General features: G+C 75.6%; 54 protein-coding genes, 2 pseudogenes and 2 riboswitches (1 of these 58 running past the window's edge). Of the genes and pseudogenes, 29 read left to right on the top strand and 27 right to left on the bottom strand.

The features are described from left to right. The 5 genes from ACI78Q_RS18015 to ACI78Q_RS17995 all read right to left on the bottom strand — a co-directional run. On the bottom strand, positions 1 to 552 hold the 5' portion of the coding sequence (locus ACI78Q_RS18015) for a class I SAM-dependent methyltransferase (protein WP_456924808.1). The gene continues 207 nt to the left of window position 1, outside the view; 552 of the gene's 759 nt are visible here — the first part of the coding sequence; it begins with the start codon at positions 550 to 552; the stop codon falls past the left edge of the window. 260 nt (positions 553 to 812) lie between these two features. Continuing rightward, the gene (locus ACI78Q_RS18010) at positions 813 to 1,301 is read right to left on the bottom strand and encodes a VOC family protein (RefSeq protein WP_456924807.1); all 489 of its coding nucleotides are present in this window, start codon (positions 1,299 to 1,301) and stop codon (positions 813 to 815) included. Between the two features lie 149 nt (positions 1,302 to 1,450). Then, positions 1,451 to 5,218: a DNA polymerase III subunit alpha gene (locus tag ACI78Q_RS18005; RefSeq protein ID WP_456924806.1), complete on the bottom strand. Its 3,768-nt coding sequence runs from the start codon at positions 5,216 to 5,218 to the stop codon at positions 1,451 to 1,453. A 73-nt stretch (positions 5,219 to 5,291) separates the two neighbouring features. Next, a complete protein-coding gene (locus tag ACI78Q_RS18000; protein WP_456924805.1) occupies positions 5,292 to 5,780 on the bottom strand; it encodes an SAV_6107 family HEPN domain-containing protein in 489 nt (162 codons plus the stop codon). Continuing rightward, positions 5,780 to 6,100, bottom strand: coding sequence for a DUF6504 family protein (locus tag ACI78Q_RS17995; RefSeq protein ID WP_456924804.1), 321 nt, complete (start codon positions 6,098 to 6,100; stop codon positions 5,780 to 5,782). The genes ACI78Q_RS18000 and ACI78Q_RS17995 overlap by 1 nt, the downstream gene beginning before the upstream one ends. Before the next feature lie 227 nt (positions 6,101 to 6,327). Between ACI78Q_RS17995 and ACI78Q_RS17990 the strand changes: the two genes are divergently transcribed. Genes ACI78Q_RS17990 through ACI78Q_RS17965 form a run of 6 tightly spaced genes read left to right on the top strand, consistent with a single transcriptional unit; the run spans position 6,328 to position 11,638 of the window. Continuing rightward, a complete protein-coding gene (locus ACI78Q_RS17990) occupies positions 6,328 to 6,840 on the top strand; it encodes a YbaK/EbsC family protein (RefSeq protein WP_456924803.1) in 513 nt (170 codons plus the stop codon). Then, positions 6,837 to 7,424: a GNAT family N-acetyltransferase gene (locus tag ACI78Q_RS17985; RefSeq protein WP_456924802.1), complete on the top strand. Its 588-nt coding sequence runs from the start codon at positions 6,837 to 6,839 to the stop codon at positions 7,422 to 7,424. The genes ACI78Q_RS17990 and ACI78Q_RS17985 overlap by 4 nt, the downstream gene beginning before the upstream one ends. After that, positions 7,421 to 9,061 (top strand): phytoene desaturase family protein, encoded by a 1,641-nt coding sequence (locus ACI78Q_RS17980; protein ID WP_456924801.1) that lies wholly within the window; start codon positions 7,421 to 7,423, stop codon positions 9,059 to 9,061. Before ACI78Q_RS17985 ends, ACI78Q_RS17980 begins: the two co-directional genes overlap by 4 nt. After that, positions 9,058 to 9,858, top strand: a complete 801-nt coding sequence (locus ACI78Q_RS17975) for a carotenoid biosynthesis protein (RefSeq protein WP_456924800.1) — start codon at positions 9,058 to 9,060, stop codon at positions 9,856 to 9,858. Before ACI78Q_RS17980 ends, ACI78Q_RS17975 begins: the two co-directional genes overlap by 4 nt. After that, positions 9,855 to 10,991, top strand: a complete 1,137-nt coding sequence (locus ACI78Q_RS17970; protein ID WP_456924799.1) for a glycosyltransferase family 2 protein — start codon at positions 9,855 to 9,857, stop codon at positions 10,989 to 10,991. The genes ACI78Q_RS17975 and ACI78Q_RS17970 overlap by 4 nt, the downstream gene beginning before the upstream one ends. Then, a complete protein-coding gene (locus tag ACI78Q_RS17965; RefSeq protein ID WP_456924798.1) occupies positions 10,988 to 11,638 on the top strand; it encodes a flavin reductase family protein in 651 nt (216 codons plus the stop codon). Before ACI78Q_RS17970 ends, ACI78Q_RS17965 begins: the two co-directional genes overlap by 4 nt. Positions 11,639 to 11,755: 117 nt before the next feature. On the opposite strand, the gene ACI78Q_RS17960 is transcribed toward ACI78Q_RS17965, so the two are convergent. Together ACI78Q_RS17960 and ACI78Q_RS17955 are read right to left on the bottom strand one after the other, a co-directional pair. Then, the gene (locus tag ACI78Q_RS17960) at positions 11,756 to 12,733 is read right to left on the bottom strand and encodes a carbohydrate kinase family protein (RefSeq protein ID WP_456924797.1); all 978 of its coding nucleotides are present in this window, start codon (positions 12,731 to 12,733) and stop codon (positions 11,756 to 11,758) included. A gap of 127 nt (positions 12,734 to 12,860) precedes the next feature. Further along, complete coding sequence (locus ACI78Q_RS17955) at positions 12,861 to 13,517, bottom strand: CDP-alcohol phosphatidyltransferase family protein (RefSeq protein WP_456924796.1); 657 nt, start codon at positions 13,515 to 13,517, stop codon at positions 12,861 to 12,863. Positions 13,518 to 13,585: 68 nt separating this feature from the next. Between ACI78Q_RS17955 and ACI78Q_RS17950 the strand changes: the two genes are divergently transcribed. Further along, on the top strand, positions 13,586 to 14,392 hold the full coding sequence (locus ACI78Q_RS17950; protein ID WP_456924795.1) for a lipase family alpha/beta hydrolase: 807 nt from the start codon (positions 13,586 to 13,588) through the stop codon (positions 14,390 to 14,392). Between the two features lie 88 nt (positions 14,393 to 14,480). Then, positions 14,481 to 15,365 (top strand): hypothetical protein, encoded by an 885-nt coding sequence (locus ACI78Q_RS17945; protein WP_456924794.1) that lies wholly within the window; start codon positions 14,481 to 14,483, stop codon positions 15,363 to 15,365. Positions 15,366 to 15,464: 99 nt separating this feature from the next. Here the strand turns inward: ACI78Q_RS17945 and ACI78Q_RS17940 are convergent, their stop codons facing one another. Next, a complete protein-coding gene (locus ACI78Q_RS17940; RefSeq protein WP_456924793.1) occupies positions 15,465 to 16,079 on the bottom strand; it encodes a DUF4352 domain-containing protein in 615 nt (204 codons plus the stop codon). A 603-nt stretch (positions 16,080 to 16,682) separates the two neighbouring features. Here ACI78Q_RS17940 and ACI78Q_RS17935 point away from each other — a divergent pair. Then, entirely contained in the window at positions 16,683 to 17,372 is a 690-nt protein-coding gene (locus ACI78Q_RS17935; RefSeq protein WP_456924792.1) for a hypothetical protein, read from the top strand. Here the strand turns inward: ACI78Q_RS17935 and metF are convergent. Further along, on the bottom strand, positions 17,302 to 18,204 hold the full coding sequence (gene metF, locus ACI78Q_RS17930; RefSeq protein ID WP_456924791.1) for a methylenetetrahydrofolate reductase [NAD(P)H]: 903 nt from the start codon (positions 18,202 to 18,204) through the stop codon (positions 17,302 to 17,304). The two genes, ACI78Q_RS17935 and metF, sit on opposite strands and share 71 nt — an antisense overlap. Before the next feature lie 167 nt (positions 18,205 to 18,371). Here metF and ACI78Q_RS17925 point away from each other — a divergent pair, with 167 nt between their 5' ends. From ACI78Q_RS17925 to ACI78Q_RS17915, 3 genes are read left to right on the top strand one after another with little or no spacing between them, the layout of a single operon-like run. Beyond that, the gene (locus tag ACI78Q_RS17925; protein ID WP_456924790.1) at positions 18,372 to 19,499 is read left to right on the top strand and encodes a polyprenyl synthetase family protein; all 1,128 of its coding nucleotides are present in this window, start codon (positions 18,372 to 18,374) and stop codon (positions 19,497 to 19,499) included. Beyond that, on the top strand, positions 19,499 to 20,983 hold the full coding sequence (gene crtI, locus ACI78Q_RS17920; protein ID WP_456924789.1) for a phytoene desaturase family protein: 1,485 nt from the start codon (positions 19,499 to 19,501) through the stop codon (positions 20,981 to 20,983). Before ACI78Q_RS17925 ends, crtI begins: the two co-directional genes overlap by 1 nt. Further along, a complete protein-coding gene (locus ACI78Q_RS17915) occupies positions 20,980 to 21,933 on the top strand; it encodes a phytoene/squalene synthase family protein (protein ID WP_456924788.1) in 954 nt (317 codons plus the stop codon). The genes crtI and ACI78Q_RS17915 overlap by 4 nt, the downstream gene beginning before the upstream one ends. On the opposite strand, the pseudogene ACI78Q_RS17910 reads toward ACI78Q_RS17915, so the two are convergent. The 3 genes and pseudogenes from ACI78Q_RS17910 to ACI78Q_RS17900 all read right to left on the bottom strand — a co-directional run. Then, positions 21,930 to 22,091 (bottom strand): annotated as a pseudogene (locus tag ACI78Q_RS17910) (lycopene cyclase domain-containing protein); the annotation flags it as partial. The gene ACI78Q_RS17915 and the pseudogene ACI78Q_RS17910 overlap by 4 nt on opposite strands. Positions 22,092 to 22,135: 44 nt before the next feature. Further along, the gene (locus ACI78Q_RS17905; protein ID WP_456924787.1) at positions 22,136 to 22,558 is read right to left on the bottom strand and encodes a lycopene cyclase domain-containing protein; all 423 of its coding nucleotides are present in this window, start codon (positions 22,556 to 22,558) and stop codon (positions 22,136 to 22,138) included. A gap of 22 nt (positions 22,559 to 22,580) precedes the next feature. Next, positions 22,581 to 22,904 carry an Rv2175c family DNA-binding protein gene (locus ACI78Q_RS17900; protein ID WP_456924786.1) on the bottom strand — a complete coding sequence of 108 codons (324 nt, stop codon included), beginning with the start codon at positions 22,902 to 22,904 and terminating at the stop codon, positions 22,581 to 22,583. Between the two features lie 70 nt (positions 22,905 to 22,974). Next, positions 22,975 to 23,060, top strand: a riboswitch (ZMP/ZTP riboswitch). 27 nt (positions 23,061 to 23,087) lie between these two features. On the opposite strand from ACI78Q_RS17900, the gene ACI78Q_RS17895 reads away from it, so the two are divergent. From ACI78Q_RS17895 to ACI78Q_RS17870, 6 genes are all read left to right on the top strand, one after another. Then, complete coding sequence (locus tag ACI78Q_RS17895; protein WP_456924785.1) at positions 23,088 to 24,545, top strand: glycine hydroxymethyltransferase; 1,458 nt, start codon at positions 23,088 to 23,090, stop codon at positions 24,543 to 24,545. Positions 24,546 to 24,642: 97 nt separating this feature from the next. Further along, positions 24,643 to 26,646, top strand: a complete 2,004-nt coding sequence (gene pknB, locus ACI78Q_RS17890; protein WP_456924784.1) for a Stk1 family PASTA domain-containing Ser/Thr kinase — start codon at positions 24,643 to 24,645, stop codon at positions 26,644 to 26,646. A gap of 23 nt (positions 26,647 to 26,669) precedes the next feature. Continuing rightward, positions 26,670 to 27,572 carry a deoxyribonuclease IV gene (locus tag ACI78Q_RS17885; protein ID WP_456924783.1) on the top strand — a complete coding sequence of 301 codons (903 nt, stop codon included), beginning with the start codon at positions 26,670 to 26,672 and terminating at the stop codon, positions 27,570 to 27,572. A gap of 124 nt (positions 27,573 to 27,696) precedes the next feature. Then, positions 27,697 to 27,894 carry a (2Fe-2S)-binding protein gene (locus ACI78Q_RS17880; RefSeq protein ID WP_456924782.1) on the top strand — a complete coding sequence of 66 codons (198 nt, stop codon included), beginning with the start codon at positions 27,697 to 27,699 and terminating at the stop codon, positions 27,892 to 27,894. Positions 27,895 to 27,986: 92 nt separating this feature from the next. Beyond that, complete coding sequence (gene bfr / locus ACI78Q_RS17875; protein WP_456924781.1) at positions 27,987 to 28,481, top strand: bacterioferritin; 495 nt, start codon at positions 27,987 to 27,989, stop codon at positions 28,479 to 28,481. 236 nt (positions 28,482 to 28,717) lie between these two features. After that, positions 28,718 to 29,962 carry a S8 family peptidase gene (locus ACI78Q_RS17870; RefSeq protein ID WP_456924780.1) on the top strand — a complete coding sequence of 415 codons (1,245 nt, stop codon included), beginning with the start codon at positions 28,718 to 28,720 and terminating at the stop codon, positions 29,960 to 29,962. A gap of 45 nt (positions 29,963 to 30,007) precedes the next feature. Here the strand turns inward: ACI78Q_RS17870 and ACI78Q_RS17865 are convergent, their stop codons facing one another. The 3 genes from ACI78Q_RS17865 to ACI78Q_RS17855 are packed head-to-tail and all read right to left on the bottom strand — an operon-like array spanning position 30,008 to position 33,399. Continuing rightward, positions 30,008 to 31,018 carry a threonine aldolase family protein gene (locus ACI78Q_RS17865; RefSeq protein ID WP_456924779.1) on the bottom strand — a complete coding sequence of 337 codons (1,011 nt, stop codon included), beginning with the start codon at positions 31,016 to 31,018 and terminating at the stop codon, positions 30,008 to 30,010. After that, positions 31,011 to 32,348 carry a class II 3-deoxy-7-phosphoheptulonate synthase gene (locus tag ACI78Q_RS17860; protein ID WP_456924778.1) on the bottom strand — a complete coding sequence of 446 codons (1,338 nt, stop codon included), beginning with the start codon at positions 32,346 to 32,348 and terminating at the stop codon, positions 31,011 to 31,013. Before ACI78Q_RS17860 ends, ACI78Q_RS17865 begins: the two co-directional genes overlap by 8 nt. 28 nt (positions 32,349 to 32,376) lie before the next feature. Continuing rightward, entirely contained in the window at positions 32,377 to 33,399 is a 1,023-nt protein-coding gene (locus ACI78Q_RS17855) for a 6-phosphofructokinase (RefSeq protein WP_456924777.1), read from the bottom strand. A 77-nt stretch (positions 33,400 to 33,476) separates the two neighbouring features. On the opposite strand from ACI78Q_RS17855, the gene ACI78Q_RS17850 reads away from it, so the two are divergent. The 3 genes from ACI78Q_RS17850 (at position 33,477) to ACI78Q_RS17840 (ending at position 36,576) form a co-directional block, all read left to right on the top strand. Then, positions 33,477 to 34,376, top strand: coding sequence for an NmrA family NAD(P)-binding protein (locus ACI78Q_RS17850; protein WP_456924776.1), 900 nt, complete (start codon positions 33,477 to 33,479; stop codon positions 34,374 to 34,376). An 89-nt stretch (positions 34,377 to 34,465) separates the two neighbouring features. Further along, positions 34,466 to 35,320: an oxygen-binding di-iron domain-containing protein gene (locus ACI78Q_RS17845; protein ID WP_456924775.1), complete on the top strand. Its 855-nt coding sequence runs from the start codon at positions 34,466 to 34,468 to the stop codon at positions 35,318 to 35,320. Between the two features lie 44 nt (positions 35,321 to 35,364). After that, positions 35,365 to 36,576: a cytochrome P450 family protein gene (locus tag ACI78Q_RS17840; RefSeq protein ID WP_456924774.1), complete on the top strand. Its 1,212-nt coding sequence runs from the start codon at positions 35,365 to 35,367 to the stop codon at positions 36,574 to 36,576. A gap of 9 nt (positions 36,577 to 36,585) precedes the next feature. Here the strand turns inward: ACI78Q_RS17840 and ACI78Q_RS17835 are convergent, their stop codons facing one another. Further along, positions 36,586 to 37,071, bottom strand: a complete 486-nt coding sequence (locus ACI78Q_RS17835; protein ID WP_456924773.1) for a polyadenylate-specific 3'-exoribonuclease AS — start codon at positions 37,069 to 37,071, stop codon at positions 36,586 to 36,588. A 234-nt stretch (positions 37,072 to 37,305) separates the two neighbouring features. Between ACI78Q_RS17835 and ACI78Q_RS17830 the strand changes: the two are divergent. After that, positions 37,306 to 38,691: pseudogene (locus ACI78Q_RS17830) on the top strand (FGGY family carbohydrate kinase); the annotation flags it as partial. Then, positions 38,688 to 39,002, top strand: a complete 315-nt coding sequence (locus tag ACI78Q_RS17825; RefSeq protein WP_456924772.1) for a DUF6221 family protein — start codon at positions 38,688 to 38,690, stop codon at positions 39,000 to 39,002. The pseudogene ACI78Q_RS17830 and the gene ACI78Q_RS17825, both read left to right, overlap by 4 nt. A gap of 181 nt (positions 39,003 to 39,183) precedes the next feature. Here the strand turns inward: ACI78Q_RS17825 and ACI78Q_RS17820 are convergent, their stop codons facing one another. Continuing rightward, positions 39,184 to 39,948, bottom strand: a complete 765-nt coding sequence (locus tag ACI78Q_RS17820; protein ID WP_456924771.1) for a lysophospholipid acyltransferase family protein — start codon at positions 39,946 to 39,948, stop codon at positions 39,184 to 39,186. Between the two features lie 121 nt (positions 39,949 to 40,069). Here ACI78Q_RS17820 and ACI78Q_RS17815 point away from each other — a divergent pair, with 121 nt between their 5' ends. Genes ACI78Q_RS17815 through ACI78Q_RS17805 form a run of 3 tightly spaced genes read left to right on the top strand, consistent with a single transcriptional unit; the run spans position 40,070 to position 42,796 of the window. Further along, positions 40,070 to 40,870: an alpha/beta hydrolase gene (locus ACI78Q_RS17815; protein ID WP_456924770.1), complete on the top strand. Its 801-nt coding sequence runs from the start codon at positions 40,070 to 40,072 to the stop codon at positions 40,868 to 40,870. After that, positions 40,867 to 41,544, top strand: a complete 678-nt coding sequence (locus tag ACI78Q_RS17810; protein ID WP_456924769.1) for a hypothetical protein — start codon at positions 40,867 to 40,869, stop codon at positions 41,542 to 41,544. The genes ACI78Q_RS17815 and ACI78Q_RS17810 overlap by 4 nt, the downstream gene beginning before the upstream one ends. Positions 41,545 to 41,557: 13 nt before the next feature. Beyond that, the gene (locus ACI78Q_RS17805) at positions 41,558 to 42,796 is read left to right on the top strand and encodes an ornithine cyclodeaminase, nickel-pincer nucleotide-dependent (RefSeq protein WP_456924768.1); all 1,239 of its coding nucleotides are present in this window, start codon (positions 41,558 to 41,560) and stop codon (positions 42,794 to 42,796) included. Positions 42,797 to 42,827: 31 nt separating this feature from the next. Here ACI78Q_RS17805 and ACI78Q_RS17800 read toward each other — a convergent pair whose 3' ends face one another. Genes ACI78Q_RS17800 through ACI78Q_RS17785 form a run of 4 tightly spaced genes read right to left on the bottom strand, consistent with a single transcriptional unit; the run spans position 42,828 to position 45,815 of the window. Further along, on the bottom strand, positions 42,828 to 43,835 hold the full coding sequence (locus ACI78Q_RS17800; RefSeq protein WP_456924767.1) for an ROK family glucokinase: 1,008 nt from the start codon (positions 43,833 to 43,835) through the stop codon (positions 42,828 to 42,830). Beyond that, the gene (locus ACI78Q_RS17795) at positions 43,836 to 44,225 is read right to left on the bottom strand and encodes a hypothetical protein (RefSeq protein ID WP_456924766.1); all 390 of its coding nucleotides are present in this window, start codon (positions 44,223 to 44,225) and stop codon (positions 43,836 to 43,838) included. It lies immediately after the preceding gene. Beyond that, a complete protein-coding gene (locus ACI78Q_RS17790) occupies positions 44,222 to 45,376 on the bottom strand; it encodes an ArsA family ATPase (RefSeq protein ID WP_456924765.1) in 1,155 nt (384 codons plus the stop codon). The genes ACI78Q_RS17795 and ACI78Q_RS17790 overlap by 4 nt, the downstream gene beginning before the upstream one ends. Positions 45,377 to 45,383: 7 nt before the next feature. Further along, entirely contained in the window at positions 45,384 to 45,815 is a 432-nt protein-coding gene (locus ACI78Q_RS17785; protein ID WP_456924764.1) for an SRPBCC family protein, read from the bottom strand. A 152-nt stretch (positions 45,816 to 45,967) separates the two neighbouring features. On the opposite strand from ACI78Q_RS17785, the gene ACI78Q_RS17780 reads away from it, so the two are divergent. Beyond that, on the top strand, positions 45,968 to 47,761 hold the full coding sequence (locus ACI78Q_RS17780) for an AMP-dependent synthetase/ligase (RefSeq protein WP_456924763.1): 1,794 nt from the start codon (positions 45,968 to 45,970) through the stop codon (positions 47,759 to 47,761). Here the strand turns inward: ACI78Q_RS17780 and ACI78Q_RS17775 are convergent. The 4 genes from ACI78Q_RS17775 to ACI78Q_RS17760 form a co-directional block, all read right to left on the bottom strand. Then, positions 47,749 to 48,885 (bottom strand): glycosyltransferase family 4 protein, encoded by a 1,137-nt coding sequence (locus tag ACI78Q_RS17775; RefSeq protein WP_456924762.1) that lies wholly within the window; start codon positions 48,883 to 48,885, stop codon positions 47,749 to 47,751. The two genes, ACI78Q_RS17780 and ACI78Q_RS17775, sit on opposite strands and share 13 nt — an antisense overlap. Further along, a complete protein-coding gene (locus ACI78Q_RS17770; RefSeq protein WP_456924761.1) occupies positions 48,882 to 50,150 on the bottom strand; it encodes a M48 family metallopeptidase in 1,269 nt (422 codons plus the stop codon). Before ACI78Q_RS17770 ends, ACI78Q_RS17775 begins: the two co-directional genes overlap by 4 nt. Positions 50,151 to 50,301: 151 nt before the next feature. Continuing rightward, on the bottom strand, positions 50,302 to 51,384 hold the full coding sequence (locus tag ACI78Q_RS17765) for a C40 family peptidase (RefSeq protein ID WP_456924760.1): 1,083 nt from the start codon (positions 51,382 to 51,384) through the stop codon (positions 50,302 to 50,304). A 16-nt stretch (positions 51,385 to 51,400) separates the two neighbouring features. Next, positions 51,401 to 51,601: riboswitch (cyclic di-AMP (ydaO/yuaA leader) on the bottom strand. A 200-nt stretch (positions 51,602 to 51,801) separates the two neighbouring features. Beyond that, a complete protein-coding gene (locus ACI78Q_RS17760) occupies positions 51,802 to 52,125 on the bottom strand; it encodes a hypothetical protein (protein ID WP_456924759.1) in 324 nt (107 codons plus the stop codon). A 173-nt stretch (positions 52,126 to 52,298) separates the two neighbouring features. On the opposite strand from ACI78Q_RS17760, the gene ACI78Q_RS17755 reads away from it, so the two are divergent. Next, positions 52,299 to 54,173: a DEDD exonuclease domain-containing protein gene (locus tag ACI78Q_RS17755; protein WP_456924758.1), complete on the top strand. Its 1,875-nt coding sequence runs from the start codon at positions 52,299 to 52,301 to the stop codon at positions 54,171 to 54,173. Beyond that, a complete protein-coding gene (locus tag ACI78Q_RS17750) occupies positions 54,170 to 54,457 on the top strand; it encodes an Lrp/AsnC family transcriptional regulator (RefSeq protein ID WP_456924757.1) in 288 nt (95 codons plus the stop codon). Before ACI78Q_RS17755 ends, ACI78Q_RS17750 begins: the two co-directional genes overlap by 4 nt. A gap of 4 nt (positions 54,458 to 54,461) precedes the next feature. On the opposite strand, the gene trpD is transcribed toward ACI78Q_RS17750, so the two are convergent. Both trpD and ACI78Q_RS17740 read right to left on the bottom strand, forming a co-directional pair. Further along, a complete protein-coding gene (gene trpD, locus ACI78Q_RS17745; protein WP_456924756.1) occupies positions 54,462 to 55,508 on the bottom strand; it encodes an anthranilate phosphoribosyltransferase in 1,047 nt (348 codons plus the stop codon). Further along, positions 55,505 to 55,816, bottom strand: coding sequence for a hypothetical protein (locus ACI78Q_RS17740; protein WP_456924755.1), 312 nt, complete (start codon positions 55,814 to 55,816; stop codon positions 55,505 to 55,507). The genes trpD and ACI78Q_RS17740 overlap by 4 nt, the downstream gene beginning before the upstream one ends. Positions 55,817 to 55,976 lie beyond the last annotated feature (160 nt).

Here is a 55,976-nt window from a genome sequence, read left to right as displayed (position 1 = left end):
GCGCCGGCGGGCGGGGCGGGCCGCGCGGCGCGGGGCGGGGTCGCGGTCCTCGAGCAGCGCGAGGGCCTCGACCGGGTGCCCGGCGACCGCGCGGGCGAGGACCGCCCCGGCCCGGTTGGCCGCGGCGATGCTGGCGGTGCCGCCCGAGCGCAGCGCGCGGGCGATCTCGCGGAGGGTGGTGGCGGGGTCGTCGACGACCTCGAGCACCGAGTGGCACAGGGCCAGGTCGTAGCTGCCCTCGTCGCCGTTCCCCGCCGGGACCACCTCGTGCAGCAGGTCCCCGTCGCCCTGCACGCCACGGACCCGCCGCGCGACGCCGGCGGTCTCCGCCCGGCGGTGGAGGGTGGCGAGGGCGTCGGCGCTGGGGTCGACGACGGTCACCTCGTGGCCGAGACGCGCCAGCGGGACGGCGAAGTTGCCGCTGCCCCCGCCGACGTCGAGCACCCGCAGCGGGGTGCCGGCCGCGACGAGCGGGTCCAGGGCGGCCCAGACGGCGGCCGCCCGGGCAGGGAGCTGGTCCGCGGCGGGCGAGGCAGGAGCAGACGGCGGCACCCGTCGGAGCCTATAAGGACCCCGTCCTCCTCACCGCTCGCACGCTCGCGGCGAGCCTCTGGACGGGGCCAAGAGCCAAGGAGGACCCGTCCTCACCGCTCGCACGCTCGCGGCGAGCCTCGGGACGGGGCCAAGAGCCAAGGAGGACCCCGTCCTCACCGCTCGCACGCTCGCGGCGAGCCTCTGGACGGGGCCAAGAGCCAAGGAGAACCCCGTCCTCACCGCTCGCACGCTCGCGGCGAGCCTCTGGACGGGGCCCCTCAGGCGGGGACGCTGTCGGCGGCCCGCCGGATCTCGGCGATGTCGAGGCGGCGCATCTGCAGCATCGCCTGGGTGGCACGCTGCGCCCGGCCGGGGTCGGGGTCGTTCAGCAGGCTGAGCATCTCGACGGGGACGACCTGCCACGAGACGCCGAACCTGTCCTTGAGCCAGCCGCACTGGCTCTCCTCGCCCCCGTCGGCGATGAGCCGGTCCCAGTAGTGGTCGACCTCGTCCTGGTCGGCGCACATGATCTGGAACGAGATCGCTTCGGTGAACGGGAACTGCGGCCCGCCGTTGAGGGCCGTGTACTCCTGCCCGTCGAGGGTGAAGTCCACGGTGAGGACGTCGCCCTCCTCCATGGGCGGCGGCATGTCGGGGCCGTAGCGGGTGACGTCACCGATCGAGCTGTTCGGGAAGACCGAGGTGTAGAGCTGGGCGGCTTCCTCGGCCTGGCCGTCGAACCACAGGCACGGGATCTGCTTCGGCATGGGGGTCTCCTCCCCGGTTGGTCTGCCGTCAGGGAGGAGACGGCGCGGCCGCCCGGAACTCATCGGGCTCTCGTCGCCGGTGGGTGTGCGGTTCCGGCGCACCCCGGCGGGGGAACGCGCCGGAACCGCACGCCACCGGCGGGGCCTGTTCAGTGACCCGAGCTGCCGGGGCTGGAGTGCCACAGCTTCCGCGGTGCCGCGGCCGCCCGCCGCGCCGCGGTGGCGGCGTCGTCCCCTGCCGGCTTGATGTCGGCGTAGGGCGACATCCGGAACCCGGTCGGGTGGACCAGCACCGGCTTGACCACCACCGGGCGCGAGCCGCGGGAGGCCGCCGCCCCGGTGATGGCCGCCTCGGTGTACTCCCCCGGTGCCGCCATCTGCTCGGCGACCGCGGCCACCCCGCCGGTCTCCCACGCCTCGTGCAGCGCCGGCAGCTCCCACGCCCCGGTGGCCCGCAGCGACACCCCCCGCGGGCCGGTGCGGCGCAGCACCCCCCGGATGACCAGCAGCCACGAGTGGAAGACCGTGGCGGCGTAGGGACCCTGCGCGTCCTCGAAGAAGGTGGAGTCGGTGCAGCCGGTGCCGTCGTCGAGGGTCACGAAGACCACCCGCCGCCCGGACCGGATCGGCGGCGTCTGGGTGGCCACCTTGACCCCGGCGACGAGCACCTCCGCGCCGCTGCGGCTGCCGAGCAGCTCCCCGGCCGGCACCGCGCCGATCGCGGCGAGGAACGGCCGGTAGAAGTCGACGACGTGCCGGCTGGCGTCCAGGCCCAGGACCTCCAGCTCCGCGCGGACCAGCTCGGCGTCGGTGAACTCGGGCAGCCCGCTGCCCGTGGCCCAGCTGAGGCCCGCCTCCTCCGGGCCGGCGTCCTCCTCCCCGGGGAGCTCCAGCCCCATGAGGTCGAGGCTGAGCTGCCCGCCGGAGCTCGCCTTCGCACCGTTGCGGCTCCACCGGTCCAGCTCACCGATCTGGAGCAGGAGGTCACGGCGGGTGACCTGCCGACGGCTGCGGGTGGGCCGGCCGGCCTCTCGATCGCGCACCCCGAAGCCGTAGAGGGAGTCGAAGCCGCCGGCCAGCACCAGCCGCTCCACCACCGGCCGGGACACCGACGCCCGGTGCCAGAAGTCGGTCAGCGACCGGTAGGGCTGCCCGGCGACGACGCGGGCCACCTCGTCGTCGGAGATCCCCTTGACGTCGGCCAGGGACAGCCGGATGCCGTACCGCGACGGGTCGGCCATCGACGTCGGCATCCACTCCGGCCGCCGCCACGACGGGCCCGCGTCCTCGTCCTCGTCGTCCAGCCGCTCGACGCGGTAGGCGCCGGTCGAGGCATTGACGTCCAGGCCCAGCACGCGGACGCCGAAGTTGCGGGCGTCGTCGAGGATGAGCCGCTTGGGGTACATGCCCGGGTCGTGGGTGAGCACCCCGGCCAGGAAGGCCGCCGGGTGGTGCGCCTTGAGCCACGCCGACTGGTAGGTGGGCAGGGCGAAGGCCGCCGCGTGGGCCTTGCAGAACCCGAACGAGCCGAAGGCGACCAGCACCTCCCACACCTGCTCGGCGACCTCGGGCTGGTAGCCCGCGGCCAGCGCCTGCGGCACGAACCAGGCGCGCACCTCCGGGTGGGCGTCCTTCTCCCCCAGCGCACGCCGCACCTCGTCGGCCTCGGCCAGGGTGCAGCCGGTCATCCGGTGGACCACCTGCAGCACCTGCTCGTGGAAGACGACCACCCCGGCGGTCTCCTCGAGGGCGAAGGCGAGGTCGGGGTGGGGGTAGACCGTGTCCCGCCAGCCGTTCCGGGCCATGAGGAAGGGGGTGACCATGTCGCTCTTCACCGGCCCGGGCCGGAACAGCGAGATGTCGATGATGATGTCCTCGAACGTCTGCGGCCCGAACTTGCCGACCAGTTCCCGCTGCCCCGGCGACTCGATCTGGAACATGCCGAGGGTGCGGGTGCTGCGGATCAGCTCGAACGTCGTCGGGTCGTCGCGGGGCACGGCGTCGATGTCGACGACCTCCCCGTCGACCCGGGCCACCTCGTCGAGGGCGTGCGCGATCGCCGACTGCATCCGGATGCCGAGCAGGTCCAGCTTGAGCAGCCCGAGCTCCTCGACGTCGTCCTTGTCGAACTGGCTCATCGGGTAGCCGAGGTAGCTGTTCTCCACCGGGGTGCGGTCGAGCAGCGTGGCGTCGGAGAGCAGCACCCCGCACGGGTGCAGGGCGATGTGCCGGGGCAGGCCGTCGAGCCGGGCGACGAGGTCGAACAGCAGGTCGAGGTCGCCCGAGCCGCCGCTGCGCCGCGACCCGAGCCGGCTGGCCCGCAGCTCCGGGAGGTCCTTGAGCGCGGCGTGCACCTGGTTGGCCCGGATGTGCGGGAAGGCCTTGGCGACGGCGTCGATCTCCGCCGGGGGCAGGCCCAGCGCGGCACCGACGTCCCGGATGGCGTGCCGCACCCGGTAGGTGTCCATCATCGAGATGCAGCTGACCCGGTGCGCCCCGAAGCGGTCGATGACCGCGTCGTAGACCTCCATCCGGCGCGCGGACTCCACGTCGATGTCGATGTCGGGCAGCTGGTGGCGCAGCGGGGAGAGGAAGCGCTCCATCAGCAGGCCGTAGCGGATCGGGTCGACGTCGGAGATGCCGAGCAGGTAGGTGACCAGGCTCCCGGCCCCTGAGCCGCGCGCCGCCGCGCGGACCCTCAAGCTCGAGATGAGGTCCACCACGTCGGCGACGGTGAGGAAGTAGGACGGGTAGCCGAGGGCGTCGATCACCTCCAGCTCCTCCTCCAGCCGCACCCGCACCCGTTCGGTCAGGGCCATCCCGCGCCGGCCCAGCCCGGCCTCGCAGCGCGCCCGCAGCACCTGCGACGGCCCCATCCCCTGCTCGGCCGGGGTGGTGACCACGTCGAGCTCGGGGTAGCGCACGGTGCCGATGCCGAGATCGGCCCGGACGTCGACGGCGCACTGCTCGGCCAGCCGGGCAGTGCGCTCCAGCAACCGCAGCACCGCCTCGCGGTCGGGGCCGACGAGCTCCTCGGCGACCTGGGCCATCTCCTTGCCCGACTTCAGGTAGCCCTCGGCGGTGCGCCGGTCGACGTGCCGGGCGTCGAGCGGGACCAGCCGGCGTGCAGCGTCGAGGACGTCGGCGGTGGGCGCGTCGAGGGCGTCGACGTAGCGGACCGCGTTGGTCAGCACCACCGGGACCCCCTCGGCGGCGGCGAAGCGCATCAGCGCCTGCCCCCGGGCGCGATCGCCCCGGCCGCGGTGGTGCACGACCTCCAGCACCAGGGAGCCGGCGCCGAAGACCGCGCGCCAGGCCGCCAGCCGCGCGGCGGCGACGTCGGCCCGGCCGGCCGCCAGCGCCCGCCCCACCGGGGAGTCGGGGCCCAGCAGCGCGACCAGCCCCGTGGCGTGCTCGGCGGCCAGCGCCAGCGAGCTCACCGGCTCCCCGCGCGTGCCGCGCAGGTGGGTGGCGCTGGTGAGCCGGCACAGCGAGCGCCAGCCGGCGCCGTCCCGGGCGAGGAAGGTGACCCGCGGCAGCCGCGGGTCGACGCTGGCACCGCCGCGGGCCGGCACCCGGCGCCCCGAGCCGGCCCGCCCGGCCGGGGTGTCCGGCCGGCGCGCGCGGGCCAGCCCGGACGAGTGCCCTCCACCGAGGGCCGGCGCCAGCGCCGGTGGGACGGTCGAGTCGACCGACGGGACCACGGCCAGGTCCACCCCGAAGACCGGGCGCACGTCGGCCGCCCGGCAGGCGAGGGCGAACTTCACCGCGCCGTAGAGCCCGTCCCGGTCGGTCAGCGCCAGGGCGCGCATGCCGTGCTCGGCGGCCCGGTTCACCAGGTCGGCCGGGTGGTTGGCCCCGTACTGCATGGAGTAGCCCGAGGCGACGTGGAGGTGGACGAAGGGGTCGGCGCTCACGAGTCCGACTCGCTGGCGCTCGTCGGCCGCGTTCGCGGGGCTGCTGCGCCCCCTGGTGAGCTCGCGAGCTCGCTCACCTCCGGCGACGGTGCTCGGAGCCGCCGACCACCCGGGGCCGCGCCAGGCGGGGCGACTCGGGCTCGGGCGGCGTGCTGCCCAGGCTGCTCTCGACCACGGCGAGGAAGGCGCGGACGTCGCGGACGAGGTCGTCGGCCTCGCGCTCGGTGACCGCCCGGGACAGGCCGGCCTCCGCGGCGGCCCGCTTGGCGGCGCCGGCGGCGAAGAAGGTGGCCCACTCGCCCAGCTCCGGGGCGACCTGGCCGAGCAGCACCCAGGCGCTGCGCGGCCGCCGGCGGCCGCCCTCCGGACGGGTGCGGGCGGCGAGCACCGCCGCGGCGGCGCGCAGGGCACCCAGGTGGGCGGTGGCGTAGCGCTGGCGCGCGTCGGTGCTCGCCGCCGCCTCCGCCAGCGCCCGGGAGGCCTGGTCGAGCAACTGGACGGCAGCCGGGGGCAGCGGTGGGGGCAGCGGCAGCTGGTCGGCCATGACGTGGACGGCGCCCATCAGTCGTGCACCCGCACGAGCGACCACTGGTTGGCCGTCGGGTCCCAGGACAGGTCGAAGACCCCGGCGAAGCTCATCCGGGAGCGCCCGGCCCGGACCGCCTCCAGCCGCCACACCTCGCGGGTGGCGACCAGCTCGGCGGAGGCGCCGCCGGCCACCCCGGCGTCCCACCAGGGCGCGGTCTCCACCCACGAGTCGAGCAGCTCGCCCACGACGTACCGCGACTGCCCGCGCCAGAACTGTGCCGGACCGAGCGGCCCTCGCTCCACCTGCACCTCCTCGCCGACCCGACCGCCGACCCCACCCAGCACCCGGCTCATGACAGACTCCCCACCGCTCTGCGCCGAGCGGCCGGCCCCGGCCCACCGCAACCGGGTGGGGAAGGACCCGGGAGCGGCGGGAGGCCGGCTCGCTGTTCGAACGCGTGTTCGAACGACGTCGAGTAGACCCGACCCCACCGACGACGTCAAGCGGGACGCGCGGCAGTGGGGAGATGCCGCAGCTCGCGCGGGCGCGGGCGGTCCGGGCCAATGGCAGGATCGGACCCATGAGCCGACCCGAGCACCCGCGGGTGGCCGCCTTCGCCCGGCTCCTGGCCGAGTCGGGCGCGACCGGGCAGGTGCGCGAGCTGCCCGGCAGCGCCCGCACCGCCGCCGCGGCCGCCGCACAGCTCGGCGTCCCCGTCGGCGCGATCGCCAACAGCCTGGTCTTCGACGTCGACGACACGCCGGTGCTCGTGCTCACCAGCGGCGCCCACCGGGTCGACGTCGTCCAGGTCGCGGCCCTGCTCGGCGTCCCCGGCATGCGGCCGGGCTCCCCCGACTTCGTCCGCCGGCACACCGGCCAGCCGATCGGCGGCGTGGCCCCGATCGGCCACCCCGAGCCGATCGGCACGCTGGTCGACATCGAACTGGCCCGCCACGAGCGGGTCTGGGCCGCGGCCGGGCACCCGCACGCGGTCTTCCCCACCACCTACGAGGAGCTGCTCCGCTTGACCTGTGGCACGGCCGCCGAGGTCGGCAACGGCCTCGTCGCCCCGGTGGAGGTGGTCGCCCCGTGACCGGCACGACCCCGGCCACCCGGGTCACCGAGCTCCCCACCACGTGGCTGCGTGACCACATGCACGACGCCCTGGCGATCTACGGCGCGGCCATGGGGTACTCGCCGTCGGTCGTCGCCGGCCGGTACGGCTACGCCATCCAGCACACCGAGCGCGCCGGGTTCCGGGCCGTGGGGGCGTTCGTGACGACCCCCGAGGGCGAGCAGCTGGTCGGGTTCGGCTACGGCTACCTCGTGGCACCGGGGCAGTGGTGGCACGACCAGGTGCGGGCCGCGCTGGACCGGCGGACGGCGAAGCGGTGGCTGCCCGGCGCCTTCGAGGTCTGCGAGCTGCACGTCCACCCCGACCACCAGAGCCGCGGGTTGGGCCGCCGGCTGCTGCACGCTCTGGTCGCCGACCTGCCGTACCCGGCGGCGCTGCTGTCGACCCCGGACAACGACACCAAGGCCTTCCGGCTGTACCACGCCGACGGCTTCGTCGACCTGGCCCGCAACCACCACTTCCCCGGCGACTCGCGGCCGTTCGCGATCCTCGGCGCCCGCCTCCCGCTGCCCTCCCCGGTGCCCCGGTCCGACTCCGCGTGAGCGCCGACGCCACCGTCGACGCCGTCGTCGTCGGCGCCGGGCACAACGGGCTGGTCGCCGCCTGCTACCTGGCCCGCGCCGGGCTGGCGGTGGAGGTCGTCGAGTCCGACGAGGTGCTGGGCGGCGCGGTCTCCACCGTCGAGCGGTGGCCCGGCGTCCGCGTCGACCGCGGCTCCAGCGCGCACGTCATCATCCGGCAGAGCGGCATCGTCGAGGAGCTCGACCTGGCCGCGCACGGCCTGCGCTACCTCGACTGCGACCCCTGGGGCTTCGCCCCCGCCCCCTGCCCCGGCGCCCCCGGTCCCGACGGCCGTCCGCTGGTCTTCTCCGTGGACCTCGACGCCACCTGCGCCTCGATCGAGGCCGCCTGCGGGCCCGCGGACGCCGCGGCCTACCGGCGCTTCGTCGAGGTCTGGGCGCCCCGCAGCCGGGCCGTCGTCGCCTCCTTCGGCCGCCGGCCGAACGCCGCCGGGCTGCTGCGCTCCTTCTGGCCGCTCGGCGCCCCGGCCGACGGGCGGCCGCGCACGCCCGGCGGCGACCTCGCCGTCGACTTCCTCGGGTCCGGCGACGCGCTGCTGGACCGCTGGTTCACCAGCGAGCGGCTCAAGGCGGCGCTGGCCTGGTTCGGCGCGCAGTCGGGTCCGCCCACGTCCGAGCCGGGCACCGCGGCGATGGTGGCCTGGGCGACGCTGCTGCACGACGTGCCGCCCGGGCACCCGGTCGGCGGCTCCGGCGGCCTGAGCGCCGCCCTCCGCCGCCGGCTCGAGGCCGACGGCGGGCGGGTCACCCTCGGCGACGGCGCCGCCCGGCTCCTGGTGGACGACGGCCGGGTGGCCGGCGTGCGGACGACGTCCGGACGGCGGATCGCCGCGCCCGTGGTCGTCGCCGCCTGCCACGTGCTGGCCACCCGCGACCTGGCCGGGGACCACGCCCCGCCCGCCCTGGCCGACGCCGACCCGCCGCTGGGCAACGGCTTCGGGCTGGTCCTGCGGGCGCTCACCGACTCCCCACCGGTCTACCCGGGCGTGCCGCAGGAGCTGGCGCAGGGCGGGTTGCAGCTGCTGTGCACCGACCGCGCGCAGCTGGCCGCCGCGCACGGCGACTGGCGGGCCGGCCGGCTGCCCCGGGAGCCGGTGCCGCTGGCCATGTGCTTCTCCGCCACCGACGACACCCTCGCCCCGCCCGGGCAGCACGTGGTCACCGTGTGGGGGCAGTGGTACCCGTACGCACTCGCCGACGGCACGGACTGGGACGCCCTCGCCGAGTCGGAGGCGCAGCGCCTCGTCGCGGCCGTCGACCGGTACGCGCCCGGCTTCGCGGCGTCGGTACAGCGGCTGTACGTCCAGACGCCGGTGCTGCTGGAACGCGAACTGTCCCTGCTGCGTGGCAACGTCATGCACGTGGAGATGGGCCTGGCCAGCATGTTCGCCTTCCGGCCGACGCCGGCGCTGGCGGGCTACCGGGTGCCGGGGCTGCCCGGCCTCTACCTGGCCGGCGCCTCCACCCACCCCGGTGGCGGGGTCTCCGGCAACTCCGGGCGGACGGCGGCCGGCGTCGTCCTCGCCGACCGGCGGCTGCCTCCGAGGGCCCGCGCGGCGGCCGGCCGGCTGGCCCGCCGGGTGCGGAGCCGGCGGTGACCCTGACCGTGCCGCGGGCGCGCCGCGCGGCCGGTCTCGTGCCCTGGGCGCTGGCCGGGCTCCTGGTGCTGGTCGCCGTCTCCTACCCGCTCACCGACGGCGCCGCCCGGAACGTCGTCAGCTGGACCATCGTGCTGCTCGGTGCCGCCCTGTCGGTCGGTCACGCCGGGCTCAGCCGGGGCGCCCGCACCGGCGCCGGCGTCCTGCTGGTCACCGCCGTGACGGCCGTGGCCTTCGAGGCGGTGGGGCTGGCCACCGGCGTCCCGTACGGGCAGTACGTCTACAGCGACGACCTCGGGCCCACGCTGTTCGGCGTCCCGTTCCTGGTGCCGCTGGCCTGGCTGATGATGGCCTGGCCGAGCTGGCTGCTGGCGGCCCGGCTGACCCGCGGGGTGCGCCCGTCCCGCGACCGCCCGGCGCGCGTCGCCGTCGCCGCGGCGGTCTTCGCCGCCTGGGACGTCGTGCTCGATCCGCAGATGGTCCAGGCCGGCTACTGGACGTGGGCGCACCCGCGGCCGTCACTGCCGGGCATCGACACGGTGCCCCTGACCAACCTCGCGGGCTGGCTGCTCGCCGGGCTGGTGCTCATGACGCTGCTGGACCTCCTCGTCGCCGGCACGTCCCCCCGCCTCGGCGACGGCGCCCCGCTGCTCGCCCTGGCCTGGATGACCCTCGGCGGTGCGCTGGCCCACGCCGGCTGGCTCGGCCTGCCCGGGTCCGCGGCGTGGGGCGTCGTCCTCGCCGTCCCCGTCCTCGTCGCGCTCGCGCGCCAGGCCCGCCGGGCTCCGCGGCGGTGAGCGGCCGGCTGCTGCGCGTCCTGTCCGGGGCGGCGGTCGCCGGTGCCCTGCACGCCGCACTGAACGCCGTCCTGCTGCGCCGTCCTCCGGAGCGCCCGCCGCCGGTGCGCTGCGCCGTGACGGTGGTGCTGCCGGTGCGGGACGAGGAGGCGCAGGTCGGCGCCTGCCTGGCCGCGGTGCTGGCGCAGGAGGCCGTGTCCGACCTGCGTGTCGTGGTCGTCGACGACGGCTCCACCGACGGCACCGCGGCGGCGGTCCGGGCGGTGGACGACCCACGGGTGCGGTTGGTGACCGCGCCGGAGCCGCCCGCGGGCTGGCTGGGCAAGCCGCACGCGTGCGCCGTCGGCGCGGCTGCGGAGGACACGGTGGACGGCGTCCTGGTGTTCGTCGACGCCGACGTCCGGCTCTTCCCGGACGCCGTGGCCGGTGCCGTGGCGCTGCTGGACCGGCACGGTCTGGATCTGGTCTCGCCGTGGCCCCGGCCGGTGACGGGCACGCTCGCCGAGCGGCTGGTGCAGCCCCTCGGACCGTGGCTGTGGATGACGACGCTGCCGGTGCGGCTGGCCGAGCGCTCGCCCCGGCCGTCGCTGACCGCGGCCAACGGGCAGTTCCTGGTCGCAACGCGGGCGGGCTACGCGGCGGCCGGCGGGCACGGCGCGGTCCGCGGCGAGGTGATCGAGGACGTCGCCCTGGCGCGGGCGGTGAAGCGGGCCGGCGGCCGGGCGGTGCCGGTCGACGGGTCACGGCTGGCCGCGTGCCGCATGTACGCGGGCTGGGGCGAACTGCGCGCCGGGTACGCGAAGTCCCTGTGGGCCTCGGTCGGCGGGTCCCCGGCGGCGAGCGTCGCGGTCGCCGCCGGGCTGACCGCGGTGGAGGTGCTGCCCGCGCTGGCGGCGCTGCAGGGCTCGCGGGCGGGGCTGGCCGGCTACGCGGCGGGGGTGGCCGGGCGGGCGGTGTCGGCGGCGGTCACCGGCAGCCGGGTGTGGCCGGACTCCCTGGCACACCCGGTGTCGGTGCTGCTGTTCGACGTCCTGCTGGCCGGTTCGGTGGCCGGCCGGCGGCGGGGCACGCTGTCCTGGCGGGGCCGCCCGGTCGGCGCGGCCGGCCCGGCCTGGGAGACGATGCCCCGGTGACCAGCCCGCACGCCCGCGTGCCGTTCGACCCCGCGGCCATGGACAGCGGCGCCTTCTACCGGGTGCTCAACTCGATCGTCGTGCCCCGCCCGATCGCCTGGGTGACCAGCCGCTCGGCCGACGGCGTGGTGAACCTGGCGCCGCACTCCTTCTACACCGTGGCCTGCGTCGACCCGCCGGTCGTGCAGTTCACCTCGGTCGGCCGCAAGGACTCGCTGCGCAACGTCGAGGCCACCGGGGAGTTCACCGTCAGCCTGGCCCCGGAGTGGCTGTTCGAGCAGGTCAACGCCAGTGGTACGGACTTCCCCCCGGGCACCAGCGAGGCCGTGGAGTGCGGCGTGGCCCTCGAGCCCGGCGAGCGGGTGTCGGTGCCGCGGGTGGCGGAGTCGCCGGTCGCGGTGGAGTGCACGCTGCACTCCACGCTGCGGCTGGGCGACAGCACGGTCGTCTTCGGCCGCGTCGAGCTGGTCAGCGTCTGGGAGAGCGCGGTCGCCGACGGCCGGCCGCGGATCGAGCACCTGCAGCCCCTGGCCCGCCTCGGGGGCAACGAGTGGACGACGGTCGGCGAGGTCAAGGAGATCCGCCGGATCTCCTACCGCCGCTGGAGCGAGGACCCCTCGATCGGCGAGCAGCTCCGCAACGAGTAGCCGAGGGCAGCGCGGTCTGTGCGCAGAACGTGCTGTCGGAGCCCGCTGGAGCACGGTCTGTGCACAGAACGTGCTCCCCAGACCCGGGCCCGGGAACGGGAACGGAGCACCCGGCGCTCAGCCGGGCAGGTGGGGGGCGACCTCGTCGGCGGCGTCGGCGCCGAACGCGGCGGCGAACCGCTCGAGGAACGGGCCCTTCCGCAGCTCGTACTCCTGCGTGCCGATGACCTCGACGGCCTCGGTGGCCACCGCCGACCCGAGCTGGGTGGCCCGCTCCAGGGACAGCCCCCACGTGCGGCCGGCGATGAACCCGGCGCGCAGGGCGTCGCCGCCACCGGTGGGCTCCACGGGCTTGGTCTCGGGGACGGCGATCACCGAGATCGGCTCGGTCCCGGCCTGCCGCACCAGGACGCCGTCCGCGGCGCGGGTGGTCACCCACGTGCCGACGCGGTCGAGCACCTCGGCGTCGGTCCAGCCGGTCTTCTGCAGCAGCAGCGCGCCCTCGTACTCGTTGGTGAACAGCACCTCGGCGCCGTCCACGAGGTCGCGGATCATCCCGCCGTCGGCCCAGGCCAGCTGCTGGCTGGGGTCGGCGGCGAAGCGGTAGCCGCGGGCGCGGCACTCCTGGGTGTGCCGCACCATCGCGGTCGGGTCGTTGGGGCCGACGACGACGAGGTCCGGCTCGCCCACCCGGCGGGCGACCGGCGCCAGTTCGATGGACGACGCCTCGCTCATCGCGCCCGAGTAGAAGGAGGCGATCTGGTTGTTCACCGCGTCGGTGGTGCACACGAACCGGGCGGTGTGCTTGAGCTCGGACCAGTGCACGCTGCCGGTGTCGACGCCGTGCCGGTTCAGCCACGCCTCGTAGTCGGCGAAGTCGCTGCCCACCGCGCCGACCAGCACCGGCCCCAGGCCCAGCAGGCCCAGGCCGAAGGCCATGTTCGCGCCCGCGCCGCCCCGGTGCTGCACCAGGTCGTCGACGAGGAAGGAGAGCGAGACGTTCTCCATCTGGCCCTCGACGAACTGCTCGGTGAACTTGCCGGGGAAGGTCATCAGGTGGTCGGTCGCGATGGATCCGGTGACGACGACGGGCACGGGGGCTCCCTCGGGGACGGTCTCTGACGGCCCGCGCGGTGTCGGGACGAGGTGGACGGCGGGGGTGCCGGGCCGCGACCAGCCTAGGAGGCGCCCCCGGGCGCCGCCGTCCGGCGCCGCTCCGGCGTCAGTCGGCCAGCGCCCGGCGCAACGACACCCCGAGCTGGGCGACGCCGACGACGCCGAGCAGGCATCCCGCAGCGGTGCCGGCGGTCACCGTCTCGGTCGCGAGGTCCAGGCCGGAGAGCACCCCGGCCCCGCCGAGGGTGAAACCGGTCATCGCCACCCGGCTCGGCCGCTCCCAGACCGAGACGGCGCCGGTCTCGGCGACGCCGGCCTGCCCGGCCCGGGCCCGCAGGTAGTCGGGCAGCCAGCAGAGCGCGCCGTACGTGGCGGCCAGCCAGCCGGGTGCGCCGGCGGCCCACAGCGCGGCGGCGAAGGCGGCCTCGGAGAGCCGGTCCACCGCGGAGTCGAGGACGAACCCGCGGCGCGAGGCCCGGCCGGTGGCGATGGCCAGCGCGCCGTCGAGGGAGTCGAGGACGGCGGAGACGCCGATGAGCGGCCCGGCCAGCACCAGCCACGCGCCGCCGGCCCAGGCGGGGACGACGGCGGCGACGGCGACCGCGAGTCCGAGCGCCGTGGCCGCGATCGGCGGCAGTCCGGCCAGCGGGCGGGCCGCGGCGTAGGCCGCCGACAGCCAGCCGCGGACCAGCCGGTTGCCCGCCGGGTCGGTCCCGCCGTGCCACTCCGACCACGCGGCGAGGTACTCCTCCCGGCTCAGCACGGCGTCCCTCCCACGCGGGCAGTCCACCAGGCCGGCCGTGCGGCGGCGAGATCGGGGACAGTGGGCGGGTGCCCGCCGGTCCCCCGATCCCCCGCCGCCTCGTCCTGGGGGCCACGGCCCTCACCCTCGTCGCGATCCTGGTGGTGGGGGCGGTGCTGCTGTGGGGCGGCGACCGGGGGGCCGCCGGCACGTCCGCCGAGGCGGAGGAGCCGGGACCGGTGCTGCTGGTGCCCGGCTACGGGGGCTCCACCGCGGCGCTCCGGCCGCTGGCCGACCGCCTGGGTGCGGCGGGCCGGGACGCGACGGTGGTCGACCTGCCCGGCGACGGCACCGGCGACCTCACCGCCGCGGCCGACGCGCTCGCTGACGCCGTCGACGGCGCCCTGGCCCGCACCGGCGCCGGCAGCGTCGATGTCGTCGGCTACTCGGCCGGCGGGCTGGTCGCCCGGCTGTGGGCCGCCGACGGCGGTGCCGAGGTGGCCCGCCGCGTGGTCACCCTCGGCGCGCCGCACCACGGCACGACCGTCGCCGACCTGGCCGCCGCCGTCGCCCCGGACCGGTGCCCGGAGGGGTGCCGGCAGATGACGACGGGCAGCGCGCTGGTGGCCGGGCTGAACGCCGGCGACGAGACGCCGGAGGGCCCGGAGTGGATCTCGGTCTGGACGACGGCGGACGCGACGGTCACCCCGCCGGAGTCCGCGCGGCTGGACGGCGCGCTCGACGTGCCGGTGCAGTCGGTGTGCGCCGATGCCCGTACCCGCCACGAGGACCTGCCCGGCGACCCGCTCGTCATGAGCCTGGTCGTCGAGGTGCTCGACGCCGCGGAGCCCACCGCACCGGGCGCCGCGGACTGCACGCGGCTGCGGACGGGCTGACCGGCGGCAGGAAGGCGGCGCGCTGGACAGGAGTCCCCGCCCTCGCTGCCGATGCTGGGAGGAGGACCGGCGAGGAGAGGACCCGCACATGAGTTCGGCGACCCCCGACGGGGAGGCGCTGTGGCCGACCCGGTACCTGACCGGCGACCGGCTGGTCGTCGTCCGCAGCCCGCGGCCGGTGAGCCCGGTGCCGACCTGGGCGCAGCTGCGCGACGCCGTCGTCCGGCTGGACTGGCTGGACTGGCTCGGCCGGGAGTGGCTGCGGCTGCCGTCGAACCAGCAGCTGGTCCTCGGCGTCCTGCTGTTCCTCCTGACCGCCGGGCTCGGGTTGCTGGTCCCGCTGGCGGGGGTCGCCGTCCACCGGTACCGGCGGGAGGCAGGCGCGACCCCGCCCGCCGCTCCCCCGCCGTCGCCCGAGGCCTCCCTGGCCGCCTGGGACACCACCGAGGCGCGGGTGGCCGCGGCGGCCTCCCGGGCGTGGGCGGAGACGGTCCGCGAGCCGGCCTGGCACTCCCCCTTCCTCGCCTCCAGCCGGGCGGCGTTCGACGGGCAGGCCGAGGCCGACCAGATCGTGGACCTGGCGCTGCGCATCCGGTCCGCCCGGCTCACCCTCGGCCTGCGCCCCGCCGGGCCGGCCGCCGAGTACTGGGACCGGCAGTCCGGGGCGCTGGAGAACGCCGCCCGGCAGCTGGGCCGGCGCGCCGACGCGCTCATCCGGTACCGCGACCAGGCGGCCCTGCTCTCTGCCGAGCTGCGCCAGCTGGCCGACCTCGAGCGGCTGGAGCGCAGCGCGGCGGTGATCGACGGGCTGACCGTGGAGACGGCCGCCCCCGGGCACGGGGACGGCGGCATCGGTGGCGTGGCCGAGGAGATCGCCGGCGTCCGGCTGGCGATGACCGAGCTGGTCGACCTGATGACCCGCACCCGCGCCCCGCTGGCCGAGCCACCCGAGGGGGTCGGCACCCCGCTCTGACGGCGCTCGTGGGTGCGACAGCGCTCGTGCTCTGCCCACCCCGGTGGGCAGAGCACGACCATCCTCGTAGTCGCCCTGCCCTGGTGCCGCCGGTACGTCTCACTGCAGGAGGACGGTCACCCCACCCGAGAACATCGAGTCGTGCAATTCGATGGCAGTCGGCGCCATCCCGGGCGGAACGTCGAATACAACCCTGCTGTTCAGCGTGTTCCCCGGGTTGATTTCCTCGTACAGGGACGAAGAGTCCTCCAGGTAGATCGATGCGCTGGGATCCGCCGAGAACTCCTGCCCCTGATCGTTCAGCAGGATCGCGTCGGAGCCGGAGAAGCCGTGCGCCTCGTCGCCGATGTTGGTGACCGAGAGGTCCACGATGCAGAACTGTCCCTGCGCGGTGGTGTTGAGGTACGAGCCACCGAGCGTCGTGGCGCCACACTCCACGCCGGTCACCACGAAACGAAAGTCACCGTCGGCAGCCGGCTCACCCAAGCCGGGCGTCGCTGGGTCCGGTGCGGCCTGCGGCGGGACGACGTCGCCCTCAGCGCCCAGCGTCGGGCCGTCTTTGACACCCCCAGTACCGAGCGCAGGACCGTCCCCCGCGATTGCGGCGTCCGTTCCCAGCGCCGGGATGTCTCGGGCGATGGCGTCGTCCGTGGAGTCGCGAGAGCCGTCGACCGCGTTGCTGACGACGGCGAGTCCCAGCAGAAGGGCCAGCACGATGAACCAAGTGCGCTGGTAGAACGGCTTCGGCCCGCCAGGCGGGACCGGTCGGAACCCGCCCGGTGGCGGCGGTCCTCCGTATCCCGGGGGCGGTGCCGCTGGAGGAATCCGCGGTGGGAAGTCCGGCCCCGGTCCGTCGGCCGGTGAGTCAGGCGGGGGCCAGGACGGTAGGAGCACCGCCAACGACTACGACGGCCAATGCGGCCAGGCAAGCGATCGTCACCCGTACGGGTGACGACGCCTGGCTTGAGCCGACATCGCCGGCATCCCCGCTGCAGCGCTTGCCGATCTGGGAAGCGGCCACACACTCGTCTCTGGCGCACGCGACGGACTCGTTCGACACCGCACTCCGCGCTCTGGGCAGGCGATTCGCCGCCGTCGCCGGGGAAGGTGGCGCCCTGCCCGTGGAGCTGAGAGACAGGCCGGGGTGCACGGTCGCGGTCTGACCAAGGCCGCGTGAGACGCCGACGGGTGCTCTGCCCACCCCCGGTAGGCAGAGCGCGAGCCCGCTCGGGAGCAGGTGTGCCGGCTCCGCGCCCGGAGCACGGAGGCGGCACACCTCACGCATGCCCCACCCGGACCGGCGGGTAGGACCCCCGCATGGCAGCCCTCAGCGACGCGGTCGTCGTCGACGTCCTCCGGCGGGTCGACCGCCTGACCGCCCCGCTGGTCCGCCGGCTGGGCCGGCCACCGGCGCTGCCGCAGGCCGAGCGCGACCGGTGGTGGGCCGAGCGGGTGTCCCGGGTGGCCGCCGGGGTCAGCGCGGCCCCGCGGTTCGCCGGCAAGCTCGCCGACCTGCTCCCCCTGCAGAACACCGTCGGATCGGCCGTGCAGGCCGTCGTCATCGGCGGCGTCGCGAGCGAGCACGGCGTCGAGGACCCCGCCGAGCGCGTCGCCCTGCTGGCCCGGGTGCTGCTCGACCGCGACCTCCCCGTCGCGCAGGTCCGGCCGCTGCTGCAGCGCGCCAAGGGCGCCTACGCCGACGAGGCCTTCGGCGCGCGGGACGACCGGGCCGGCGTCCTCGGCAACGTGCGCACCATCTGGCGGGTGAGCCGTCTGCTGGGCCGCATCGACGAGACCCTCGACGCTCGTCCCAAGGGCCGGCTGCACCACCGCTTCCTGGCCAACCTGCCCGTGGTCGGGGTGCTCGGGGGCTACGCCGCCGAGCGGGAGGCGCTGCGCCGGGCCGCCGGCGCGGCCGTCACGGCGCTGGAGCCGGTCAGTGCGGAACGGGGAGCGCGGCGAGGTTCGCGTAGACCTCACGGGTCGCCGTCGAGCGGTTCATGGTGATGAAGTGGATGCCCGGCACGCCCTCGTCCAGCAGCGTCCGGCACAGCTCGGTGGCCACCTCGACGCCGTAGGCGCGCACGGCCGCCCTGTCCTCGGGCCGGTCGCCGTCGAGCTCGGCGAACCGCGTGGCCAGGTGCTCCGGGAACGCCTGGCCCGACAGCTGCACGATGCGGGCGATCTGCCGGGCGTTGGTCACCGGCATGACCCCGGCGATGATCGGGACGTCGCAGCCGCGGCCGGCCACCCGGTCGCGCAGCCGCAGGTAGTCCTCGGCCCGGAAGAACATCTGCGTGATCGCGAAGTCCGCGCCGGCGCGGCACTTGCGCACGAACATCTCGACGTCGGTGTCGAAGTCCGGCGAGCGCGGGTGGCGCTCCGGGAAGGCCGCGACGCCGACGCTGAAGTCGCCCATCGACCGGATCAGCTCGACCAGCTCGGAGGCGAAGTGCAGGCCCTCGGGGTGGGCCACCCACTCCGCCTGCGGGTCGGCGCCGGGCGGGTCGCCGCGCAGCGCCAGCAGGTTGTGCACGCCGGCGGCGGCCAGCCGGCTGACCACGTGCCGCAGCTCGGCGACGCTGTGGTCGACGGCGGTCAGGTGCGCCAGCGGCGTCATCGTCGTCTCGGTGGCGATCCGCTCGGTGACCGACACCGTGCCCTCGCGGGTGGAGCCGCCGGCGCCGTAGGTCACCGACACGAACGACGGGTGCAGCCGCTCCAGCTCGCGCAGCGCCGTCCACAACCCTGCTGCGCCCTCGGGCGTCTTGGGCGGGAAGAACTCGAACGACCACGTCGGCCGTGCGGTGGCGAGCAGGTCTCGCACGGTGCCGGTCATGGGGGCAGAGGATACGGACCGGTTTCCCCCGCCGGGCTGCATCTACCCGGCGGCGTCCGGGCGAAGAGGGCGGAGCAGGCGTGCACGCCCGGAACGAGGAGGCTGGTCCGTTGACCCTGGTGGAGGACACTCGGCAGGCCCCGACACCCACAGGCGATACTTGGGCGATGACCGCCGGGGCGCGCACGCGCGGGACCACCGCCCTGCCCGACGCCCCGCCCGTCACCGCCGCCGAGGTCGACCGGGTGCGCGGCGCGGTCCACGTCGCGCTCACCGGTTTCCTCGACGCGCAGCGCGACGTCCTCGCCGCCATGAGCCCCGCCCTCCTGCCCGTGGTCGACGAGGTCCGCGCGCTGGCCGACGGCGGCAAGCGGCTGCGCCCCCTGTTCGCCTACTGGGGCTGGCGCGGCACGCGGGGCGGCGGCCCGGCGGAGGACGACGCCGCGGTGCTGCGCGCGGTCGCGGCGCTGGAGTTCGTGCACGCCAGCGCCCTGGTCCACGACGACGTCATGGACGGCGCCCTCACCCGCCGCGGCCGCCCCGCCACCCACGTGGGCTTCGCCGCCCGGCACGGGGAGAAGCGGCTGAACGGGGACGGCGAGACCTTCGGCGTCGGCGCGGCGATCCTCGTCGGCGACCTGGCGCTGGTCTGGTCCGACGAGCTGCTCCGGCGCTCGGGCCTGTCCCCCGCCGCCCTCACCCGGGCCCGCGCGGTCTGGGACACCATGCGCACCGAGGTCACCGCCGGCCAGTACCTGGACCTGCTGCGGGCCGCCGGCGGGCTGCCCGGCGCCCAGGGCGCGCTGACCGTCGCCCGGTACAAGAGCGCCGGCTACACGGTGCAGCGGCCGCTGCAGCTCGGCGCCGCCATCGCCGGCGCCGACGAGCGGGCCGCCGAGGCCTGCACGGCGATCGGGCTGCCGCTGGGCGAGGCGTTCCAGCTGCGCGACGACGTCCTCGGGGTGTTCGGCGACCCGTCGGTGACCGGCAAGTCCGCCGACGACGACCTGCGGGAGGGCAAGCAGACGCTGCTGATCGCCCTCGCCGAGGAGGCCACGGACGCCGAGGGGCGTGCGCTGCTCGCCGAGCGGCTGGGCGACCCGGACGCCTCGACGGAGGACCTCGACGCGCTGCGGGCCCTCATCGAGACCACCGGGGCCCGCGCGCGGGTGGAGGAGCGCATCGCCGAGCGGACCGAGCTCGCCCGCACCGCCATCGCCGAGGCGCCGTTCGCCGCGGACGCCCGCACCGCGCTCGACGCGCTCGCCGTGGCCGCCACCACCCGCACCGCCTGATGGTCCGGACCGTCCCCGGCCGCACCGACCGCGTGGTCGTGGTGGGCGCCGGGCTCGCCGGGCTGTCCGCGGCGCTGCGGTTGCGCGGCGCCGGGCGCGAGGTCACCGTCGTGGAGCGCGCCGCGCGGCCCGGCGGCCGGGCCGGGCGGGTGGAGGAGCGCGGCTACGCCCTCGACACGGGCCCGTCGGTGTTCACCGCCCCCGAGCTGATCGCCGACACCCTCGCCGCGGTCGGTGACAAGCTCGAGGACCGGCTGACCCTCACCCCGCTGGCGACCACCTACCGCGCGCAGTTCGCCGACGGCTCGCACCTGGACGTGCACGCCGACCCCGCCGCCTTCGCCGCGGAGGTGGCGGCGCTGTGCGGGCCCGGTGAGGCCGCCGCCCTGCGCCGCTACCTCGCCGACCTGGCCGAGCTCTACCGGCTGCAGCTGGACACCTTCATCGACCGCAACCTCGACTCCCCGCTGGACCTGCTCGGTCCCGAGCTGCTCGCCCTGGTCCGGCGCGGCGGGTTCGGCCGGCTGTCGGGCCACGTGGCCCGGTACTTCACCGACGACCGGCTGCGCCGGCTGTTCAGCTTCCAGGCGCTGTACGCCGGGGTCAGCCCGTACCGGGCGATCGCCGCCTACGCCGTCATCGCCCAGCTCGACATCGGCGCGGGCGTGTGGCACCCGGCCGGCGGGATCGCCGCCGTCCCCCGGGCCCTGGCCGCGGCCGCCGCCGACGCCGGCGTCGTCCTCCGGTACGGCACGGCGGTGCAGCGGCTGGACGTCTCCGGACGGCGCGTCACCGGCGTGGTCCTCGACGACGGGGAGCGGCTGCCTGCCGACGCGGTGGTGGTGACCGTCGACCAGCCTGAGCTGCTGGTCCCGGGGTCCGCGCGCCGGCGCCGTCCGGTGTACTCGCCGTCGTGCGTCGCGCTGCACGTGGGCGTGCGGGCGCAGCTGCCCGGCCAGGCGCACCACACGATCAGCTTCGGCGCCGCCTGGCGGGAGGTGTTCGACGAGCTCACGCGCCGGGGACGGCCCATGACGGATCCCAGCCTGCTGGTGAGCATGCCGTCGGTGACCGACCGCAGCCTGGCCCCGGACGGCGGGCAGGTGCTGAGCATCGTCGCCCCGACGCCCAACCTCGACCCGCGCAGCGGCGGCAACCCCGACCTGGACTGGACCGCGCTGGCGCCCCGGTACCGCGACGAGGTGCTGGGCGTGCTCGAGGCCCGCGGCTGGACCGGCCTGACCGGCGCGATCGAGGTGGAGCACCTGGACACCCCGCTGACCTGGGCGGCGCAGGGCATGGCCGCCGGGACGCCGTTCGCCCTCGCCCACACCTTCGGCCAGACCGGCCCGTTCCGGACGCCGACGCTGCCCCGCCGCGGGCCGGAGAACGTGGTGCTGGCCGGTTCGTCGGTGCAGCCGGGGGTCGGCGTGCCGATGGTGGTCATCAGCGGCCGGCTGGCGGCGGAACGGATCACGGGATGACGGCGACGGACCGCCCGCTCTCCCTGGCCGAGCGCCAGGAACGGCTGGACGCCGCCTACCGGCACTGCGCCGCGATCGCCGCCCGGCACGGCAAGAGCTACCACCTGGCCACCCGGCTGCTCACCGCCGACCGCCGTCCGGCCGTCCACGCCCTCTACGCCGCCGCCCGCACCGCCGACGACCTCGTCGACCACCCGGGTGCCGACCCCGCCGGCGACCTCGCCGACTGGTCCCGCGCGGTGCTCGCCGAGCTGGAGGCCGGCTGGTCCGACGACCCCGTCCGGCTGGCGCTGGTGCACACCTACCGCCGGTACGCGATCCCCGTCGAGCACCTGGTCGACTTCCTCGCCGCGATGACCAGCGACCTCGAGGTGACCGGCTACCCCGACATGGACGCCCTCGACCGCTACATGTGGGGCTCGGCCTCGGTGATCGGGCTGCAGGTGCTGCCGGTGCTCGGCACCGCGCCGGGGGTCCTCCGCGAGGAGGCCGCGCCGCACGCGATCGCCCTCGGCGAGGCGTTCCAGCTGACCAACTTCTGTCGCGACGTCGCCGAGGACGTCGACCGCGGCCGGGTCTACCTGCCCGCCGACCTCATGGCCGCCCACGGGGTGACCCGCGAGCAGCTGGCGGCGAAGCGGCACGACGCCCGGTTCGCCGCCCTCATGCGGGACATGGTCGCGATCGTGCGCCGCCGCTACGACGACGCCGCCCCCGGGACGCCGCTGCTCGCGCCGGAGTCCCGCGACTGCGTGCGGGCCGCCACCGACCTCTACGGCGGCATCCTCACCGAGATCGAGCGGGCCGACTACCGGGTGCTCGACCGCCGCGTGCGGGTGTCGAGGCCGCGCCGCCTGGCGGTGTTCGCCCGCCGGTTGACCGCCGCCCAGCTGGCCAGGGTGAGGGTGACCATGGCGAAGCCGAACAGCAGGTCCTCCACCGGGGCGTAGGCGACCCGCGGGCCCCAGATGGTGTCCGGGTCGTAGACGACGACGTCCAGCCCGGTGAGCACGCCGTTCATGAGCAGCTGGAAGGCCACCACGATCGCGTAGGCCACCCAGAACACCCGCCGGGTGACCATCCGCGTCCGGTAGACGGCGAGGTCCACCACCAGCACGGCGACGACCGCGAGCACGGCCAGCGTCGAATAGCTCACCGCTCGGCCCCGCCCCGTTGCCGGGGTTCCTCGCCCACTGCCCGTGCTGCAGGACCGGCAGTGGGCGAGGTGGACCCGCCCTCGGCCTCCTCAGCCGGGTAACCGGCGTCCCAGCCGGTCACCTTCCGCACCGCCTCCAGCGCCAGCACCGAGCACAGCGGGACGACGAGGAAGAACAGCACCTCCTCGACCGGGATGCCACCGGGCAGCCGGACGCCGAGGGTGAGCCGGTCGGAGTAGTCCCAGTGCCCCTGCGCGATCGCGTACAGCACCCAGACGACGAACACGACGAACTCCGGGACGACGGCGACCAGCAGCCGCCGCCAGCGCGCGTAGACCCGCACCCCCAGGACCAGCTCCAGCGGCGCGGTGACGACCAGGCAGCCGGCCAGTAGCGCCAGGTACGTCAGTGCGCCCACGACCGCCTGCCCCGCCCGCCCCTCAGAACGCCAGCGCCTGGGCCCGGCGGGTGACCTCGGTGTGCCGGTCGTTGCGCAGCGCCTGCACCGGGGTGCCGGGCAGCGACTCGTCGGCCCGGAACAGCCACTCGAAGACCTCCTCGTCGCTGTACCCGCCGTCCCGGAGGACGGTGATCAGCCCGGGCAGGTGCTTGAGGACGGCGCCGTCCTGCAGGAAGTCGGCCGGGATCCGGCTGTTCCCGCTACCGGGTACCGCCATCAGCTTGCGCTCGCGCAGCAGCTGGCGGACCCGGTTCGGTGAGACCCCGAGGGCTGCGGCGACCTCCGCGGGGGTGAGCGTCTCCATGGGGAGCGAGCCTATGGCGCCGGGACCACGGACACCGGCGGGACCGGCCCGGGAACCACGGCTAGGATCCCTGCGGGGCCGTGACTGGCGCATCGAGGTGGGACCGACCACCGGGGAGCGGCCCGCACCACCCCGCCGGGCGCCTGGGCACCTCCCCGAGCCGACCCCCGCTGGAGGGCACCCATGACCGACGCCACCGCCCCCTTCGACGCCGCCACCGCCTCGGCGGCCTACCGCAGCGCCCTGCAGGTCATCGGCGCCGTCGAGCCCCGCGTGGCCGACGCGATCGGCGCCGAGCTCGCCGACCAGCGCGCCTCGCTCAAGCTGATCGCCAGCGAGAACTACGCCAGCCCCGCGGTGCTGCTGACCATGGGCAACTGGTTCAGCGACAAGTACGCCGAGGGCACCGTCGGGCACCGCTTCTACGCCGGCTGCCAGAACGTCGACACCGTCGAGGCGCTGGCCGCCGAGCACGCCCGCGAGCTGTTCGGCGCGGCGCACGCCTACGTCCAGCCGCACTCCGGCATCGACGCCAACCTGGTCGCCTTCTGGGCGGTGCTGGCCACCCGGGTCGAGGCCCCGGCCCTGGAGAAGGCCGGCGTCCGGCACGTCAACGAGCTCACCGACGCCGACTGGAGCGACCTGCGCCACGCCCTGGGCGACCAGCGGATGCTCGGCATGTCGCTGGACGCCGGCGGCCACCTGACCCACGGCTTCCGGCCCAACATCAGCGGCAAGATGTTCGAGCAGTCCTCCTACGGCACCGACCCGCAGACGGGGCTGCTGGACTACGACGCCGTCCGCGCCCGGGCCCAGGAGTTCCGCCCGCTGATCCTCATGGCCGGCTACTCCGCCTACCCGCGCCGGATCGACTTCGCGACGATGCGCGAGATCGCCGACGAGGTCGGCGCCACCCTCGTCGTCGACATGGCGCACTTCGCCGGCCTGGTGGCCGGGAAGGTGTTCACCGGCGACTTCGACCCGGTGCCGCACGCCCACGTCACCACGACGACCACGCACAAGTCGCTGCGCGGCCCGCGCGGCGGCATGGTGCTGGCCCAGCCGGAGTACGCCGACGCCGTCGACCGGGGCTGCCCGATGGTCCTGGGCGGCCCGCTCCCGCACGTCATGGCCGCCAAGGCCGTCGCCTTCGCCGAGGCCCGCCGTCCGGAGTTCGCCGGGTACGCGCGGGCCGTCGCGGACAACGCGCAGAGCCTCGCCGAGGGCCTCACCCGCCGCGGCGCGAAGCTCGTCACCGGAGGCACCGACAACCACCTGGTGCTCGTCGACGTCAGCTCCTTCGGCCTGACCGGCCGGCAGGCGGAGTCCGCGCTCCTGGACGCCGGCATCGTGACCAACCGCAACGCCGTCCCGGCCGACCCGAACGGCGCCTGGTACACCTCCGGCGTCCGGCTGGGCACCCCGGCGCTGACCACCCGCGGCTTCGGCGCCGCCGAGTTCGACCGCACCGCCGAGCTCATCGTCGACGTCCTGTCGGGCACCACGCCCACCGCCACCCGGGACGGCGGGGTGTCCAAGGCCAAGTACACGACCACCGACGGCCTGGCCGAGCGGACCCGCGCCGCCGCCGCCGAGCTGCTCGACAAGCACCCGCTCTACCCGGGCCTCGACCTCGACTGACGCGCCAGGCGGGACCTGTGTGACGGGTGAACCGCCACACCGGTCCCGCCCGCGTGTGGCAGCGGCGAACAGCTCCGTCACTCCTACACTCGACCGGGTGGACACCGCCGTGACCGACCCCGTGGTCGGCCTCGTACTGGAGGGGCGCTACCACCTCCAGGAGCGGCTGGCCCGCGGCGGGATGTCGACCGTCTACGCCGCCCAGGACCTGCGGCTGCACCGGACCGTCGCGGTCAAGGTCATGGCCGAGCACCTGGCCCACGACCCCACGTTCGTCGGCCGGTTCACCCGCGAGGCGCGGGCCGCGGCGATGCTCAGCCACCCCAACGTCGTCTCGGTCAGCGACCAGGGCAGCGACCAGGGCCTGGTGTTCCTCGTCATGGAGCTGGTCCGCGGCCGCACGCTGCGCGACCTGCTGCAGGCCCGCGGCCGGCTCACCATCGGCGAGGCGTTCGCCGTCCTCGAGCCGGTGCTGTCCGGGCTGACCGCCGCCCACCGGGCCGGCATCGTGCACCGCGACATCAAGCCGGAGAACGTGCTCATCGGCTCCGACGGTGTGGTGAAGGTCGCCGACTTCGGCCTGGCCCGCGCCCTGACCGGCACCGGGCAGACCAGCCACACCGGCGGGGTGCTCATCGGCACCGTCGCCTACCTCTCCCCCGAGCAGCTCGAGCGCGGCAAGGCCGACGCGCGCAGCGACGTCTACGCCGCCGGGGTCGTGCTCTTCGAGATGCTCACCGGCCACCCACCCTACGGCGGCGACACCCCGCTGGCGGTGGCCTACCAGCACGTGCACCACGACATGCCCACGCCCTCGGAGGAGGTCCCGGGCATCCCGTGGGAGGTCGACGACCTCGTCGCGCGCACCACCCGCCGCGACCCCGCCCTCCGGCCGCTGGACGCCGGCGCGTTCCTCGCCGACCTGCAGGACGCCCGCAAGGACCTCGGCATCGAGCGGGTCCCGGTCCCCACCGGTCGCAGCACCGCCGGCCCCGGCACGCTGCGCCCCACCAACCGCCCCAGCCGGTCGCGCCCCCACCCCAGCGACCCCGGCCCGCCCGACGGCACGGAGGTGCTCGGCACCACCGGCACCCGCCCGGGCCGCGGGGCGCGCACCTCGATGCTGCCCGGCATGGGCGGCGGCCCGACCACCGACGTGGCCGGCCGCCGTCCGCCGCTGGAGCAGCGCCGTCCGGGGGTGCCGCAGCACATCCGCCGCCGCCGCGCACGCCTGGCCGTCGCGATCGTGCTGCTGCTGGCCGTCACGATCGGCGCGATCGGCTGGTGGATGGGCTCCGGCCGCTGGACGACGGTGCCCACGCTGGTGGGCACGGAGCAGTCGGCCGCGATCGACCTGCTGCAGGGGGCGGGGCTGACCCCCGACTGCTGCGAGGAGCAGTTCAGCGAGGACGTCGCCGAGGGCGTGGTCATCGCCGCCGACCCCGAGGGCGGCGAGGCGATCCGCGGCACCGACGTCCGGCTGACCGTCTCCAAGGGCCCCGAGCGGTTCGAGGTGGACCCGGCGATGGTCGGCCGCCCGCAGGACGAGGTGCTGACCGCGATCGAGGCCGGCGTCCCGGTCACCGCCAAGGTGGTCCAGGACTACGACAACAAGGTGCCCGTCGGCCACGTGACCGGCTTCGAGCCGGAGGCCGGCACCGAGCTCAAGCGTGGCCAGGAGCTGATCGTCTACGTCAGCCGCGGCCACGAGCCGGTGACCGTCCCGGCCGTCGTCGGCCTCTCCCCCGACGAGGCGACCGCCAACCTGCAGGCGCTCGGGTTCACCGTGCAGCGCAGCGAGGGCCGCAGCGCCGACGTCGACCCCGGCGAGGTGATGGCCGTCGACCCGGCCGCCGGCCAGGCCGCGCCGTACCAGAGCGCCGTCACGATCCAGGTGTCGGTCGGCGTGCCGCAGGTGACCGTGCCGGACGTCGTCGGCAGGAGCGAGGAGGAGGCGACCGCCGCCCTCGAGGCCGCCGGCCTCCAGGTCAAGGTCAGCCAGTTCTTCGGCAACCGGGTGCTGCGGCAGACGCCCAACGCGGGCGAGGTGGTCGACATCGGCACGTCGGTGACGATCCTGGTGACGTTCGGACAGGACTGAGAACACTGAGCACTCCCCCCGGTGTGCCGCCGATCGGCGCGCACATCCAGATCAAGGGCGGGCTGGCCAAGGGCGGCCTGGCCTACACCGACGCCGTCGCCGCCCGGGCCGTGCAGGTCTTCGTGGGCAACCCCCGCGGGTGGAAGCTGACCGCGGGCGACCCGAGGCAGGACGCGCTGTTCGTCGAGGGCTGCGCCGAGCGCGGGGTGCCGTCGTTCATCCACACGCCGTTCCTGGTCAACGTCGGCTCCCCCACCGAGGCCACCGTCGAGCAGTCGATCGCCTCGATCGCGCACAACCTGACGCGGGGCGCGGAGCTCGGCTGCCGCGGTGTGGTCGTGCACGCCGGCTCCGCCGTCGGCGAGGACCGCTACGAGGCCGCCCTCCGGCAGCTGCACGAGCGGCTGCTGCCGGTCCTGGAGGCCGCGCCGGACGACGGCCCGCGGCTCCTGGTCGAGCCGACCGCCGGTGGCGGGAAGTCGCTGGCCGCCACCGTCGAGGACCTCGGCCCCTACCTCGCGGCGCTGGAACACCACCCGCTGGTCGGCGTCTGCTTCGACACCTGCCACGCCTGGGCGGCCGGCCACGACCTGTCGGCGCCCGGCGGCATGACGGCCACGCTGGACGCGCTGGAGGCCACGGTGGGACCGGGCCGGCTGGGTCTGGTGCACGCCAACGACTCGCTGGACGAGTGCGGCTCCAAGCGGGACCGGCACACCACCATCGGCGAGGGCACGATCGGCAGCGGCGAGTACGGCACCGGCCCGTTCGCCGAGCTGCTGGCCCACCCGTCGATGGCCGGCGTCCCGGTCGTGGTGGAGACCCCCTCGGAGCGGGACGGCGTCCCGTGGGCCGGCCACGCCGCCGACATCGCCCTGTTGTCCGGTCTGCGCGACGCCGACGTCCCCACGCGCGACGCGGCCTGAGCCCGGCCGTTCCCGGACATGCGACAGAAGTCGCGGTACGGATCCGTCCTGAGACCCTTGGCACACAGGTGAGGCTGGGCTAACTTAGGCGTGCCTTTCTTCCCCTGCTCCCGGGAGTGCGCGCGTGTACGTCTGCATCTGCTTCGCCGTCAGCGACACCCAGCTGGCCGGCGTGATCGACGACGGTGCACGCACCGAGGAGGAGGTCGGCGACGCCTGCGGCGCGGGCACCGGCTGCGGCAACTGCCTGGACCGCATCTGCGACCTGCTGCGCGCCGCCGACCCGCTGCACGGCCTCGACCTCCGCGAGACCGCCGCCTGAGGGCAGGCTGTCCATGCTGAGGCCGACCTGACCTCGGCCGGGGCTCGACGGGGCCACTAACCTCGGCGACAACCGCATCCGAGGAGGCCCCCATGCAGGGTGACGCGCGCGTCATCGAGCTGCTCAACGAGCAGCTGACCAGCGAACTGACCGCGATCAACCAGTACTTCCTGCACGCGAAGATGCAGGCCAACTGGGGTTACAACAAGCTCGCCAAGCACACCCGCCACGAGTCCATCGAGGAGATGCACCACGCGGAGTGGCTCACCGACCGCATCCTCTTCCTCGAGGGGCTGCCCAACTACCAGAAGCTGCTGCCACTGCGGATCGGGCAGACCGTCCGTGAGCAGTTCGAGTCCGACATGGCCATCGAGGTCGAGGTCCTGGCCCGGCTGCGCGAGGCGATCCCGTACTGCGAGTCGGTCGGCGACCGGGTCAGCAAGAACCTCTTCGAGAAGATCCTCGAGGACGAGGAGCACCACATCGACTACCTGGAGACCCAGCTGCACCTGCTCGACACCCTCGGTGAGCAGCTGTACCTGGCCGGCCAGATCGAGCACCCGACGCCGGGCGACCACGCCGAGTAGAACGGCACGGACCGGCGCTCTCCGCGGCCTCCAGCGACTCCACCGCCCGCCGGGCCTCCCGCGCCCTCCGGCGGACGACGGGCCCCGCACCTCCGGGTGCGGGGCCCTCGTGCGTGGTGGACAAGCGCCCGCGCGCATCGTCACCGCGTGGCAACTGGATGTGATCTCCCGCTGCGTGTTGGCTGCCAGCGCCCCCGCGTACCCCGGGGTGTCGCTGACCCGCACCGAGGAGACCCGTGCCCTCCCGTCGTTCCCTGGCCTCCGCCGCGCTGGCTGCCCTGGCCGTCACCGGGCTGGGCGCCACGGCCGGCCCCGCCGCCGCCGCGCCGCCCGCCGCCGCACCACTGACCACCTACATCGTCACGGTCGACCCCGAACGGTCACCGGCCGCCGTCGCACAGCGGGCCCGCGGACTCGGCGGGGAGGTGACCCACGCCTACACCGCGGCCCTCAACGGCTTCGCCGTCCGCCTGCACGCGGCCGCCGCCGCCCAGCTGCACCGCCTCCCCGGGGTGGTCGCCGTCGAGCAGGACCACCTCGTGCAGGGCCGGCCCGTCAAGCCGACGGGTTCCGCGCCCACCCTCCCGTGGGGCCTGGACCGCATCGACCAGCGCGCACTCCCGCTGACCGGCACCTACGGCTCGGCGGCTGCCGGAGGCGGCACAGGGGTGACGGCGTACGTCGTCGACACCGGCGTCCGCAGCGACCACGAGGACCTCGCCGGCCGGGTCGCCCCCGGCTACGACGCGCTGGACGGCGACGCCCCGGAGGACTGCAACGGCCACGGCACCCACGTCGCCGGCACTCTCGGCGGCACGCGGAACGGGGTCGCGCCGGGTGTCACGCTGGTGCCCGTCCGCGTGCTCGACTGCGCGGGCGACGGCTCCTACGCCGACGTCATCGAGGGGATCGACTGGCTGACGGCGGACCACCAGCGGGCGCTGGCCGACGTCCGGGCGGGGACCCGCCGGTCGGCGGACGCGGTGGCCAACCTGAGCCTCGGGGGGCCGACCAGCTCGGCGCTGGACACCGCGATCCAGAACTCCATCGCCACCGGCGTCACCTACGCCATCGCAGCCGGCAACGGCAACCAGCTGGGCAAGCCGCAGGACGCCTGCGCCTCCTCCCCCGCGCGGGTGCCCGACGCGCTGACCGTCGCCGCCTCGGACACCAAGGACGTGTCGGCGTCCTTCAGCAACTACGGGACCTGCGTCGACCTGTACGCGCCCGGGGTCGGCGTGACCAGTGACTGGTACACGAGCAGCTCGGCGACGAACACGATCAGCGGCACGTCGATGGCCACCCCGCACGTGGCCGGCGCCGCGGCGCTCTACCTGCAGGCCCACCCCGGTGCCGCGCCCGGGGAGGTCGGCGCCGCCGTCACCGCCGCGGCCACCCGCGGCGTCGTCACCCGGACGCTGACCGGCACCCCGAACCTGCTGCTCTACACGGTCCCGCTGACGGCGACGGCCGCCGGCTGACCGGGGAGGGCCCGGATCCACGTCGGGGTCCGGGCCCTTCCCGCGTCACCGGTCGAGCAGCCCCGCGAGGACCTCGGCGGCGCGCTCGACGCCGGCCCGGTCCACGTCCAGGTGCGTGACCAGCCGGATCCGGCGCGGGCTCACCTGGGAGACCAGGACCCCCTGGGCCTTGGCCGCCTCGGCGACGACCGGCGCCGGGACGTCGTCCAGCACGACCATGTTGGTCTCGACCGTGGCCGGGTCGACGCCGAGCCGCTTGGCCAGCGCCTGGGCGTGCTCGTGGTCCTCGGCCAGCCGGGCCAGGTGGTGGTCCAGGGCGTACAGCCCCGCCGCGGCCAGGACGCCGGCCTGCCGCATCCCCCCGCCGAGCCGCTTGCGCCACAGCCGGCCGGCCGCGATCCGCTCCGCCGAGGCGACCAGCACCGAGCCCACCGGCGCGCCGAGGCCCTTGGACAGGCACACCGAGGCGGTGTCGGCCAGCCGCCCGTAGGTGGCCAGGTCGATCCCGGAGGCCACCGAGGCGTTGAACAGCCGGGCCCCGTCGAGGTGGACGGCGACGCCGGCCTCCCGCGACCAGTCCCACAGCCGCTGCAGCTGCTCCAGCGACTGCACCAGCCCGCCGCCGCGGTTGTGGGTGTTCTCCACGGCGACGGCGGCGGTGGCGGTCAGGTGCCAGTCGCCGCGCGGGCGCACCTGGGCGATCAGCTGCCCGGCGTCCAGCCGGCCACCCTCGCTCACGACCGTGCGGGTGGAGATGCCGAACACCGCGGCCGCGGCCCCCATCTCGTAGGTGACCACGTGCGCGTCGGCGTCGCAGAGCACCTCCTGGCCCGGCTCGCAGACCAGGCGCATGCCGATCTGGTTGCCCATGGTCCCCGAGGGCACGAACAGCGCCGCCTCGTGACCCATGAGGTCGGCGACCCGCTCCTCGAGCGCGCGGACCGCCGGGTCCTCGCCGTAGACGTCGTCCCCCACCTCGGCCTCGGCCATCGCCCGGCGCATGCCGGGCGTGGGCCGGGTGACGGTGTCGCTGCGCAGGTCGACCAGGTCACCCACGGAGCATCTCGGCCACGAGGAAGGCCAGCTCCAGCGACTGCCCGGTGTTCAGCCGCGGGTCGCAGGCCGTCTCGTATCGGCTGTTGAGGTCCTCGTCGCTGATTTCCATGGCCCCGCCGAGGCACTCGGTGACGTCCTCACCGGTGAGCTCGACGTGGATGCCGCCGGGCCAGGTGCCCAGGGCGCGGTGGACGTCGAAGAAGCCGAGCACCTCGTCGACGACGCGGTCGAAGTGCCGGGTCTTGTAGCCGGTGGAGGACTCGTGGGTGTTGCCGTGCATCGGGTCGCACTGCCACACCACCTGGTGCCCGCTGGCGGTGACCTTCTCGACGATGCCCGGCAGGACGTCGCGGATCTTGCCGTTGCCCATCCGGCTGATGAGCGTCAGCCGGCCCGGGACGCCCTCGGGGTCGAGGCGCTCCACCAGCTCGGTGGCCTGCTCGGGGGTCGTGGTCGGACCGATCTTGACGCCGATCGGGTTGGCCAGCCGCGACATGAACTCCACGTGCGCGCCGTCGAGCTGGCGGGTGCGCTCGCCGATCCAGACGAAGTGCGCCGAGGCGGCGTAGGGCCGGCCGTCGTGCACCCGCAGCAGCGCCCGCTCGTAGTCGAGGATCAGCGCCTCGTGGCTGTTGTAGAGCTCCACGCCACGCAACGCGGCGTCGTCGACGCCGCAGGCCTTCATGAACGCCAGCGCCCGGTCGATCTCCCGCGCGATGACCTCGTAGCGCACCCCGGCCGGGGAGTTGGCCACGAAGTCCTTGTTCCAGTCGTGCACCGCGTGCAGGTCGGCCATGCCACCGCGCGCGTAGGCCCGGATCATGTTCATCGCCGCCGCGGAGTTCGCGTAGGCGCGCACCAGCCGGTACGGGTCGGGGATGCGCTGCTCGAGCACCGGCTCCAGCGAGTTCACCATGTCGCCGCGGTAGGACGGCAGGCCCAGGGCGTCGATGTTCGACGAGCGCGGCTTGGCGTACTGGCCGGCGACCCGGCCCACCTTGACCACGGGCACGCTGGCGCCGTAGGTGAGCACGACGGCCATCTGCAGCAGCGTGCGCGTGGTGCTCTGCAGGTGCGCGTCGGTGTTCAGGTCGAAGGTCTCCGCGCAGTCGCCGCCCTGCAGCAGGAACGCCCGTCCCTGGGCGACCTCGGCCAGCCGGGTGCGCAGCTCGTCGACCTCGCTGGGCGCGACGATCGGCGGCACGGTGGACAGGGTGGAGAGGACGGCGTCCAGCGCCGCGCGGTCGGGCCACTCCGGCTGCTGGGCAGCGGGCAGCTCACGCCACCGGTCGAGGCCGGGGACCACATCGGCGGGATCGGGGAGACTCACGCCTACAGAGGGTACGGCGGTCCCCTCGTCAGCCGAAGAAGACCTCGACCTCCGCGTACCGCTCGACGGGCACCAGCTTCAGCTGCGCGGTCGCCGCCGTCAGTGGGACGCGGACGATGTCGGTGCCCCGCAGCGCCACCATCACCCCTGACTCGCCGTCGTGGACGGCGTCGACCGCGGCCAGCCCGAAGCGGGTGGCCAGCACCCGGTCGAACGGCGAGGGGGTGCCGCCGCGCTGGACGTGGCCGAGGACGACGCAGCGCGCCTCCCGGCCGGTGCGCTGCTCGATGAGGGAGGCCAGCGCGGTGCCGATCCCCCCGAGCCGCACGTGGCCGAACGCGTCGGTCTCCCCCGTCGCGAGCACGAGGTCCCCGCCCTTGGCCACCGCCCCCTCGGAGACGACGACGATCGGCGAGTAGCCGGAGTCGAAGCGGTGCTGGCAGTGCGCGACGACGGCGTCGACGTCGAAGGGCTGCTCGGGGATCAGGACGACGGTCGCGCCGCCGGCCATCCCGGCGTGCAGCGCGATCCACCCGGCGTGCCGGCCCATGACCTCCACCACGAGCGTGCGGTGGTGGCTGTCACCGGTGGTGTGCAGCCGGTCGATCGCCTCGGTGGCCACGCCCAGCGCGGTGTCGAAGCCGAACGTGTAGTCGGTGGCGTCCAGGTCGTTGTCGATGGTCTTCGGGACGCCGACGACCGTCACCCCGGCCTCGGCCAGCTTGGTGGCGACGCCGAGGGTGTCCTCCCCGCCGATGGGGATCAGCGCGTCGATGCCGAGCCGCTCCAGGTTGGCCATGACCCGGTCCGCGCCGCCCTCGAGGGCGTAGGGGTTGGTCCGCGAGGTGCCCAGCACCGTGCCGCCGCGGGGCAGGATGCCGCGGACGGCGGAGAGGTCCATCGCCACCGTGTCGGCCTCGAGCACGCCGCGCCAGCCGTCCCGGAAGCCGACGACCTGGTCGCCGTGGGTGACGCCTTTGCGGACCACGGCCCGGATGACGGCGTTCAGCCCCGGGCAGTCGCCGCCGCCGGTCAGGATGCCGATGCGCATGTGCGGTCCTCCGGAAGATCCGTGCCGGGTGTGTGGTTGGCAGCCGTCATGATGCCGCAGGTGGGAGCCGTGGTCGCATGGAGCGCGTGATCGCCGTCACCGGCGCCACGGGGGTGCTCGGCGGCCGGGTGGCCGCCCGGCTCGCGGGGCGGGACGGCGTCGCGCTGCGGCTCGTCGTGCGCGATCCCCAGCGGGCGCCGCGCCTGCCCGGGACGCAGGTGGCCGCCGCACCCGGGGGCTACGCCGACGGTCCCGGCCTCGCCGCCGCCCTCGAGGGCGTGCACACCCTGTACCTGGTGTCGGCCGCGGAGGCCGAGGACCGCGTGCAGCAGCACCTGACCGCCGTCTCCGCCGCGGCGTCGGCCGGTGTGCGGCGGATCGTCTACACCTCCTTTCTCGGCGCCGCGCCGGACGCCGTCTTCACCCTGGCCCGCCAGCACGCCACCACCGAGGACGCCATCCGCGCCACCGGCCTGCGGACCACCGTCCTCCGGCACGCGATGTACGCCGACTTCGTCCCGTTCTTCGCCCTGCTCGAGGCGGGGCGCGCCGTGATCGCCGCACCCGCCGGCGAGGGCCGGGCCTCGTTCGTGTCCCGCGACGACCTCGCCGACGTCGCCGCCGCCGTCCTCGGGGACGACTCCCCCGGCCTGGACGGCGCCACGCTCGACGTCACCGGACCCGCGGCGCTGACGCTGGACGACGCGGCCGCCGTCCTCACCGAGGTCACCGGCCTGCCCGCCGAGTACCGCCGGCAGACCGTCGAGGAGGCCTGGGCGACGCGACGCCCCTCCGGGCACCCCGACTGGGAGATCGAGGGCTGGGTGACCAGCTACCTGGCGATCGCCGCCGGCGAGATGGCGCCGGTCACCGACGTCGTCCCCTCGCTCACCGGTCACCCCGCCCGGACCGTGGCCGAGCACCTGCGCGCCCACCCGGAGGACTGGGCCCACCTGCGGGCTGAGCCGGGGCACTAGTGCCCTGCTCGGTGCCTCGCCGGGCGCCTAGCGTCGAGCCCGCGGAGCCGAACCTCGGCGCCGCCGACCACCCGTCCGGAGGTGTCGGGATGGACAGTCCGTACCAGGCCGCGCCCGACGTCCACGTGCTCCCCGCCAACCTGGCGCTGCCGGGAGCCGGCGTCCTGCCGATCAACGCCTTCCTGCTCATGGCCGAGGAACCGGTGCTCGTCGACACCGGCCTCGGGGTCGACGCCGACCAGTTCGTCGACGCGCTGAGCTCGATCATCGACCCCCGCTCGCTGCGCTGGATCTGGCTGACCCACGACGACGCCGACCACACCGGCAACATCCAGCGGGTCATGGACCTGGCGCCGGACGCCCGGCTGGTCACCCACGGGTTCAGCGCCCTGCGGATGGCGACCTGGTGGCCGGTGCCGATGGACCGGGTGCACGCGATCCGGTTCGGTGACGAGGTCCACGTCGGCGACCGCACCCTGACCGCCGTCGCTCCGCCGCTGTTCGACAACCCGATGTCCACCGGCGTGCTGGACCGCTCCACCGGCGCGCTGTTCAGCGTCGACGCCTTCGGGGCGATCATCCCCGAGGCGACGCAGGACGCCGCCGAGGTGCCGCCCGAGGCGCTCGCGGGCGGGATGCTCGGGTGGGCGACGATGGACTCGCCGTGGGTCCACCTGACCGAGCCCGCGGAGTTCGGTCAGGTCCTGGACCGGGTGCGCCGGCTGCAGCCGGCCCGGATCTTCTCCTCGCACCTGCCCACCGCCAACGGGACGGCACTCGAGGACTTCCTGCGGGTGCTGCAGCAGGTGCCGACGGCCGAGCGGTTCGTCCCGCCGGACGCGGCGGAGTTCACCCAGATGATCACGGCGCTCACCGAGATGCAGCGCGCCGGGGTGCCGGTGCCCCGCACGGAGGCGGCACCACAGACGACCCCCGTGACGTGACGGCCCGGACGGCCGCCACCCCCTGACCCCGGAGGACGACGGCCATGACCGTGCCCACCACCCCGCTGGCCGACCCGGTCGAGCTGGCCGATCCCTGGCCCGTCCTCGCCGCGCTGCGGGAGAGCGGCCCGGTCCGCCGCGTCGACCCGCGGCTGGGCCTGCCGGTGTGGGTCGTCGCCCGGTACGACGACGTCCTCGCGGCGCTGTCGGACCCCCGGCTGAGCAACGACCCGCACCACGCGGTGGCCCTGCGCGCGCTGCTGCGCGGGGACTTCCTGAGCCGCAGCATGATCGGCACCGACCCGCCCGAGCACACCCGGCTGCGACGGCTGGTGTCCCAGGCCTTCACCGCCCGCCGCGTCGAGGGGCTGCGGCCGCGGATCCAGGAGATCACCGACACGCTGCTGGACCGGATCACCCCGCGGGGCCGGGCCGAGCTGATCGGCGAGTTCGCCCTCCCGCTGCCGATCACCGTCATCGGCGAGCTCCTGGGCGTCCCGGAGACCGACCGCGAGCGCTTCCGGGCGTGGACCGACGAGGTGCTGGACCGGCCGTTCGACCCGGGCGAGGACCTGGCGCGGGTGACGGCGGCCCGGGAGCGGATGCACGGCTACCTCGCCGACCTGGTCGAGGCCAAGCGTGCCCGACCCGCCGACGACCTGCTCACCGACCTGGTGGAGGCGACCGACGAGGGCGAGCGGCTGGACCGGCAGGAACTGCTCGCGATGACCTTCCTGCTGCTCATCGCCGGGTACGTCACCACGGTCAACCTGATCGGGAACGGCACGCTGGCGCTGCTGCGCGCTCCCGACCAGCTGGCCCGGTTGCGCGCGGACCCGTCGCTGGTGCCGCAGGCGGTCGAGGAGCTGCTCCGCTTCGACGGCCCGGTCAACCCCGGGCTGACCCGCTACGCCCTCGAGGACCTCGAGATCGGCGGGGTGGCCATCCCGCGCGGGGACGTCGTCCTGCTGGCCACCGCCGCGGCCGACCGGGACCCCGACCGCTTCCCCGACCCCGACCGGCTCGACGTGGCGGCGGCCGGCCCCGGGCACCTGGCCTTCGGGCACGGCATCCACTACTGCCTCGGCGCGCCCCTGGCCCGGCTGGAGGGGCAGGTCGCGTTCACCGCGCTGCTGGCCCGGCTGCCCGGCCTGGCCCTCGCCGTCGACGAGAGCGAGCTGGAGTGGTCGGCCGGCGGCGTGCTACGCGGGCTGCGGCAGCTGCCGGTGACGTTCACCCCGACGCCGAGTGGCTGAGCGGCCGGCTCAGCGGCGGGCGCCCTCCATCGCGCGCCAGCGGGCGAGGTTGTAGCGGGCGTCGACCAGCGCGTCGTGGGTGCCCTCGGGCTTGGGGGGCAGCGGCGGCCGGCCGAGGTCGTCCCACCGCTGGCGCAGCTCCCGGGTGAACCGCGGGATCGGCCGGGGCAGGGCGGGCATCGCGCCCCACAGCTGGCACAGCGCCACGTGGTCGTAGGCGGCGAACCAGGCCCACAGCTCGATCTCCTCACCGGGCCCGGTGAGGAACGCGAGCAGGTCGTCGCGGATCCGCTGCCGGGTCCGCCAGGCGCGGTCGGCCGGCGGCGGCAGTTGGTCGAGCACGTTGCGCCGCACCCACGGGATCGCCCGGCGCTCGTCGAACTCCGTGCTGACGGCGTAGAACTCCCGTCCCGTGTCGTCGACGACGCCGATCGACACCAGGTCGATCGTCGTGCCGTCCTCGATGAACTCCGTGTCGTAGAAGAACCGCCGCACGCACCCACCGTAGGTGCGGGTTAGGTTCCCCCTCATGCCGGTGCTGGCGATCGACGCGGGGACGACCGGGGTGACCGCGCTGGTCGTGGGGGGGGGGGGGGGGGGGGGGGGGGGGGGGGGGGGGGGGGGGGGGGGGGGGGGGGGGGGGGCGGGGGGGGGGGGGGGGGGGGGGGGGGGGGGGGCGGGGGGCGCCCCCCCCCCCCCCCCCCCCCCCCCCGCGGCTACCGCGAGTTCGCGCAGCTGTTCCCCCGCCCGGGCTGGGTCGAGCACGAGCCCGAGGACATCTGGACGGCGACCCTCGCCGCCTGCCGCCAGGCGCTGGCCGGCACCGACGCGCAGCCCACCTGCGTCGGCATCACCGACCAGCGGGAGACCGCCGTCGTGTGGGACCGGCGCACCGGCCGGGCGCCGCGGCCGGCGATCGTCTGGCAGGACCGGCGCACCAGCGGCATCTGCGACCGGCTGCGGGAGGCCGGCGCCGAGGAGCGGTTCGCCCGGCTCACCGGGCTGCGGCTGGACCCCTACTTCACCGGCACCAAGTTCTGCTGGCTGGCCGCCGAGGAGCCCCGCCTGTGGGCCGGCGTCCGCGACGGCAGCCTGGCGCTGGGCACGGTCGACTCGTTCGTCGTCTCCCGGCTGACCGGCGGCGCTGCGCACGTCACCGACCCCAGCAACGCCTGCCGCACGCTGCTCTACGACCTCGAGGCCGGCGGGTGGTCCGAGGAGCTGTGCGAGCTGTTCGACGTCCCCCGGTCCGCGCTGCCGGAGGTCGTGCCGAGCTCCGGCGTCGTCGGCACGACCGACCCCGACGCGTTCCTGGGCCTGGAGCTGCCCGTCGCGGGCATCGCCGGCGACCAGCAGGCCGCCCTCTTCGGCCAGGCCTGCTACACCCCCGGCACGAGCAAGTGCACCTACGGCACCGGCTCGTTCGTCCTCACCAACACCGGGACGACCCCCGTCCGCTCCGGTGCCGGGCTGCTCACCACGGTGGCCTGGGACCTCGGCGACGGCCTGGTCTACGCGCTGGAGGGGTCGATCTTCGTGACCGGCGCGGCGGTTCAGTGGCTGCGCGACGGGCTGGGCCTCATCGACTCCGCCGCCGAGATCGAGGGACTGGCGCGCACCGTCCCCGACTCCGGCGACGTCGTCTTCGTCCCCGCGCTGACCGGGATGGGCGCCCCGCACTGGGACCCGCACGCCCGCGGCACCATCGTCGGCCTCACCCGCGGCACCACCCGTGCGCACCTGGCGCGGGCGACCCTGGAGGCGATCGCGTTCGAGGTGCGCGACGTCGTCGACGTCATGGTCGACGAGGCGGGGCTGGAGGTGCCGGAGCTGTCGGCCGACGGCGGCGCCAGCGCCAACGACCTGCTGCTGCAGCTGCAGGCCGACCAGCTCGGCGTGCCGGTGCGCCGCCCGGTGGTCACCGAGACCACGGCGCTGGGTGCGGCGTTCCTCGCCGGCCTCGGCACCGGCGTGTGGTCGACCACCGACGAGCTGGCCGCCACCTGGTCGCTGGACCGCCGGTTCGAGCCGGAGCCGGGACGGCGGGACGACGGCCGCCACGACCGCTGGCGCGCCGGGCTGGCCCGGGCCGGGAGCTGGGCGGTCCGGGCGTGACGAACGGTGAGCGCCACGCGGACCTCCCGCTGCGGGACGGCGACCTCGTGGAGTTCCTGCTCGCGCGGTTCGACGAGGACGAGGAGGCCGCCCGCTTCGTCCAGCTCAGCCGCGCACCCAGCAACCGCGCCCTGGTCGCCCACGTGCTGCGCGACGTCGCGACCAAGCGGCAGCTGGTCGAGTACTTCCGCGACCTCGAGCGGCAGGGCCCGCGCGGCGACACGATGGACCACGCGCTGCGCCTGATCGGGCAGACCTACGCCGACCACCCGCACTACCGCTCGGAGTGGCACCCGGAGTCGCACCCCTGAGGGTCGGTGCCCGTCGGACCTCGCCGTCCGCGGGTGCCCGGGCCGACCGGTGGCGGAACGGTCCAGGGGTTCCGGGCTGTACGTCTCTGAGTGCGGTGGCACTCAGAGACGTACAGCCCGCGGACCGAGGTGGCCGGGGCAGCGCCGCGGCGCGGGGCTCGAGCCCCGCGAGGGGCGGTCCTCAGCCCGCGAGGGTGTCCGGCGTCCGCTCGGCGGCCTCGTCGACCGGGGGCTGCATGCCCTTGATGACCTCGGAGGCGCTGGCGCCGGTGGCGTCCATCGACTTCTTCACCTTGGCGCCGTAGACGTCGACGTACTCCTGCGCCGACAGCGTCATGATCTCGTACATGATCTCGTCGGTGATCGACCGCTCGACGAAGCGGTCACCGGCCAGCCCCTCGTAGCGGCCGAAGTCCAGCGGCGCCCCGAAGCGGACGCACACCCGGGGCAGCTTGGCCCCCACCAGCGGCCACCGGCGCGGCCGGTACACCATCGCGACCGGGACGACGGGGACGCCGGTCTCCAGCGCCATGCGGGCCACGCCGGTCTTGCCGCGGAAGAGCCGGCCGTCCGGCGAGCGGGTGCCCTCGGGGTAGATGCCGAGCAGCCCGCCCTCGCGCAGGATCCGCAGCCCGGTGCGGATCGCGTTCTCCGCGGCCGAGGCGTTGCTGCGGTCGATCGGCACCTGCCCGGCGCCGGAGAAGAAGGCCCGCTGGAGGAACCCCTTCACGCCCTTGCCGGTGAAGTACTCGGCCTTGGCGAGGAACGTGACGCGCCGCCGCAGCGACAGGGGCATGAAGACCCAGTCGGCCGCGGACAGGTGGTTGCTGGCCAGGATCGCCGCTCCGGTGCGGGGGACGTTGTCCACGCCCTCGGCCCGGGGCCGGAACAACACCTTGACGACCGGGCCGACCGCCACGAACTTGAGGAACCAGTAGAACAACACGCCTCCCTCGGGGGCTGCCAGACTAAGGAGCCCGGCGGCGGATGGACAACGTGAGGTCCGCGCCGCCGGACCCCGCCCGCGCTGCCGGTCGGCTCCCCCGCCGACGCCGAGGAGGACTCCCGTGCCCACGAACGAGGCACCCGGCCGCGGCCTGCTGCCCGGCGCCGAGCCGTTCGCCTTCCCCGGCGGCCCCGCGGGCGGCGGCACCGGCGTCCTGCTGCTGCACGGGTTCACCGGCTCGCCGTTCAGCATGCGGCCGTGGGGCGAGCACCTGGCCGCGGCGGGCTTCGCCGTCCGCGCGCCGCTGCTGCCCGGCCACGGCACCCGCTGGCAGGACTGCAACCTGAGCACCGAGCAGGACTGGGTGGACGCCGTCACCACCGCGCTCGACGAGCTCGCCGCCGAGTGCGACCGCGTCGTCGTCGCGGGCCTGTCGATGGGCGGCACCCTGGCGGTCCGGCTGGCCGAGCTGCGTCCGGACGACGTCGCCGGGCTGGTGCTGGTCAACCCCTCCCTGCTCACCCAGCGACTGGACGCCAAGCTGCTGCCGCTGCTGGCCCGGCTCACGCCCAGCTGGGCGCCGATCGCCAACGACATCAAGAAGGCCGGCGTCACCGAGCTGGCCTACCCCAAGCTGCCGACCCGCGCGGTGCTGGGCCTGCGCCGACTGTGGACGGCGACCCGCGCCGACCTCGCCCGCGTGACCGCGCCCCTGCTGGTGTTCCGCAGCGTCACCGACCACGTCGTCGAGCCGGCCTCGGTGCGGGTGCTGCTGGCCGGCGTCTCGAGCACCGACACCACCGAGGTGCTGCTCGAGGACAGCTACCACGTCGCCACCCTCGACAACGACGCCCTGCGCATCTTCGCCGGGTCCGTGGACTGGATCCGGACCCGCGTCCCGGTCCTCGAGGAGGAGGCGTGAACGGCCGGCGCGGACGGCGCGACAACGGGCTGGACGCCACGCTGTGGACGCCGCTGCGCGACGTCGACCCGCGGGTGGGCGAGCACCTGCTCGACCTGCTGCGCGACGCCGGCATCGCCGCCTACCTGGAGCCCTCGGCCGACGTCGAGCCCTACACCCGCACGGTGTCCCTCCCCAGCCCGCCGACCGACCGGATCTACGTCGACCGCGCCCGCAGCGGCGAGGGTCGCGCCCTGGTCGAGGAGCACGTCGACGAGCACGTGCCCGAGCGGACCCGGGCACCGCGCGCCCCACGCCCGGACGTCGACGAGGACGCCGAGTGGGCCCGCATCGTGGCCGCGTTCGAGGCCGAGCACGGCCGCACCACGGTCGACGCCGAGCCCGCCGACACCCCACCCCCGCCGCCGGCCGAGCCCGAGGTGCTCGACCGGCCGGAGGAGCACTACGAGCCGCCGCCACCCCCGCCGGTGCCCGCCCCCGCGCCCGCCTCGCTGTACGCGGTGCTGCTGATCGCGGTCGGCGCGGTGCTCGTGGTGGCGCCGGGGGTCCTCCGGCTGTCCCCGGACGTCGGCCTGGTGCTCGGCGTCGCCGCGGTCGTCGGCGGGGTCGCGCTCCTGGTGTCGCGGATGCGGGAGCGGTCGACGGAGGACGGCGACGACGGCGCCGTGGTCTGAGAGAAGGCAGGCGGTGGACGCCCCGTACTCGACCACGGTGACGCTGACCGGTCACCTCATGGACACCGGCGTCCTGGCCCGGGTGCTCGACGACGTCCTGGAGTACGGCGGGGACTACCTCATCGAGGGCCTCACGCTCGGCCGGCAGCACGAGGACGAGTCGCGGGCCACGGTGCGGGTCAGCGCGGGCGACGGCGACCTGCTCGAGCGGATCGTCATGCGGCTGCAGACCCACGGGGCCAACGCCGTCGACCCCGGGACGGCGACCACCAGGCCCGCGCCCGCCGACGGCGTCTTCCCCGACGACTTCTACTCCACGACCAACCTGGACACCTTCGTCCGCCTGGACCGGGAGTGGCTGCCGGTCGACCGCGCCGAGATGGACTGCGGCCTGGTGGTGACCGAGACGGCGGGGCGCGTCGCCGTCCGCACGGTGCCGGTCAGCGACGTGCGGGCCGGTGAGTCGGTGGTCTGCGGCGCGCACGGCGTCCGGGTGGAGATGCCGCCGGCGGTCGCGCGCGGGGACGAGGAGGCCTTCGGGTTCATGTCGTCGGCGGCCTCGAGCGAGAAGCCGCAGGTGGTGCTGGTCCGCCAGATCGCCGAGCGGATGCGGGAGGTCCGGGCCGCCGGGCGGAAGGTGCTGTGGGTCGGCGGGCCGGCCGTCGTCCACACCGGCGCGGCGCCGGCGATGGTGCGGCTGGTGGACGCCGGCTACGTCGACGTCCTGTTCGCCGGCAACGCCCTGGCCACCCACGACATCGAGTCGGCGCTGTACGGCACCTCGCTGGGCGTCGACCTCGCCAAGGGGTCGGGGGTGCCGCACGGCCACGAGCACCACATCCGGGCGATCAACACGATCCGGCGGGCCGGCTCGATCGCGGCGGCGGTCGAGTCGGGCGTGCTGACCGGCGGGGTCATGCACGCGATGGTCCGCGCCCGGAAGCCGTTCGTGCTGGTCGGCTCGGTGCGCGACGACGGGCCGCTGCCCGACGTGTACACCGACGTCATCGAGGGTCAGCGCGCGATGCGGGCCCAGCTGCCGGACGTCGGCTTCGCGATCATGGTGGCGACGATGCTGCACGCCATCGCCACCGGGAACATCCTCCCGGCGTCGGTGCCCCTGGTGTGCGTGGACATCAACCCGGCCACGGTGACCAAGCTGGCCGACCGCGGCAGCGCCCAGGCGATCGGCATCGTCACCGACATCGGCCTGTTCCTGGAGCAGCTCGCCCGGGAGCTCACCGGAGGCTGAGGGGCGAGGAAACCTGCACCCTCAGCCTCCGCTAGGCACCCCCCTCGGCCACGGCGCGGCGCACGAGGTCGGCGGCACCCACCAGGCCGGCCTGCGCGCCGAGGCGGGCCGCGACCACCCGCGGCCCCGGGCGGAACCCGCGGCCGGGCAGCGCCCGCTCCAGCCGCTCGCGCGCCGGGCGCAGCACCATCTCGCCGAGCACGCTCACCCCGCCGCCGATGACGACCACCTCCGGGTCCATCACGGCGGCGAGGTCGGCGATGCCCTGCCCGAGCCAGGACCCGACCTCGGCCAGCAGCTCCAGCGCCAGCGGGTCGCCGTCGGCCGCGGCGGTCGCCACGTGCTCGCCGGTCAGCCGGTCGGCCTCCCCGCCCACCCGCTCCAGCAGCAGCGCGGCGGCGGCCGGGGAGTTGCGGGCCACCTCGCGGGCGGTCTGCCCGAGCGCGGTGCCGCTGGCGTACTGCTCCCAGCAGCCGCGGTTGCCGCACGCGCACAGCCGCCCGTCGGGGACGACGCGCATGTGGCCCCACTCCCCCGCCACGCCGTGCGACCCGCGCTGGAGCCGGCCGTTCATGACGATCCCGCCGCCGATGCCGGTGCCGAGGGTGATCATCAGCGCGAGGTCGGCGCCGGCCGCCGCGCCGTAGCGGTACTCGGCCCACGCGGCCGCGTCGGCGTCGTTGCCCACCCACATCGGCCGCTGGAGCCGGTCGAAGAGGTCCTTGCGCAGCGTCGAGTTGCGCCAGGCGAGGTGCGGACTGAACAGCACCGTGTCGCCGGTCCGGTCGAACCAGCCGGCCGCGCCGACGCCGACGCCGACCAGCGGGCCGCCGTGCATGCGGGCCAGGTCGTCGACGACGGCGGCGATCGCGTCCTCCGTCTCGCTCACCGACGACCCGGGGGTGGCGCGGCGGGCGGTGGCGACGACCGTCCCGTCCGGGGCGACGACGCCGCCGGCGACCTTGGTCCCGCCGATGTCGATGCCGAGCGCGGGGAGCTCCGCGGCGGCCGGCTCCGCGGAGCCGTGGGTGGCGGCCACTCAGGCGATCTCGATGTGCTGCACCGCGGCGGCCGGCTCCGGGACGGTCTGCTCCGAGACGGTCTGCTCCGAGACGGTCTGCTCCGGGGCCGACGGTTCCGGAGCGGCCGGCGGCTCGTCGGCCGGTGCCGCCGACGGCGTCGCGGCCGGCGCCTGCTCGGCGAGGGAGCGCAGCGCCGCGGCGGCGGTCCCGAGCACGTCGGCCAGGGCGGCGGTCACCTCGGGGCGCTCGCCGCGCACCACGGCCGCCACCTGGCAGACCGGGCACCAGCGGCAGTCCGCATGGTGGCCGGTGCCCTCCGCGTCGGTCCGTGCGGCCTCGCCGAGGGTCTGGCCGAGCCCGGCGACCAGTCGGCGGGCCTGCTCGACCCAGTCGGGTCCGTCGGTCATGTCCTGCTCCCCTCGGCGGCCAGCAGATCGGCCGGCCACTGCTGCGGATCGGGTGTGAAGGTCACCTCGAGCCGCGCCCGGGCGGTGCCGGCGTCGGCGAGGTGGCCGGCGGTGACCACGCACCGGCGCAGGAGCGCGTCGAGCCGGATCGAGCGGCGCGCCCCCGCGGCGGTGACGACGAGGTCGTCCTGCCAGCGGGTCAGTTCCAGTGCGTCGCGCTCGGCGAAGGGCAGGGCGAGCACCAGCCGCCGTCCGCCGTCCACCCGCTCGGACACGGGTGTCACGGGCGCCGCGGGGGTGCCGGCGTCGCCGTCCGGGAGGAGGGCGGCCAGCCCGTCGGCGTCGGCCGGGACGTCCGGCGCCTCCGCCACCCGCCGCACGGGGGCCAGCTCCGCCAGCGCGGCGAGGACGGCGTCCTGCTCGGCGGCGCGCCGGCGCCACCACTCCCCCGTCCCGGCGTCGGGCAGCACCCGGCTGAGGACGGCGGTCGGCCGCTGCCCGTGCAGCGCCAGGGCGGTCACCGCCGCGCGCAGCACCGGAACGGCGTCCGGGCGGGGCACGGCGACCAGCCGGACCTCGGTGGTGGCCGGGTCGGCCAGGTCGACCCGGCCGATCAGCTCCTCGAGCACCGGGACGGCGTCCAGGGCCGCGTCGACCGGCCCCCGCGGGAGCGCGCCGGAGCGCACCGCGGCGGTCCGGACCGCGCCCAGCATCCGCACCCGCGTCGGCAGCGCCTGGTCCAGCCACCAGCGCAGCACGCCGGGCAGGCCGACGAGGGCCGCGCCGGAGGGCAGCGGCCCGGCGTCGACGACCACGACGTCGGCCTCGGCGTCGGCCCGGGCCCGGCCGAGCCGCGCCAGCAGCGCCAGGTCGCGGGCGCCGGGCAGGGGGACCACCGAGCTGGCCGGCGGCAGGGCGACCCCGGGCGCCGCCGCCGACAGGGCCGGAGCCGAGGCACCCCAGAGGGACTCCAGCGCGCCGAGCGGCTCCACCGGGTCGACCGACAGGCCCGGGACCGTCGACAGCCCCGGCCGCACGGCGGCGGTCAGGAGCAGGGTGCGGGCCCCGGACCGGGCCGCGCGGACGGCGGCGGCCGCCGCGAGGGTCGAGGTCCCGGCCCCACCGGGGCCGGTGTGGAGCAGCGTGCGCACGTGCCGGTCAGCCCTCGACGCGCTTCTTGAGCTCCTTGAGGGCGGTGTCGAGGATGACCTTCTCCGCCTTCCGCTTGAACATCCCGAGCAGCGGCAGGTGGGTGTCGATGGTGATCCGGTAGGTGACCTCGGTGCGCCCGTCGCGCTCGACGAGGGTGTAGGAGCCCTCCTGCCGCTTCTGCATCTGGCCCTGCACCAGGTTCCACGACACCGCGCGGTCGCCGTCCCAGTGATACTCGAGGACGTAGTCGTCCTTGACCATCCCGGCGTCGATGACGAAGCGCACCCGGCGGGCGCGACCGCCGGCACCGGCCTCCACCACGTCCACCTGCTGGGCGGCGGCGACCCACTGCGGATAGGCCTCGAAGTCGGCGATGACCGCCATCACGTCCGCCGCGGGAGCCTCGACGGTGATCGACTGCGTGGACTGGTCGGCCATGGGCGCCAGGCTATCCGTTGACCGTCCGGTCGCCCGGTCGTGGCACACGCGCCTGCTACTCCTGGGTAGCCCCCAGCGGCTAGATTTGGCCCGTCCCGGTCCGGGACCGCAGGCGACGGTGCCGTGGTCGGGTCGGGAGGAGAGGACCAGGCGTGCGCGAGTTCAGCGTCCCGGCGACGACCGAGGTGGGTCCCGACGAGGCCCTGCCCGACCTGCTCACCACCAACGTGACCGCGCACGGCGACGACGTCGGCCTCCGCGTCCGGCGGGACGGCCACTGGGAGGACGTCACCTGGCGCGAGTTCGGCGCCCAGGTCGACGGCGTGGCCAAGGGCCTCGTCGCCGCCGGCGTCCAGGCCGGCGACCGGGTCGCCCTGCAGGCCAAGACGCGCTACGAGTGGACCGTCCTCGACTTCGCCATCTGGGTCGCCGGCGGTGTGGTCGTCCCGATCTACGAGACCTCCAGCCCCGACCAGGTCGCCTGGATCCTGTCGGACTCCGGCGCCCGGGCCGCCGTCGTCGAGCGCGCCGAGCACGCCACGGCGGTCGACTCCGTCCGCGACCAGGCCCCCGAGCTCGGCCCGGTGTGGGTCATCGACGACGACGCCGTCGGCACGCTGACCGCCGCCGGGGCCGACGTCCCCGACAGCGAGCTGGCCGCCCGCCGCGCGACGCTCCGCTCGTCCAGCCTGGCCACGATCATCTACACCAGCGGCACGACCGGCCGGCCGAAGGGCTGCGAGCTCACCCACGCCAACTTCCTGTTCGAGATCGGCAACGGGATGACCCTGCTGGACCGGTTCCTGAACCGGGACGGGTCGCTGCTGCTGTTCATCCCCCTGGCGCACGTGCTGGCGCGGGTGCTGGAGGTCGGCGCGGTGAAGACCCGCACCGTCATCGGCCACACCCCCGACGTGTCCAACCTCGTCGAGGACCTCGGCGCCTTCCGGCCCACCTTCGTCCTCGCCGTCCCCCGGGTGTTCGAGAAGGTCTACAACCAGGCGAAGGCCAAGGCGGAGGCCGACGGCAAGGGGAAGATCTTCGACCGGGCGGCCCGGGTCGCGATCGACTGGTCGCGCGCGCAGGACACCGGCGGCCCCGGGCTGGCGCTGCGGGCCCAGCACGCGCTGTTCGACAAGCTGGTCTACGGCAAGCTGCGCGCCGCCCTCGGTGGCCGCTGCCTCGGCGCGGTCTCCGGTGGCGCCCCCCTCGGCGAGCGGCTCGGCCACTTCTTCCGCGGCATCGGCGTCACCGTCTACGAGGGCTACGGCCTGACCGAGACCACCGCCGCGGCGTCGGTGAACCACGACGCGGCCTTCCGCATCGGCACCGTCGGCCGGCCGCTGCCCGGCGTGGAGGCTGCGATCGCCGACGACGGCGAGATCCTGATCCGCGGCGGCATCGTCATGCCCGGCTACTGGAAGAACGAGCAGGCCACCGCCGAGGCGATCGACCCCGAGGGCTGGTTCCACACCGGCGACCTCGGCGACATCGACAGCGACGGCTTCATCCGGATCACCGGCCGCAAGAAGGAGATCCTGGTGACCGCGGGCGGCAAGAACGTCGCCCCGGCCGTGCTCGAGGACCGGCTGCGCGCCCACCGGCTGATCAGCCAGTGCATCGTCGTCGGCGACCAGCGCCCGTTCATCGCCGCGCTGATCACCCTGGACGAGGAGGCGCTGCCGTCCTGGCTGGAGTCCAAGGGCAAGCCGGCCGGCACGACGGCGGCCGACCTGACCGACGACCCCGACGTCCTGGCCGAGATCGAGTCCGCCGTCACCGAGGCCAACAAGGCGGTGTCGAAGGCCGAGTCGATCAAGAAGTTCCGGGTGCTCGCCACCGACTTCACCGAGGCCAACGGGATGCTGACCCCGAGCCTGAAGCTCAAGCGCGCCGTGGTGATGAAGGAGTTCGACACCGAGGTCGAGGCCCTCTACAGCCGCTGAGGCGGGCCCTCCAGGAGGTCGGCGAAGGTCGCGGCGATCGTCGGCCACGACCACCGCTGCTCGACCCACGCCCGGCCGGCCGCGCCCATGGCGCGCGCCCGGTCCGGGTCGTCGAGCAGGGCGGCCACCGTCGCCGCCACGCCCTCGGGCGACCGCGGGTCGGCGACGACGTGCCCGGTCACGCCCTCCTGCACCGTCTCCGGCGCACCGCCGGAGGTGCCGGCGACCACCGGCCGGCCACAGGCGGCCGCCTCCAGGTAGACCATCCCGAGCCCCTCGACGTCCAGGCCCCCGCGGCGGGTGCGGCACGGCATTGCGAAGACGTCCCCGGCGGCGTAGTGCGCGGGCAGCCGCTCCGGGCGCACCGGGCCGGTGAGGACGACGGAGCCCTCCAGCCCGGCGGCGGCCACGGCGCGCCGCAGCCGGGCCTCCAGCGGGCCGCCGCCGACCAGCAGCAGCCGGGCGTCGGGATGGCGGGCCAGCACCCGCGGCCAGCCGGCGACGAGGACGTCCTGCCCCTTGCGCGCCACCAGCCGGGAGACGCAGACGACCACCGGGGCGTCGCCGAGCCCGTACCGCTCGCGCACGGCCGCGCCGTCGGCGTCCGGCGTGAACCGGTCGACGTCCACGCCCGGGGACAGCTGCGCCATGCAGGCGGCGCCGTCCAGCGCCGGCGCGAGCCGCTGGTGCGTGTACTCGCTGATGTAGGTCAGGACGTCGAGGCCCCCGGCGATGCGCCGCATGAGCTGCCGCGCTCCCGGCAGCGCCACCCACCCCGTCTCGTGGCCGTGGGTCGCGCCCACGAGGTGGCCGACCCCGGCTGCGCGCAGCGCGGGTGCGAGCAGGCCGAGCGGCGCGGCCGCCCCGAAGAAGGCGGTGTCGCACCCGTACCGGCGGGCGAGGCCGACCGCGGCGCGCGCCGTGGCGGGCGTGGGCAGCAGCATGCCGGTCCGCTGCCGCACCACCGGGTACGGCAGCGCGGCGTCGTACTCCTCCCAGCCGGGCGAGCGCGAGGCGAGCACGACCAGGGAGTCCGGCGGGCGGCGGGCCAGGAGCGCGGCGACGAAGGTCTGGATGCCGCCCTGGCGCGGCGGGAAGTCGTTGGTGACGACGAGCGTCCTCACCCGCCCTCCTGCAGCCGCTGCCAGTCCTCGGCGAGGGCCACGCGCTGGGGTCCGGTCGGGTGCGAGCCGAAGAACCACTGCCAGGCCGCGGGCGGGTCCGGGTCGGCGAGGTTCGTGCTGGCCAGCCGGTTCTGCATGGCCACGAACGCCTCGGCGTCCCCGGTCAGGTCGAGGGCGTGCAGGTCCGCACGCGCCTCCACGTGCCGGGACACCAGGTTCTGCACGGGCGTGGCCACCAGCGTGCCGAGTGCGGCCAGGAACAGCACCAGCGGCACCACCCGCGGGTCGCCGGCGGAGTCCGCACCGGCCCGGCGCAGCAGCGGCTGCCAGGACAGCAGCCAGCCCAGCAGGGCGACCGACCCGGCGGCCCCCAGCGCCCCCTCCAGCGTCCCGGTCAGGACGTCGTCGGTGGCGACGTGGCCGAGCTCGTGGGCGGCGATGGACTCGATCTCGGCGTCGGACAGCAGGTCGAGGGCCGTGTCGTAGAGCACGATCCGCCGGGTCGAGCCGAACCCGGAGACGTAGGCGTTGAGCGCGGTCGTCCGCCGGGAGGCGTCGGCGACCAGCACGTCCCCGACCGGGGTGCCGTTCTCCTCCGCCAGCTCCAGCAGGTCGGTGCGCAGCTGCCCGGCCGGCAGCGACCGGAAGGAGTTGAACGCCGGCTCGATGAGCACCGGGTACAGGAAGGAGCCGATGACGACCATCGCCGCCGCCGCTCCGGCGGCCCAGGCCCACCACGTCCGGGGTGCACGGCGGGCCAGCCACACCACGGCGAGCAGGGCGAGGGCGGTCAGCACGGCGTTGATGGCGGTGGAGACGGCGACGTCCCGCAGCCACAGCGGCCAGCTGCGCGTCGAGAGCCCGAACCGGTGGCGGACCACCTCCCCGTAGGCCGACAGCGGCAGCGTGACCAGCCGGCCCACCACCATCAGCGCCACCGTGCCCAGCAGCACCTGCCAGACCCATCCACCGCCCAGCGGCCGGGCCACCGTCCGGACCAGCCACCGCCCGAGCGGGGTCAAGGCGAACACCGCCGAGGTCAGGAGCCCCAGCACCAGCGAGGCGAGGGACGCCGGGCGGATCGCGGCGGCGAAGGACTCCGCCTGTTCGACCACCCCAGGGGCGAGACCGGCGCCCGGACGGATCGGGCTGGCGCCGCCCGGCGGTTCCGGCAGCAGGGTCCACGGCGTACCGACGGCGACGACGACCACGAAGGCCGCCCCGAGCACTCCCGCGACCAGCAGCGCGGCCCGGCGGGCGCTCACCCGGCCGATCCTAGAAGGACCCCCTGCCCCCCACCGTGGACGGACCCCGTCCTCCCCACCCTTCGCACGCTCGGGGCGGGCCCCGGGACGGGGCCGCGTCGGGGCCCTGCAGGGGGCCGGGGTGGAGCCGCCACCCCGGCCCTTGCCGTGCCTATGCGAGGCGGCGCATGGCGGTGATCCCGCCCATGGAGTCGACGCTGACCACCTTGACCGGCTGGCCGGACGTCGAGGCGTGCACCATCTGGCCGTTGCCGATGTACATCGAGACGTGGCTGACCGGGCTGTAGTAGAAGATCAGGTCGCCCGGCTGCAGGTCGGCCCGCGAGACGGCGGTGCCCATCGTCGACTGGATGCGGCTGGAGTGCGGGAGGCTGATGCCGGCCGCGGCGTAGGCGTACTGCGTCAGCCCCGAGCAGTCGAAGGCGGTCGGCCCGCCGGCGCCCCACACATAGGGGTCGCCGACCTGGGCCAGCGCGGTGTCGACGGCGGCCTGCGCGGCACCGCTGGCGGCAGCGGCCGGCGCAGCGACGGCGACGGGCTGGCCGGCGTGCGCGGTGACGACCTCCTGCTGCTGCGGCGCGGAGAGCGCGTCGTACTGGGCCCGGTAGTCGGCGATGTCGGACTCCAGCTGCGCCTGCCGGGCGGTGACGTCGTCGAGGGTGGCCTGCGCCTGTGCCTGCGCGGCATCGGCGTCGGTCGTGGCCTGCTCGGCGGCCGCCGCGCTCTCGGCCACCTGGGCCAGGACGTCGGTGGTGTGGCCGGCGATCACCTCGAGGGTCGCGAGCTGGGAGACGAAGTCCTCCGCGGAGGTGCTCGTCATCAACACGTCCAGCTGCGTCATGCCGTCGCCGGTGAACGCGGTGCGCGCGACCTGGCGGATCTGGCCGTCGAGGGCGTCGAGCTGCTGCTGCGCGTCCGCGGCGGCCTGGCGGGCGCGGTCGGCGGCGGCCTGCTGCTGGGCGAGCACCTCGCGGGCCTCGTTGACCTGCTCGGTCACGACCTCGAGCTCGTGGCCGGCCTGGGCGACCAGCTGGGCGGCCTGGGCGGCGGTGCCGGCCTGCTGCGGGTCCGCCGCGGCCGTACCCGGCAGCAGCGTGAGGGCCAGGGTGGCGGTGGCTCCCAGGACGATCCCGCGACCGAGTCGGCGGGCCAGGCGGGGGCGGCGGAACAGGACCGGGAGGTCGGGGTGGGACAGGTCGAGTGCATGCCCCAGGGCAGGGCGAGGCGTCGCCACGGTCGGCGGCTCTCCGTTTCTTCCTCAGCAACCGCCTACCGAGTTAGCTGACGGGTTCGGGCTGGGAAGAAGTGCCCTATCTCTGCGCTCCGGCGGACCGGCGCGTGTGCCCCGGGGTCACCGGCGCACGCGAGAACTCACCCCAGGACTGCGGTGGGTCCCCGGTTCCCCCTCGACGCCGTGCGCGGCGCGTCGGGGAATTCGGCGGTGTCCTCCCGAGGTCACCTCTCTCAGGTGACGACCGCCCGGTCGGACCGGCTCACCGTACGGGCGTGATGAAGTTGTGACAAACGGGGTCTGCGTGGACTGTGGGAACAGCCACACCCCCGGCCCGCGCCACGCCGTCGGCCACGCACGGTCACCGAGACCGTCGACGGTGTGTGCCCGCCGCCCTGGCGAGGACCCGGCGGCCGCGCCTCACCCGGTGCGCCGCCGGCCCCTGGCCGCGCCCGCGGCACGCCCGTCCGCGGACGACTGGTGCCGCAGCGGCGGGACCAGGCCGCCCTCGGCCAGCGCCCGCACCGCGCGCCGCTCGACGTCGTCGAACTCCACGACCACACCGGGCCGCGGCACGACGGCGTCCTCGGCGGTCGCGGCCGCTCCGCCGTCGCGCCGGCCGGTCATCGGCACCACCGTGGGGTCGGCGGTCTCCCAGCCCGGCGGGGCACCCAGGAGGACGGTGACGACGCAGTCGGCACACCCGGTGCCCCGGGCGGTGCACGTGTCGCAGTCGATGAACATGGCCCACTCCTCTGCTGGCCGACGCCTCGTCGCAGGAGCCCTCCATGGCCCCGGTCGGTCCGCGCAGCACGCTAGGGACGGGCACCGACAGTTCCGCGCGACCGCGGTCGGCCGCTCCCCGGCCCCGGCGCGCGTCCCCGGGACTGTCACTGCCCCGACCTACCGTCCGCCCCGTGCCCTCTTCCCCTGCCCGGCTGGCCGGGATCGCCGCCGGGACAGCCGCACGAGCCGCCGCCGGGCTCCCCCGCTACGAGCAGGCCACCATCGAGGAGCTCGGCACCCCCCTGGCCGAGGTGACCTTCGTGGTCGTCGACCTGGAGACCACCGGAGGCTCCCCCAAGGACAGCGCCATCACCGAGATCGGCGCGGTCAAGGTCCGCGGCGGCGTCGTCCTCGGCGAGTTCCAGACCCTGGTCGACCCGGGCTGTGAGATCCCGCCCTACATCAGCGTCCTGACCGGCATCACCTCGACGATGGTCGCCACCGCCCCGCGCATCGGCGCGGTGCTGCCGCACTTCCTGGAGTTCGCCCGGGGCGCGGTCCTGGTGGCGCACAACGCCCCCTTCGACCTCGGGTTCCTCAAGGCCGCCTGCGCCGAGAACGGGATCGCCTGGCCGGCGACGGCCTCGGTCGACACCGCTGTCCTCGCCCGCCGGCTGCTCACCCGCGACGAGGTGCCCAACTGCAAGCTGGCCACCCTGGCGCCCTACTTCCGCACCACCACCGACCCCTGCCACCGGGCGCTGGCCGACGCCCGCGCCACGGTCGACGTGCTGCACGGGCTCTTCGAGCGGCTCGGTCCCCTGGGCATCACCAGCCTGGAGGAGCTCACCGGTCTCACCCGCCAGGTCGACCCGGAGCGGCTGCGCAAGCGGCACCTGGCCGACGCCGTCCCGTCCGGCCCGGGCGTCTACCTCTTCCGCGGCCCGCGCGACGAGCCCCTCTACGTCGGGACGTCGAACGACCTGCGCAGCCGGGTCCGCAGCTACTTCACCGCCGGTGAGCAACGCAGCCGGATCACCGAGATGGTGGCGCTGGCCCAGCGGGTCGACGCGATCCCCTGCGCGCACGACCTCGAGGCCGCCGTGCGGGAGCTGCGGCTGATCGCCGAGCAGAAGCCCCGCTACAACCGGCGCTCCCGGTTCCCGGAACGGGCACTGTGGGTCCGGCTGACCGAGGAGCCGTTCCCCCGGCTGTCGGTGGTCCGCCGGGTCCGCCCCGGCGCGGGGGTGTTCCTCGGCCCGTTCCCCGACCGGCGGGCCGCGGACGCCGCCGTCGCGGCGATCCACGAGTCGCTACCGCTGCGGCAGTGCACCGGCCGGCTGTCGGTGCGCGTGTTCGGCACCGCCTGCGCGCTGGCCGGCATGGGCCGGTGCGGCGCCCCCTGCACCGGCGCCCAGTCGGTCGAGGAGTACGCGGGCATCGCCGAGGTCCTGCGCGCCGCCGTCGCGGCCGACCCCCAGGCGCTGCTCGCGCCCCTGCTGGCCCGCGTCGAGCGGCTGGCCGCCGAGGAGCGCTACGAGGACGCCGCCGTGCTCCGCGACCGGGTGGCGGTCCTGGTGCGCGCCGTCCGCCGCCGGCAGCGGCTGGAGTCGCTGGCCGCGGTGCCGGAGCTGGTCCTGGCCCGCCCCGACGGCGCGGGCGGCTGGCACCTGTCCGTCGTCCGCCGGGGGCGGCTGGTGGCCGCCGGCTGCGCGCCCCGGGGGACGTCGGTACGGGACACGCTGGCCGGCCTGCTGTCCACCGCGGAGACGCCGCTGGGCCCGGACGACGAGCTGGCCGCCTCGGTCGACGAGACCGAACTGGTGCTGCGCTGGATGGAGAAGGCCGGCACCCGCCTCGTGCAGGTCTCCGGCACCCTCGCCTGCCCGGTGCCCGGAACCGGCGGCTACAGCGCCTTCCTCGACCGCGTGGAGGCCGGCCACAGCGGCCGCGACCCCTTCGCCGACACCCGCGCGCTCGGCACCCGCGCGCGCCCGGACCGGGTCTCCCCCGGGCCACGCACAGCCGCCGGCCCGGCGACACCCCGGCTAGCATCGCCGGCGTGATCACCGCCATCGTCATGATCGACGCGGCCACCGACGCGATCCCCGAAGTGGCCGAGGCAGTCGCCGACCTCGACGGGGTCAGCGAGGTCTACTCGGTCGCCGGCACCGTCGACCTCATCGCCGTGGTGCGCGTGCGGGAGTTCGAGCAGATCGCCGAGGTCGTGGCGGGGCGGATCAACAAGGTGCCCGGCGTCCTGGAGACCGACACCCACATCGCCTTCCGCGCCTACTCCCGGCACGACCTCGAGGCGGCCTTCGCGATCGGCTTCGACACCGCCGACTGAAGGGTCAGGCCTGCAGCGACCGGCTGACCGCCACCCAGCGCTCGAGCTGTGCCTGCGCGCGCCCGTCGTCGACCGCCGCTGCGGCCCGCTCCAGCCCACCGGCGAGGACGTCGTGCAGCCGGCCGGCCCGCTGGTCGAACGCGGCCAGCGCCGCGGCGGCGTTGAGCAGCACCGCGTCCCGCACCGGCCCCCGCTCACCGGCCACCACCCGCCGGAAGACGTCGGCGTTGAAGGCCGGGTCCCCGCCGCGCAGGGCCCCCTCGGGCGGGACCTCGATCCCGAGCGCGGTCGGGTCGAGCCGGTCGGGCTCGACCTCGCCGTCGCGGACCACCCACACCGAGGAGGTGGTCGTGGTCGTGAGCTCGTCCAGGCCGTCGTCCCCCCGGAACACCAGACCGCGCATGCCGCGCCCTGCCAGGACGGCGGCCAGCACCGGCGCCATGCGGGCGTCGGCGCAGCCGATGGCGGCAGCCACCGGACGCGCCGGGTTGGCCAGCGGGCCCAGGAAGTTGAAGACCGTCCCGACACCCATCTCCCGCCGGGGCACCGCGGTGTGGCGGAACCCCGGGTGGAAGACCGGCGCGAAGAAGAAGCCGATCCCGGCCTGCTGCACGCACGCGGCGACCGCCGCGGCCGGCAGGTCGATCACGACACCCAGCGCCTCGAGGACGTCCGCGGCCCCGGAGGACGACGACGCCGCCCGGTTGCCGTGCTTGGCGACCGGCGCCCCCGCCGCGGCGGTCACCACCGCGGCCATCGTGGAGATGTTGACCGTGTGCGCCTGGTCGCCACCGGTGCCCACGATGTCGACACAGTCGAGAGGCAGGTGCACCGGCGTGGCCCGCTCCAGCATGGTGGCCGACAGTCCGGCGACCTCCTCCGCCGACTCACCCTTGGCGCGCAGCGCCACGGCGAAGGCGGCGATCTGGGCCGGCGTGGCCTCACCCGCCATGACCTCCCGCATCGCCCACGCGGCGTCGTCGGCGGAGAGGTCCTCGCGGGCCAGCAGCCGGGTCAGCAGCGCGGGCCAGGTCGGCGTGCGCGCGCTCACCGGCGCGGAACGGGCCGGCGCCCCACCCGGTCGCGCAGCAGGCCGGCGACGACGGTGGGAGCGGTCAGCGGGTCGACGGGGAACGGCAGGGTCGCGTCGGCCTGCGACCAGTGCGCCAGCCAGCGGTCGGGCTGCCGCGCGATGAGCACGCACAGCGCGGGACGGTCGGCGACCTCCACCGTGATCTGCCGGCTGAGCGCGAGCCCCCCGGCCGGCTGGGCCTCGCCGTCGAGGATGCAGAGGTCCACGCCCCCGCCCTCCACGGCGTCGATCACGTCCGCGTCGGTGGCGCACTCGAGCCACGTCACCGGCCCGACGTCGGCCGCCGGCCGACGTCCCACGGCGGGGGGGGGGGGGGGGGGGGGGGGGGGGGGGGGGGGGGGGGGGGGGGGGGGGGGGGGGGGGGGGGGGGCCGGGGGGGGGGGGGGGGGGGGGGGGGGCCGGCCGCGGCGCGGCCCGCCCCCGCGC

The organism is Geodermatophilus sp. SYSU D00705, from assembly GCF_054050135.1.
Note: the sequence above shows the minus strand (reverse complement) of the source record. Positions and strands in the feature narration are given on the sequence as shown.

What these genes read in the sequence shown, in the direction of transcription:
- ACI78Q_RS17845 (WP_456924775.1), top strand. Translation starts at nt 34,466, where the DNA reads ATGGACAGTCCGTACCAGGCCGCGCCCGACGTCCACGTGCTCCCCGCC.
- ACI78Q_RS17785 (WP_456924764.1), bottom strand. Translation starts at nt 45,815, where the DNA reads ATGGCCGACCAGTCCACGCAGTCGATCACCGTCGAGGCTCCCGCGGCG.
- ACI78Q_RS17855 (WP_456924777.1), bottom strand. Translation starts at nt 33,399, where the DNA reads ATGCGCATCGGCATCCTGACCGGCGGCGGCGACTGCCCGGGGCTGAAC.
- ACI78Q_RS17760 (WP_456924759.1), bottom strand. Translation starts at nt 52,125, where the DNA reads ATGTTCATCGACTGCGACACGTGCACCGCCCGGGGCACCGGGTGTGCC.
- ACI78Q_RS17990 (WP_456924803.1), top strand. Translation starts at nt 6,328, where the DNA reads ATGAGCCGACCCGAGCACCCGCGGGTGGCCGCCTTCGCCCGGCTCCTG.
- ACI78Q_RS17840 (WP_456924774.1), top strand. Translation starts at nt 35,365, where the DNA reads ATGACCGTGCCCACCACCCCGCTGGCCGACCCGGTCGAGCTGGCCGAT.
- ACI78Q_RS17900 (WP_456924786.1), bottom strand. Translation starts at nt 22,904, where the DNA reads ATGGAGACGCTCACCCCCGCGGAGGTCGCCGCAGCCCTCGGGGTCTCA.
- ACI78Q_RS17935 (WP_456924792.1), top strand. Translation starts at nt 16,683, where the DNA reads ATGGCAGCCCTCAGCGACGCGGTCGTCGTCGACGTCCTCCGGCGGGTC.
- ACI78Q_RS17925 (WP_456924790.1), top strand. Translation starts at nt 18,372, where the DNA reads ATGACCGCCGGGGCGCGCACGCGCGGGACCACCGCCCTGCCCGACGCC.
- ACI78Q_RS18000 (WP_456924805.1), bottom strand. Translation starts at nt 5,780, where the DNA reads ATGGGCGCCGTCCACGTCATGGCCGACCAGCTGCCGCTGCCCCCACCG.
- metF (WP_456924791.1), bottom strand. Translation starts at nt 18,204, where the DNA reads ATGACCGGCACCGTGCGAGACCTGCTCGCCACCGCACGGCCGACGTGG.
- ACI78Q_RS17795 (WP_456924766.1), bottom strand. Translation starts at nt 44,225, where the DNA reads ATGACCGACGGACCCGACTGGGTCGAGCAGGCCCGCCGACTGGTCGCC.
- crtI (WP_456924789.1), top strand. Translation starts at nt 19,499, where the DNA reads ATGGTCCGGACCGTCCCCGGCCGCACCGACCGCGTGGTCGTGGTGGGC.
- ACI78Q_RS17895 (WP_456924785.1), top strand. Translation starts at nt 23,088, where the DNA reads ATGACCGACGCCACCGCCCCCTTCGACGCCGCCACCGCCTCGGCGGCC.
- ACI78Q_RS17995 (WP_456924804.1), bottom strand. Translation starts at nt 6,100, where the DNA reads ATGAGCCGGGTGCTGGGTGGGGTCGGCGGTCGGGTCGGCGAGGAGGTG.
- bfr (WP_456924781.1), top strand. Translation starts at nt 27,987, where the DNA reads ATGCAGGGTGACGCGCGCGTCATCGAGCTGCTCAACGAGCAGCTGACC.
- ACI78Q_RS18010 (WP_456924807.1), bottom strand. Translation starts at nt 1,301, where the DNA reads ATGCCGAAGCAGATCCCGTGCCTGTGGTTCGACGGCCAGGCCGAGGAA.
- ACI78Q_RS17850 (WP_456924776.1), top strand. Translation starts at nt 33,477, where the DNA reads ATGGAGCGCGTGATCGCCGTCACCGGCGCCACGGGGGTGCTCGGCGGC.
- ACI78Q_RS17945 (WP_456924794.1), top strand. Translation starts at nt 14,481, where the DNA reads ATGAGTTCGGCGACCCCCGACGGGGAGGCGCTGTGGCCGACCCGGTAC.
- ACI78Q_RS17915 (WP_456924788.1), top strand. Translation starts at nt 20,980, where the DNA reads ATGACGGCGACGGACCGCCCGCTCTCCCTGGCCGAGCGCCAGGAACGG.